General features: G+C 38.7%; 36 protein-coding genes and 7 pseudogenes (1 of these 43 running past the window's edge). 25 read left to right on the top strand and 18 right to left on the bottom strand.

The features are described from left to right. The 3 genes from SAGCYANO_RS13375 to SAGCYANO_RS13365 all read left to right on the top strand — a co-directional run. A protein-coding gene (locus tag SAGCYANO_RS13375) for a DEAD/DEAH box helicase (RefSeq protein ID WP_307785835.1) crosses the window boundary here: on the top strand, positions 1 to 1,090 show its 3' portion. It extends 518 nt beyond the left edge of the window; 1,090 of the gene's 1,608 nt are visible here — the last part of the coding sequence; the start codon falls outside the window, past its left edge; it ends in the stop codon at positions 1,088 to 1,090. 181 nt (positions 1,091 to 1,271) lie between these two features. Further along, positions 1,272 to 1,847, top strand: coding sequence for a bifunctional DNA primase/polymerase (locus SAGCYANO_RS13370; RefSeq protein WP_202219492.1), 576 nt, complete (start codon positions 1,272 to 1,274; stop codon positions 1,845 to 1,847). Between the two features lie 77 nt (positions 1,848 to 1,924). Further along, positions 1,925 to 5,251: a CHC2 zinc finger domain-containing protein gene (locus SAGCYANO_RS13365; RefSeq protein ID WP_202220527.1), complete on the top strand. Its 3,327-nt coding sequence runs from the start codon at positions 1,925 to 1,927 to the stop codon at positions 5,249 to 5,251. A gap of 213 nt (positions 5,252 to 5,464) precedes the next feature. On the opposite strand, the gene SAGCYANO_RS13360 is transcribed toward SAGCYANO_RS13365, so the two are convergent. The 3 genes from SAGCYANO_RS13360 to SAGCYANO_RS13350 form a co-directional block, all read right to left on the bottom strand. Beyond that, positions 5,465 to 5,857 carry a hypothetical protein gene (locus tag SAGCYANO_RS13360; protein WP_202220526.1) on the bottom strand — a complete coding sequence of 131 codons (393 nt, stop codon included), beginning with the start codon at positions 5,855 to 5,857 and terminating at the stop codon, positions 5,465 to 5,467. Positions 5,858 to 6,006: 149 nt separating this feature from the next. Further along, a complete protein-coding gene (locus SAGCYANO_RS13355; protein ID WP_202220525.1) occupies positions 6,007 to 6,672 on the bottom strand; it encodes a hypothetical protein in 666 nt (221 codons plus the stop codon). 140 nt (positions 6,673 to 6,812) lie between these two features. Then, complete coding sequence (locus SAGCYANO_RS13350) at positions 6,813 to 8,258, bottom strand: NF041680 family putative transposase (RefSeq protein WP_202218496.1); 1,446 nt, start codon at positions 8,256 to 8,258, stop codon at positions 6,813 to 6,815. Positions 8,259 to 8,334: 76 nt separating this feature from the next. On the opposite strand from SAGCYANO_RS13350, the gene SAGCYANO_RS13345 reads away from it, so the two are divergent. Together SAGCYANO_RS13345 and SAGCYANO_RS47545 are read left to right on the top strand one after the other, a co-directional pair. Then, complete coding sequence (locus tag SAGCYANO_RS13345; RefSeq protein WP_202218497.1) at positions 8,335 to 8,592, top strand: hypothetical protein; 258 nt, start codon at positions 8,335 to 8,337, stop codon at positions 8,590 to 8,592. Positions 8,593 to 8,633: 41 nt separating this feature from the next. Next, positions 8,634 to 8,762, top strand: a complete 129-nt coding sequence (locus SAGCYANO_RS47545; RefSeq protein ID WP_255502437.1) for a hypothetical protein — start codon at positions 8,634 to 8,636, stop codon at positions 8,760 to 8,762. A 125-nt stretch (positions 8,763 to 8,887) separates the two neighbouring features. Here the strand turns inward: SAGCYANO_RS47545 and SAGCYANO_RS13340 are convergent, their stop codons facing one another. After that, positions 8,888 to 9,334: a PIN domain-containing protein gene (locus tag SAGCYANO_RS13340; RefSeq protein ID WP_202220524.1), complete on the bottom strand. Its 447-nt coding sequence runs from the start codon at positions 9,332 to 9,334 to the stop codon at positions 8,888 to 8,890. After that, on the bottom strand, positions 9,322 to 9,573 hold the full coding sequence (locus tag SAGCYANO_RS13335; RefSeq protein WP_202220523.1) for a hypothetical protein: 252 nt from the start codon (positions 9,571 to 9,573) through the stop codon (positions 9,322 to 9,324). The genes SAGCYANO_RS13340 and SAGCYANO_RS13335 overlap by 13 nt, the downstream gene beginning before the upstream one ends. Before the next feature lie 276 nt (positions 9,574 to 9,849). Between SAGCYANO_RS13335 and SAGCYANO_RS13330 the strand changes: the two genes are divergently transcribed. After that, positions 9,850 to 10,089, top strand: coding sequence for a hypothetical protein (locus SAGCYANO_RS13330; RefSeq protein WP_202220522.1), 240 nt, complete (start codon positions 9,850 to 9,852; stop codon positions 10,087 to 10,089). Between the two features lie 45 nt (positions 10,090 to 10,134). Here the strand turns inward: SAGCYANO_RS13330 and SAGCYANO_RS13325 are convergent, their stop codons facing one another. Beyond that, the gene (locus SAGCYANO_RS13325; protein WP_202220521.1) at positions 10,135 to 10,605 is read right to left on the bottom strand and encodes a hypothetical protein; all 471 of its coding nucleotides are present in this window, start codon (positions 10,603 to 10,605) and stop codon (positions 10,135 to 10,137) included. Between the two features lie 307 nt (positions 10,606 to 10,912). On the opposite strand from SAGCYANO_RS13325, the pseudogene SAGCYANO_RS13320 reads away from it, so the two are divergent. From SAGCYANO_RS13320 to SAGCYANO_RS13310, 3 genes and pseudogenes are all read left to right on the top strand, one after another. Continuing rightward, positions 10,913 to 11,475: pseudogene (locus tag SAGCYANO_RS13320) on the top strand (recombinase family protein). A gap of 11 nt (positions 11,476 to 11,486) precedes the next feature. Then, complete coding sequence (locus SAGCYANO_RS13315; protein WP_202220531.1) at positions 11,487 to 13,130, top strand: DDE-type integrase/transposase/recombinase; 1,644 nt, start codon at positions 11,487 to 11,489, stop codon at positions 13,128 to 13,130. Continuing rightward, the gene (locus SAGCYANO_RS13310; protein ID WP_202220520.1) at positions 13,120 to 14,091 is read left to right on the top strand and encodes an ExeA family protein; all 972 of its coding nucleotides are present in this window, start codon (positions 13,120 to 13,122) and stop codon (positions 14,089 to 14,091) included. Before SAGCYANO_RS13315 ends, SAGCYANO_RS13310 begins: the two co-directional genes overlap by 11 nt. A 292-nt stretch (positions 14,092 to 14,383) precedes the next feature. On the opposite strand, the pseudogene SAGCYANO_RS13305 reads toward SAGCYANO_RS13310, so the two are convergent. The 6 genes and pseudogenes from SAGCYANO_RS13305 to SAGCYANO_RS13285 all read right to left on the bottom strand — a co-directional run. Next, positions 14,384 to 14,659, bottom strand: a pseudogene (locus SAGCYANO_RS13305) (cytochrome); the annotation flags it as partial. A 60-nt stretch (positions 14,660 to 14,719) separates the two neighbouring features. Next, a pseudogene (locus tag SAGCYANO_RS49225) lies at positions 14,720 to 14,974 on the bottom strand (zinc ribbon domain-containing protein); the annotation flags it as partial. A 61-nt stretch (positions 14,975 to 15,035) separates the two neighbouring features. Next, positions 15,036 to 15,668 (bottom strand): annotated as a pseudogene (locus SAGCYANO_RS49220) (RNA-guided endonuclease InsQ/TnpB family protein); the annotation flags it as partial. A 55-nt stretch (positions 15,669 to 15,723) separates the two neighbouring features. Further along, positions 15,724 to 15,909 carry a hypothetical protein gene (locus SAGCYANO_RS49215; RefSeq protein WP_307785881.1) on the bottom strand — a complete coding sequence of 62 codons (186 nt, stop codon included), beginning with the start codon at positions 15,907 to 15,909 and terminating at the stop codon, positions 15,724 to 15,726. Further along, positions 15,902 to 15,997: a helix-turn-helix domain-containing protein gene (locus SAGCYANO_RS49210; protein WP_202223267.1), complete on the bottom strand. Its 96-nt coding sequence runs from the start codon at positions 15,995 to 15,997 to the stop codon at positions 15,902 to 15,904. The genes SAGCYANO_RS49215 and SAGCYANO_RS49210 overlap by 8 nt, the downstream gene beginning before the upstream one ends. Before the next feature lie 513 nt (positions 15,998 to 16,510). Beyond that, a complete protein-coding gene (locus SAGCYANO_RS13285) occupies positions 16,511 to 17,242 on the bottom strand; it encodes a Bro-N domain-containing protein (protein ID WP_202219549.1) in 732 nt (243 codons plus the stop codon). A 705-nt stretch (positions 17,243 to 17,947) separates the two neighbouring features. On the opposite strand from SAGCYANO_RS13285, the gene SAGCYANO_RS13280 reads away from it, so the two are divergent. Beyond that, positions 17,948 to 18,535, top strand: a complete 588-nt coding sequence (locus SAGCYANO_RS13280) for a hypothetical protein (RefSeq protein ID WP_202220518.1) — start codon at positions 17,948 to 17,950, stop codon at positions 18,533 to 18,535. 211 nt (positions 18,536 to 18,746) lie between these two features. Next, positions 18,747 to 18,944: a hypothetical protein gene (locus SAGCYANO_RS13275; protein WP_202220517.1), complete on the top strand. Its 198-nt coding sequence runs from the start codon at positions 18,747 to 18,749 to the stop codon at positions 18,942 to 18,944. A gap of 862 nt (positions 18,945 to 19,806) precedes the next feature. On the opposite strand, the pseudogene SAGCYANO_RS13270 reads toward SAGCYANO_RS13275, so the two are convergent. The 5 genes and pseudogenes from SAGCYANO_RS13270 to SAGCYANO_RS13245 all read right to left on the bottom strand — a co-directional run bounded on the left by SAGCYANO_RS13270 (position 19,807) and on the right by SAGCYANO_RS13245 (position 25,951). Then, positions 19,807 to 21,965, bottom strand: a pseudogene (locus SAGCYANO_RS13270) (type 2 lanthipeptide synthetase LanM family protein). Then, the gene (locus SAGCYANO_RS47540) at positions 21,908 to 23,086 is read right to left on the bottom strand and encodes a DUF4135 domain-containing protein (RefSeq protein ID WP_202220515.1); all 1,179 of its coding nucleotides are present in this window, start codon (positions 23,084 to 23,086) and stop codon (positions 21,908 to 21,910) included. Before SAGCYANO_RS47540 ends, SAGCYANO_RS13270 begins: the two are co-directional and overlap by 58 nt. A gap of 435 nt (positions 23,087 to 23,521) precedes the next feature. Next, positions 23,522 to 23,980 (bottom strand): DUF3598 family protein, encoded by a 459-nt coding sequence (locus tag SAGCYANO_RS13255; protein ID WP_202220514.1) that lies wholly within the window; start codon positions 23,978 to 23,980, stop codon positions 23,522 to 23,524. Positions 23,981 to 24,414: 434 nt separating this feature from the next. Further along, complete coding sequence (locus SAGCYANO_RS13250; protein ID WP_202220513.1) at positions 24,415 to 25,203, bottom strand: 2OG-Fe(II) oxygenase; 789 nt, start codon at positions 25,201 to 25,203, stop codon at positions 24,415 to 24,417. Positions 25,204 to 25,675: 472 nt separating this feature from the next. After that, positions 25,676 to 25,951, bottom strand: coding sequence for a hypothetical protein (locus SAGCYANO_RS13245; RefSeq protein WP_202220512.1), 276 nt, complete (start codon positions 25,949 to 25,951; stop codon positions 25,676 to 25,678). Between the two features lie 170 nt (positions 25,952 to 26,121). Here SAGCYANO_RS13245 and SAGCYANO_RS13240 point away from each other — a divergent pair, with 170 nt between their 5' ends. The 13 genes and pseudogenes from SAGCYANO_RS13240 to SAGCYANO_RS13185 all read left to right on the top strand — a co-directional run bounded on the left by SAGCYANO_RS13240 (position 26,122) and on the right by SAGCYANO_RS13185 (position 55,184). Then, positions 26,122 to 27,351 carry an ISAzo13 family transposase gene (locus SAGCYANO_RS13240; RefSeq protein WP_202218595.1) on the top strand — a complete coding sequence of 410 codons (1,230 nt, stop codon included), beginning with the start codon at positions 26,122 to 26,124 and terminating at the stop codon, positions 27,349 to 27,351. Positions 27,352 to 28,260: 909 nt separating this feature from the next. Next, positions 28,261 to 28,584 (top strand): hypothetical protein, encoded by a 324-nt coding sequence (locus tag SAGCYANO_RS13235; protein WP_202220511.1) that lies wholly within the window; start codon positions 28,261 to 28,263, stop codon positions 28,582 to 28,584. Positions 28,585 to 28,707: 123 nt separating this feature from the next. Then, on the top strand, positions 28,708 to 31,344 hold the full coding sequence (locus tag SAGCYANO_RS13230; protein WP_237396131.1) for a fatty acyl-AMP ligase: 2,637 nt from the start codon (positions 28,708 to 28,710) through the stop codon (positions 31,342 to 31,344). Then, a complete protein-coding gene (locus SAGCYANO_RS13225) occupies positions 31,322 to 32,755 on the top strand; it encodes an acyl-CoA-binding protein (protein ID WP_202220510.1) in 1,434 nt (477 codons plus the stop codon). Before SAGCYANO_RS13230 ends, SAGCYANO_RS13225 begins: the two co-directional genes overlap by 23 nt. Positions 32,756 to 32,766: 11 nt before the next feature. Beyond that, positions 32,767 to 33,485 (top strand): annotated as a pseudogene (locus SAGCYANO_RS50255) (beta-ketoacyl synthase N-terminal-like domain-containing protein); the annotation flags it as partial. 30 nt (positions 33,486 to 33,515) lie between these two features. Then, positions 33,516 to 39,929: an aminotransferase class III-fold pyridoxal phosphate-dependent enzyme gene (locus SAGCYANO_RS13215; protein WP_375339924.1), complete on the top strand. Its 6,414-nt coding sequence runs from the start codon at positions 33,516 to 33,518 to the stop codon at positions 39,927 to 39,929. A 59-nt stretch (positions 39,930 to 39,988) separates the two neighbouring features. Continuing rightward, positions 39,989 to 40,537 carry a DUF6817 domain-containing protein gene (locus SAGCYANO_RS13210; RefSeq protein ID WP_202220507.1) on the top strand — a complete coding sequence of 183 codons (549 nt, stop codon included), beginning with the start codon at positions 39,989 to 39,991 and terminating at the stop codon, positions 40,535 to 40,537. 78 nt (positions 40,538 to 40,615) lie between these two features. After that, positions 40,616 to 41,659 (top strand): TauD/TfdA family dioxygenase, encoded by a 1,044-nt coding sequence (locus SAGCYANO_RS13205; RefSeq protein WP_202220506.1) that lies wholly within the window; start codon positions 40,616 to 40,618, stop codon positions 41,657 to 41,659. Positions 41,660 to 41,694: 35 nt separating this feature from the next. Continuing rightward, entirely contained in the window at positions 41,695 to 42,516 is an 822-nt protein-coding gene (locus SAGCYANO_RS13200) for a hypothetical protein (RefSeq protein ID WP_202220505.1), read from the top strand. Positions 42,517 to 42,574: 58 nt separating this feature from the next. Further along, positions 42,575 to 48,652, top strand: a complete 6,078-nt coding sequence (locus SAGCYANO_RS13195; RefSeq protein ID WP_202220504.1) for a non-ribosomal peptide synthetase — start codon at positions 42,575 to 42,577, stop codon at positions 48,650 to 48,652. A gap of 608 nt (positions 48,653 to 49,260) precedes the next feature. After that, positions 49,261 to 50,607, top strand: a pseudogene (locus SAGCYANO_RS13190) (amino acid adenylation domain-containing protein); the annotation flags it as partial. A 12-nt stretch (positions 50,608 to 50,619) separates the two neighbouring features. Further along, entirely contained in the window at positions 50,620 to 50,970 is a 351-nt protein-coding gene (locus SAGCYANO_RS48800; protein WP_305081041.1) for a phosphopantetheine-binding protein, read from the top strand. After that, positions 50,967 to 55,184: a non-ribosomal peptide synthetase gene (locus SAGCYANO_RS13185; protein ID WP_202220502.1), complete on the top strand. Its 4,218-nt coding sequence runs from the start codon at positions 50,967 to 50,969 to the stop codon at positions 55,182 to 55,184. Before SAGCYANO_RS48800 ends, SAGCYANO_RS13185 begins: the two co-directional genes overlap by 4 nt. Positions 55,185 to 55,946: 762 nt before the next feature. On the opposite strand, the gene SAGCYANO_RS13180 is transcribed toward SAGCYANO_RS13185, so the two are convergent. Continuing rightward, on the bottom strand, positions 55,947 to 56,966 hold the full coding sequence (locus tag SAGCYANO_RS13180; protein WP_202218495.1) for a transposase: 1,020 nt from the start codon (positions 56,964 to 56,966) through the stop codon (positions 55,947 to 55,949). 164 nt (positions 56,967 to 57,130) lie between these two features. Between SAGCYANO_RS13180 and SAGCYANO_RS13175 the strand changes: the two genes are divergently transcribed. Beyond that, positions 57,131 to 57,532 carry a hypothetical protein gene (locus SAGCYANO_RS13175; RefSeq protein WP_202218494.1) on the top strand — a complete coding sequence of 134 codons (402 nt, stop codon included), beginning with the start codon at positions 57,131 to 57,133 and terminating at the stop codon, positions 57,530 to 57,532. Positions 57,533 to 57,671: the final 139 nt, after the last annotated feature.

The raw sequence follows: 57,671 nt of genomic DNA, 5'->3' as shown, positions 1-57,671 counted from the left end.
GAGACTTTCAAAACGAGAAGCAATGTCAGACCTATTCGATACCCTCATTGCAGCTCCAACTCCAGGCGAACTTATCCTCAAAGGATACTTGACACCCCCAATTTACTACAGTGTTGATGGTGCTGACCTCAAAGGAGTGCGGACTGTAGCAGGTGATTATGATAACTCTGAGTTAGTAGTACGTTGCAATGTGCCAAAGGTCGTCGAAACTCTAGTCTCCGAATGGAAGCGATTAGCCAACGGTAGATTAACCATTGGCTTTGCTGTAAATGTAGCACACGCAAAAGCGATCGCCACTGCCTTCAATCAAGCTGGCATCCCCGCAGCAAGTGTAGACGGCACCATGCCCACAAAAATGCGAGAAGTAATTTATTCACAATTACAATCAGGACTCATCAAAGTCTTAGCAAGTTGTGAGGCATTGGGAGAAGGTTTTGATGTCCCTGCCATTTCTTGCGTTTTATTATGTCGTCCCACTAAATCTAAGGCTAAGGCATGGCAACAGATAGGCCGTGCAGCAAGACGCTTTAAGGGTAAACATGACTTCTTAATTCTAGACCAAGCAGGGATAATCGCACGATTTGGTTTCATTGAGGATACCACAATATTTACCCTGGGGAAATCCGACAACACCCCCACTGGTGTAGCTCCCACAAAAATTTGTCCGAGTTGTAACGCCATAAATCGCAATTTCGACAAGGTGTGTAGCTGTTGTGGCTATCAATATCCAGCAGCACCATTACCTAAACTTTTACCTACTCAAGAGTTCAAACTATTACGCTGCACGGCAGATAAGGTCAAGCAATATCGCCATTACCATGAACTGCTCACAGAAGCTTACCATCGAGGACTAAAATCTAATTGGGCAGATAAACAATACCAAATTCATTATGGATACTGGCCTCCCTACAAATGGATGCACGGTGCCATATTTGGTTCGCAACCTACTGTGGCTGACAAAGTTGCGTATCAAAAATATTTACTCCGCCTGATGAAAGCCGACGGTCAGTGCATAGGTTGGGTTGAACACCACATGAAGATGATTTTTGGCGATCAAACATCCGTTCCGCTCCGCGATAACTATGTTTAGCTACGCTATCGCGTGTGAAGATAAGGCTTGAAAAGAAAAAAAACTACGGGACTAACACCCCCGTAGAGAAAACAAACAAAAATGAAAAAACTTATGAACAAATTATTGCACAAACATCAAAATTCTGCAACTACTACCCTAATCTCCGCTGTCAAAACTTCTTTACAGGAGGAAGTGTAAAATGGATTGGAAAATATTTAATCGCCACCCCAGAGCCTCAGAAATAGCAGAAGGTTTAGGAATTATCCCTCCTAACTTGGCATTAACACCAGTAAGAGAAAAACGCCCCTATAGAAGTAACTGGCAACATGAAGAGCCAGTTAGTAGGGAAGCGATCACTACTGCCATAACCCAAGGGCAAGATTTAGTCAGTAAAAAAGGTAAACCATATACAGCTTTTGATTCTGGATATGGGGTAAGACTAGGTGAGATATCCGATGGACTGCTGGCCATAGATGTAGATGGCGCTAGTGCCGAACCTATTCTCAAGGCTATTTGTCCAGATTTACCTAAATCTGTAAGTTGGACATCAGGAAAACCAGGACGGTATCAAATAGCATTTCAAATCCCGCCGGAGTATAGGGAAAAATTAGCCAACTTTACCCGAGCTGTAGTCCGAGAGTGGAAGGGCTTAAAAACTGACACAGACGAACTTTTAGAATTTCGTTATAATTATTGCCAGTCCGTTCTGCCGCCCTCCTACCATCCAACAACTGGTAGATATAGCTGGGTAAATTCCCAGCAGATACAGAAGTAGCGATTGCCCCACAACCTATCCTAGATGTACTCCTAGAACTAGCCGACAAGGAAGCTAAGGCCACCACTGAAGCTGAGGTGAAAAAGGCAGAACGCGCGCGGTACTTAGAGCAACGTAAACTAGAAAGACAAGCCTTACCTACTCTCAGCACTGCTGACTCCTTAGCCGATATCCTAGAGCTGGACATCCTCCCCAGGCTAAATACAGAAGATATATATAATTGGAGCGAGCATCAATTTAAAAAGCATGGGCCCAATAAATTAGTTGGTTACTGTCCACAACACAACGGGTCTAGCGGTACGGCATTTCAAGTAAATACAAAAGACAATTCCTGGTATTGTCATGGTTGTCAGGAAGGCGGTCATCCTGTTCAATATCGTTGGTTTTTGAAAGGTGAGCATGGCACACCTACAGGCAAGGATTTTGTGGAGATAGTTGAAGAGTTGGCTGACGATGCTGGCGTAGAACTGCCGGAGTGGAAACCACCGCAGAAACAAAGTCAGTCTAAATTAATACCTGAAACTGAATACAACTTCAAACACAAGTTCCCACGTCTACTAAAAGATACAGTCAGTAATCTGGCTCAAGATCTTAAAGATAAGGTAGCCAGACCTGCTTATAAGTATTTCCGTCGGAATGGCAAACTACCACCCGCGCCAGAGCTACACCCCAAAGAAAAACAACGTATTCGTCAAGCGAATGTTGCAGAAGCAAAACATTTAGCAGAAACTACTACAGCAATAGTTAAATGGGAACCGCCTTTACTATTAGGTAAAATTCAAATTAGATTAGGAGATGATCCTAATAACTGGAATGTACCAACAGACTTTGAAGATTGGAAAAATCAAGGTAGTCCAGCTTATGTAGTTCCTCCAGGGATGAGGAATATTTTTGAAGCTCTTATGGTCAAACGCGGTATCAAAAATTTGTTTGACTCTAGTGGTACTGGTACTGGCAAAAGCCATGACACAGGTAATTTACCACCTTATTTGGGAATCAATCCCCATACACAAAAAAAATCTGAAGACGACCCTACTCTCTACTATATTTGTGACGACCCGCGTAACCCCACTACAGAAAGCATTGAGAGTAATTCGGTTGTTTTGCCATCTCGTCATAGTGGTTTAGTTGAAGATACTACCAAGCAAACGCCTTTGGGATACCCTCATATCCGCCGACCTAAAGGTAAGGAAGAGCCTACTATAGAAGCATCTTGCATCAGAGAAGCTATATTTAGATATTTCCCCGAATTTAAAAATCGGACTCTATTCGGCGGTAAAGCTTCTGCTGGATGCCAAGGATGTCCCAAGTTGTTGAATGAGGACGGTAAAGTAGTTTGTCCACTGCTGGTTGGGCGCTGGAAAACTAAACAATACGCACCATTTATCCGTTCTCATCCTCAACAGCTCTCTACACTATCTGAAACAGATATTGCAGTAGTAGATGAAGCTGCCAAGATTCTTAAATCAACAAAGGACATATTTGTAGGTAGTGAATCATTAAATGAAGCTTTCTATGAATTAGGAACTAACCTCATAAAGCATCAAGTAGATGGCCTGCATTATGGCAATGCTATCTTCCGCGCTCTCTCTCCTTTAATCCAAATAATGAAGGAAATGATGGTATTTATAGATTCCACTCCCAACATTAAGAAAAATGGATTGAATCATAATGAGTTTATTAATTTAATGTTTGAGAAGTTAGCCGATCTTTATTGTAGTCATGGTCTAATTACAGAGCAAGAAAAAACGCTTTTTTTAGAAGCTAAATCAGGCAATTCTAATTCCAGTGATGTACTTCAATTAAAAAGTATTAAAGGTTCATGGATAGAAAAATTAATTAATCGTGCTTTGTGGAATTTATCTGCTGTTGAATTTTTAACTAAAACTGATACAAATATTTGGGGAGAAGTTCGGGTATTTGGAAATAAGGATATTAGGGTTGTCAATGTAAGTCCTACTGTTGAAGATGTAGTTCAAATCCTCAAAGAAGTATATAAACCAAACTTAGAAAATTTGATTGAGGATGATAATTTGCCTTGGGAAATCCAACGAAAACGGATTGATGAAAAGTGTAAATTAAACTTTGTTACTCCACTACTAAATGTTCTGACTGGAAGTAGGGGATATATCCAAGCTAAAAGCTATGGGTTTTATATAACTCAGTCAGATAACCATGTAAAGCGGAGTCTTTTCAATGCTCAGAGTATTATCTATAAGGACGCAACAGCACGACCTGAAGATATAGCTATGCGTATAGGTGTTGATTCTGAGGATATCCTGGAATATAAAGTCGCTACACCTGCTGCTACTAATTTAGTTATTAAATTAGTAGGTGGTTTCGGTAGTTGTGGAGCACAACGGGATAGTAAGGAACAGAGAGAAAAGGGATTGAGTGAAGCTTCGCTACCAAAACGATTAATCAAAGGTGTAGAAAAAATTATAGCGGATTCCATATCTCTTACAGCACAGCTTGGTAAAAAGGCGAAAATAGCTTTGATTGATTTTCAGGGGCAACTCTCTAATTATAAAGATATACAAGGGATTGATTATTTTGGTTATTGGTGGCGAGATAACCGAGGAACTAATATACTCCAGGACTATGACGTAATCATCGCTATAGGCAACCCTACGGCAAATCTAGGTGCTAAGGCGGCTTCCTTTAGAACTTTGACTGGTAAGTATGCTAATCCTGCTAACCCTACTGAGGAGTTTAAGGAGTATATCCAGCATTCTGTGGTCAGTGAAAAATTACAGTTAGTCGGTCGTCTCAGAGCGCATTTACAGCCTCACAAACAGAAGGAAGTTCATCTACTGGGGGATTATTCGGAACATTTGATTTGGCAGCTAAAAGATAAATTTCCCGGATGCCAAATCAATAAAATGATGGCTTATGATTTATGTCCCGAAGCTGCAACCCGACGAGACCTTGACACTAAGATGGCCATTGAACTGGGTATGAAGTTACTACGTTTTGGTCAAAAAGTAACCCAGGAGAAAATAGCTAAGGAGATGGGATGTAGTCAAAGTTGGGTTAGCAAGATATTCAAGAAATTAGGAGGTTATAAACGCGCTTTACAATTATTCCAGTGCCTAAATAATACTTTTTATAGGAGGTGGAATAATCCCCAAACGACTTTGGATGCGTTACCAGAGGATGCCAGGTGGGCAGCGGAGACTTTTTTCCCTTTAGAAGTGCAGGAACTCCTTAAAAATGAGGGTATCCCTGCTGAAGCCATCTCAACTCTGGACATAATTAAAGATGAATATAATCTGAATCTCCTGAATTATGTATCACTTGATACTATTTTGGATTTTATCCTGGGGTTAATACCGTATTTGCCCCAGGAGTATCAGGAAATTTTTGAGCAGGCCCTAGTACCACCGGAACCAATACCGATTTAATTGGCCAAAATTAGCTCAAAATTAAGCACCTACTTATAGTAGGTCAGCTTTGCTTTGACTATGGGTTTGTCAAAGCAGCAGCTATGAATCAAGAGTAAGTGGAAACAGCGCGGAGTTTGTCTGGCAACTTGTACAGTTTAGGGAGTTGCTTACCAAAGATATTCGCAACTGGTTTCCCCATGATTTTGAAATAATAGCTGAAGTTTTCTTTAGCTAAGGATTGCCTTTCAAAATCAGCTCGGAACAACTCTTTGTTAGTGGGTTGGTGTGCGCTAGATCGTAATAACTTCCCCAGGTAGAGAGATTTATGTCATCTGGTAGTTCTTTGTTACCATTTGTACAATTATTATAAATTTTTTCTAACTGATGACTTATAGATAAGTCTGTAATATTTTCATCCCAATAATTAGGACAAGTCCTCAAACAAAGTTGACTAAAAATATAAGCTATATTCATAACTTTTTGGTCTTCATGCTTAGGAAAAACACTGATTAGATGTGATTTCAAAGCCCCAGGAACTGTTCCCCAAACTTCTAGCTTATTATTGGCTTCAGTGACACTACCATAACTACAAAAATATCCTTTTTGAATTGGTTTAATTTGCACTACTAATATTTCATCAACAGTGTTTAAGTCTAAGTCATGTTCAAAAAAATTAGGGTAATCAGGTAATGTGAAATAATTATTTTCTTTCTTTCTGATGCTTACAACTATTTTTTGTAGAATTGCCCAAGTTTAAGAAAGATTTGTCTGAGTTACATATGAGCAATATCCCTTAGACTTCCCCAAGTCGATAGATTTATATCGTTTGGGTATCCCTTACCGCTCTCACAATCTTTGTGTATTCTGTCTAACTGAGTGCTTATGGATAAATCCTTAATAGAGTTATCCCAGTAATAAGGACAGGTTACTAGACAAGTTTGATTGAATATATATGCTATTTCTTTTGCTTTTTCATCTTCATGTTCTGGGAGAATATTTATTAAATGTTCTTTAATCGCACCAGGAGGTTTTCCCCATAGTTCAATGTGATTGTTTTCAATTCTTACATTGACATAGTTACACAATAGATTTTCTCCTAGTATGTCTATTTGTATAACTAATACTTCATTGGTTTTATGTAGATCCAATTGAGTTTCTATGTATCGAGGATAATCAGGGAATGGATACAAACCGTTATTCTTTTTTAGTGTATAAACTTTCCAACCTACTTGTTTTTTTAAGTCAATGTCGAGACTGCATATCATAGTTTGAATATGGACAAAAGATTCTGGTCTGTTAACTGCTATAGCACCATACCAATTATTTTTTAGTACTTCCTCTACCATTTCTTTAATGTACATAACCCCTGTTTCAGCGCACTGTAATTGTTGTTGTTCTTGCTTTCTTCTTAGCGCTCTTAACTTAGCCTGTTTACCCATAATTTACCTCTAATTGGACTTTGGACAAAAAGAAAACAGTTAGCGTAATATTTACGCTAACTATATTAGAGAAATATTTCTCTGTCTCCAGTGAATTTAATCACTGAAAAATGGCAATAATTAAGAGTTGTCGCCCACTACTAAGAAACTTTTCGTTGTTTTTTGGATTTTTTTTTGCCTTTGATGATAACTTGATGACGAGTTCGTGGTGTTGTTTTATATCCTTTAATCCGTCCGGTAGAATAACCTCGACGTTTAGGAGATGTCGTCATTGTACCCAAAGTCGAAATTATTCGATAAAAATCTCTTTGAACTAAACTGGGAGTGATTTTAACTGATTTATTAGTCTTCAAATAATGTTCCCAAGGACGGGGTAAAACAATGGCTAAATTCCTAGCAGCCCATAAATTAACATAAGCAATTAATGTTAATTTGAACCAATTTTCTTCATGTTCAACATCAGGGGTTGAATAAGCTGTCATTAATAATCTTTGTTTACCAAATCGGAACAGATGTTCTATGTCATAACGTTGCCGATAAGATTCATAGCAATCAATCAAACTTAACTCTTGACGTCGAGAACCAATAACAATTAACCACATCGGTTTCCCAATCTGATTACCTACTTCATCAGTAATATTAATTTGTAGTAAAGTAAAAGGATAACGATTCATTTTATAGTTCTGAGTTCCTTTCATTAACATCTGGTTCCAACCCGAAATTGTTACTGTCAATTGACGACCTTTTCTAGTAGTAAAAATGGATTGACTAACCTCCGTAGGTTCATGCCAAGTATTCTCATCTTTCAGGTCAAATTTATCTCCATACCAACGGGGATGTCCTGAAGTAATTGCTTGGTGTTCTTTCCTGATAAATTGACGGTAAAAGACTCGATTGCTTCTCACTCGTGTCACGGTAATTAAGTTTTTATGCTTGACTTGTTCTCCAATAAAATTTCTTTGGCTGTAGAAACTGTCAGCAACTAAAACTGATAACTTCTCTCCAGAGAAAGAAGCAGTTTTAAAGATTTTTTCCAGTTGTTTATTACCAATGTTAGTAGCCTTTTCTGACGAGGGAACCCTTTCTCCTAATAAGGGAACAGCCCAAGGTACATTACCTGTTGCTATTCTCTCTGGTAAAGCGCATATAACTGAATAATAATGGCCAATACTAATGGGTTTATTTCCTTTAATTGGATTGGGATAATTGATAAAAGTTTTGTCGGCCAATGTAGCTGAAAAAGGACGTGGACAAGGAGTTGTATCAATTCCAAATAAATGAAAATGTCGGGAAACTGGAGTAGGAATTGTTTGAGACGCAGCCTCTAATAAGTAATTAACTTGTTGTGAGTAATTATCATCATTTTTATCAGGTAAAAATTCTTGAATTCCTTTATATAAACTGTTATAATTTCGTCGAAATAAAGGATGTTCAGACAATTCTACTACCGAACTTGCGATGGAGTTTGATGAAAGGGCATCTACTAATTCTATAATAGTTTCAATTCTTGCATTAACTCCATGATAAAGGTTTTGCCTCCAGGATAAGAACTCCTTGATTGATTGACTGTTTTCTTGATTTTCCATGGTTGTGAATAATACACCTCTGAATGTTAGTGTATATTTTACGCCAACATAAATCCTTTCTTAACTATTCAGTCTCATGTCTACACCGAAATCCAAGCAAACCACTCAACCTGCAGCCATTAGAGGGAAACAAATTCAGGGTTTAATCCGTCAGATGAAGCAGAAAATTAAGAAAATTGAACGAGAAGGAGAGGTGATTCCTCGTGAAGTTCATATCATCCGTTATCAAGTCAATAGAAATCAGAAACTTTACTATTATTATAAATTACAATCTGCTTCACCGATTTTTCCTATGGCTACTGATAGTCAGAAAAAACTAAATATAAATATTTAGGCAAAGCGGGTAGTGAAGCTCATATTGATGCAGTTGAAAAAATGAGTCGAAGGAATCTTATTGATGAGTTGGAGAGAGTTGTTCATTCCCTTCAAGAAAGTTATTTAGATATTTGTTTTGGTGGAGAAATTGAACCAGACCCATCCTATGATCTTCGGGATGATAAATAATGTCAAAAACAAAGATAATTCCAGTATGAATTCGGTCTTTAAACCTTAATTTTGGTAGTTAGTGTAACTATTACGCTAACTACTTTTTTTTGTCCAAAGTCCAACTCTAATAAAATCAATAGTTTTTACGATGTCAGTACCTCATCAAGAATTACAATGGGTAAGCCTGTGACTACCGTTAGTTGTCCATCGTTGGTGAGAAACTGGGTACAGCCAGTAGCGATCGCAGTTGCTGCATGAATAGCATCAGGTGTTTTAAATGAAGGAATAGTTGCGCGTAGTCTAGCTGCTTCACGCAGAATAGGCAAACCAACTGGGATGAGTTGCAGCACTGAAGAAAGAAGTAGCTGCTCATAGGTAGTAATCAGATTGATGTTAGATTGCCTAAATGGGAGTACTAGAGATTCCATGAGCGTAAGTTCGCTAGTAATCAACTCAACTTGTCCTGCTTGAAATTTTTGCCACAGCGGTTGCAGCAATTGCCAATAATTGTGATTGACCTCAATTGTATAAATTACAACTGAGGTGTCGATGTAAATTCTGGCGGAATCTGGTAAATTTAGTTGTCCCATGAATCTCTTTCGGCTTGCAGGTTACGGTTAATTTCTTCGGCGCTTCTAAGGGTTCCTCTGCTACGCGTCTGCTCAATCCATTCCAGAATATTTTGTCGCACTAATTGTGGTTGCTCTGGTAGCAGGACAATCACTTCAACGGTTTGCCCCACTGAGGTTGAGAGAGTATTGTCAGGCAGATTAATTTCAATCTTGTTGCCTGGTAGAACTTTAGTTTCAATCCTTAGTGCTGACTGCATTAAATCCTCTCTTAGTTGAATTGCTCAATTTCATCAATTATAATTATAATATAACGCACATTAAAAAAATCAAAAACAAACAGCAAAATAATGCCGTTGACTATTGATGATTTTAATTGATAATAGGGTGGTATACATATCCTGAGACAGTAGACTATTAATTATCACTTATTAAATTGATTTTGTAGGACCTTCTCTCCTAAAGCTGTATCTAAAAAATCGTAACATATTCCACCTTTAAATGTTATAATTCTGGTGTACAGCAGAAAAATCAAGATGGCAGTCAATATAAAATCTGTACATAATCTTCAAACAGGTAGTAATAAAAAATGGAAAAACCTCCCAACAAAAGCAATCCGAGTACCTGGAGTATTTGCAGAAAAAATACTACAAATAGCTAGAGATATAGATACGGGAAAATCAATAAGTTATCAAGATGTCTATATGGCTTTAGAGGCACTCTCTATTCAGGAGTTATTTGACAATTACCGTAGAACTAAATATCCACATAAATAAATGTTTGAAGAATAAAATTTAGAAATAAAAACAATTGAAGATAAATCAATAAGATGTCCAGGGAGTATATACAATATATACTATCTTAGGAATGCCTCGGGTCTTTGAAAATTCAAAAGTATCCAGTTCTGACAATACTTTTTCAACCAGAGCAATTTTTTCTTCTTCGTCGGATTGAATCGGCAATACTACGGATTGTACCTGCTCATGTCCAGAATCCCATGCGGAAATTTCTTGTTCCGTAGGTTGATTTCTTTGAGAGAGTTGGTCATGTGTTTCAATTAATTGAGCTATTTCTGCTTCAGATGAGTATGGTGATTCAATAGGTTCATTAAGATTTTCTAAATCCCATGCGGATTGCTCAGTAATTATTTCCTCAGTTTGGGGTGCGGTTTGTGGTGGCCCGTCACCGAATAAACTGTCATAAGCTTCTATTTCAGATTCAGTATATTCGGCTGTTTTGCCTACTGATTCAATTTCAATTCGTACTGGCCCTGTATTTGTAGCAGCCAGCAATAAGATTGTCCTCAACCAGCAATAACGATCATTTTGAGCCAGGATTAATTGCAACTAGATTGATATTTGAGCCAGAATTAACTGCAACTGAGCCAGGATTAAATGCAACCAGACAGCAATAACTTTTTTGAGCCAGAATTATTTGCAACTAGAAGTAAAGAAAACGTTCGTTTTTTTTACTCTTTTCTCTTAGCAATGACAGATACGAAAATAGGACTTTAGAAAAGTAAAAAAACTCAGTCAATTTATCTAAGGTAAGATATAATAATTAGTGATGAGTTTCTTGCCTTACGGCTGAGGCCCACCCATGCTAATTGGTTATGCCCGAGTCTCGACAGATGACCAAAACTTAAGCCTGCAAAGAGATGCCTTGCGGACTGCGGGATGCCATCGGATTTATGAAGATCGTATTAGTGGGGCATCAGCAGCCAGACCTGGTTTACAAAAAGCTCTTGAAGTAGCTCGAACCGGAGATTTATTAGTTGTGTGGCGTTTAGACCGACTCGGGCGATCACTAAAAATTTGATAGAGATAGTAGAAACTCTTTCAAAAAGAGGTATAGAGCTACAAAGCCTCACAGAAGTAATTGCTACAAACTCTAGTAGCGGTAAACTCATCTTCCACTTATTCGCAGCCTTAGCCGAATTCGAGCGTAACCTGATTAGAGAACGAACCCAAGTAGGCTTAAAAGCAGCTCGTGCCAGGGGACGGAAAGGCGGTCGTCCCAAAACCCTCAAACCAGCCCAGCGCCAGTTAGTAGTTAAACTTTACGATGAAAGCCAATACACCATTGATGAAATCTGTCAGATGATGGGCATCTCCAAGCCAACGCTTTACCACTACATTGCGGAGGCTAGAGGAACGACGTGAGTCGCAAACAAATTCCCTCTGAAGCACTCGTTCAACTACGCTCTAGGTTGGAATTACTACCAGAACGTTCGCGGGAGCGTCGCGCACTAATTGAAGAAGCCTCTGCCAACTATGGTGTGTCAGTAGATACTCTATATCGTAGCTTGCGAAGACAACAAAAGCCCAAAGCCATTCAGCGCTCCGACAAAGGAAAACCTCGTAAACTAACCCGCTCAGAAATGGAGAATTACTGTGAGGTAATAGCAGCGATGAAAATCCGCACCAACAACTCTAAAGGGCGACACCTTTCCACAGTACGAGCTATTGAACTACTAGAAGAATATGGCATAGAAACCCCAGACGGTTTCATTCAACCACCAAAAGAACTGCTGAAAAAAAGTACAGTCAACTATTATCTCAAAGCTTGGGGATACGACCACACATCCCTCACCCGACAGCCACCAGCAGTGCGCTTTCAAGCCGAACAGAGCAATGAATGCTGGCACTTTGACTTGAGCCATTCCGACTTAAAATATCTCAAGCAACCCCCTTGGGTACAGTCTGGGCGAGGAAAACCACAATTAATGCTCTATAGTGTTGTCGATGACCGCAGTGGTGCTTGTTATCAAGAATATCGCTGTGCTTATGGCGAAGACGCGGAAACTGCTTTACGGTTCTTGTTTAACGCCATGAGTGCTAAAACCATTGAAGGGTTTTCATTTCAAGGCATCCCACAAATGCTCTACGCCGATAACGGTCCGATCGCCAAGAGTCGAGTATTTCAGAACGTGATGGACTGTCTGGGAGTAAAAGTAGTAACCCACCTACCTAACGGTAAAGATGGCAGACGAGTTACAGCACGAGCTAAAGGCAAAGTAGAGCGCCCTTTTCGCACTATCAAGGAAGCTCACGAAACACTCTATCACTTCCACCAACCGGAAACTGAAGTTGAAGCCAACCGTTGGTTACACCAGTATTTGCTTAACTACAACAGTCAGCCTCACCGTCAAGAAAACCATTCTCGCATTGAAGACTGGCGTCTACATCTCCCCAAGACAGGATTACTGCAAATGTGTAGCTGGGAACGCTTTTGTACCTTTGCCAGGGAACCTGAGCAGAGAAAAGTTGATGGTTGTGCGCGAATCTCCGTTGAAGGAGTGGCTTATGAAGTAGACCCAGATTTAGCTGGAGAGATGGTTGTCCTCTGGTGGGGGTTATTCGACAACGAGTTGTATGTGGAAAAGGATGAAAAAAGATATGGCCCTTATTTACCAGTAGATGGCCCCATTCCCCTACATCGCTATCGCCAATTCAAGAAAAGTAAGACCCAACAACGAGCTGATAGAATTGAAGCTCTCTCAAAAAAATTGGTTCTGCCGACTACTGCCTGGCAAGGAGACGGAGAATTCCAGTTCTTGGCTCAAATTCAAACAGCACCTGGATTAGTTGTAGTTCCCTTTATTGACCCCGACCCCTTCCAAGAGTTTAGCTACCCCACAGTCTTGGCAGCCAAGGGTGCTATTGCTGACTACCTAGCTTTGCCCTTAGCTCGTTTATCTGAAGTCGAGCGGGCTTTTATCGACGAACTGTTGGAGGAAACTTTAGAAAAACAAGTGATTCTGGAAAGGGTACAGCACTACTTTCAGAGTGGGAGGCGGAACAAAGATGTTGACTGAAGTGCAGCAATTTTTCGGCTTAGTCAAGGAATTTCGGCGGGCGGGCTACTATGAAACAGAACACCTGCGCCGTTTATTCACAGAGATTTCTGCTGCAATTCGTATGGGGAAATTAATTGCCATCACAGGGGTTGTAGGCTGTGGTAAGACTGTTACTATGAGACGTTTACAGGCAGCTTTGAGGCAAGAAGGCAAAATCTGGGTATCTCAATCTTTATCAGTGGATAAAAACCGAACCACATTACCCAGTTTGATTGCAGCTTTATTCTATGATTTATCTTCAGATAAGCAGGTAAAGATTCCTAGTTCTGGAGAAAAGTGGGAGCGCGAACTGCGAGAACTTTTTCGCAAGGGAAAGAAGCCAGTTGCACTTTTCATCGATGAAGCCCATGACTTACACTATAGTACTTTAACGGGACTCAAGCGTTTGATTGAGGTGGTAGAAGATGGAGGGGGTACTCTCTCAATTGTGTTGGGCGGTCATCCTAAACTTAAGAATGACTTGCGTCGTCCAACGATGGAGGAAATCGGCTATCGCACTGCCGTCTTCTCCTTGGATAGTATTGGCGGTTGCCAGGGGGAGTACATTCAGTGGCTGTTGGGAGAATGTGTGGCAGAAGATACACCCCTTTCTGAATTAATTGTTCCTGAAGCTGTTGATGAGCTAGCTCAAAAATTGAGAACACCTTTACAAATTCAACAGCACTTATCTTTGGCTTTTGAGCAAGCTTACCGTCTGGGTGAAAAGCCTGTAACTGTAGCGGTGATTGAATCAATTCTTTCTAAACAAATTGATGAGTTAGAACCCACTTTAACTCGTCATGGCTATAACGTCAAAAGTCTGTCTGAACAGTTTAATGCTAAACCAGGGGAGATTCGTTCTTTGTTTCGAGGTCAACTTGAACCCAGTCGCGCCCGTGAGTTGCAGGAACAGATGTTGGCTGCTGGATTACCTTTGTAGGGACTTTATACTCATCACATCAACAGTCTTTGAGGCTCTTTCAGCTTTACGGCTTAAAGAATGCCCTATCATGGCCTTCTAGTTGCAGTTAATTCTGGCCGAAAAAAGTTATTGCTGGCTAGTTGCAAATAATCCTGGCTCAGTTGCAGTTAATTCTGGCTCAAATATCAATCTAGTTGCAATTAATCCTGGCTCAAAATGATCGTTATTGCTGGTTGAGGACAATCTTATTGCTGGCTGCTACAGCTAAAAAATCTGGCTGTTCTTAAGATTTGTTTTACAAACAGTCTCTAATATTATTTCGACTATTACCCATATCAGTAACAATGGGAATATCAACCGCCTCAGAAATACCATCAAAATTATTCCCAGGCAAAATACCAATAGTTAAACCATTAACGGACTTCGCACCTCGAGGAGCAGCATCCATCACCCCCATCTTTCGCCCACCCGTCAATAAAACCCAAGATTCTTGAGCAATTAATTGACCAAGTTTATAGGCATTTTTCAGGTCATATGAAGTAGCGCCACTTCCCGGACCCATCACACCGATGATGATTTTCTTCATTTTATCATACCAATTTCTTACCCGTCAAATACTTCAATAATTTAACTCATATACTACTCTTTAATACCGAGCGTTTTGACATCCTCCCCGGCCTAAAGGCGCGGGGATTCCTACCGAGCCGTAACTCCTCGGCGGGTTGACGTTTTGCTTCGCATAGCTGCCGCTAACACTGGCTGCTGCTACCTTGACGCTAGTCTTACGCTTACCTCCACGTCCGTTTAATGTCTCGGACTGCCCGCCCGCGACTAATATATTTATCGCTGCATTCTCGTCTCTATCATGTTTTGCACCACAGTTGAGACACTCCCATTCTCGAACCTGAAGGTCTAGCTTCCCACCTTTAAAGCCACAATTTGAGCAAACTTGGGATGTTGGCTCAAGGGCGACTAATTACTCTGAAATCGCGACCATATTTTTCTGCTTTTCCTTCTAAAAAAGTCCTGAACGTTCTCCAAGCTAAATCAGAAATTGCTCTGGATAATTTACGGTTTTTAACCATTCCAGAAACGTTTAAATCTTCTAAAACAATTGTTTGGTTTTCACGAATTATTTTAGTAGATAATTTATGTAGAAAATCTGTCCTTGTATCTTTCAGTTTGGCATGGAATTTAGCCACTCTAACCCTGGCTTTTTCATACCTTTTAGACCCTTTAGTTTTATGAGATAATGACTTACTTAACTTTATATACTTCTTAATTCGTTTCTTCAGTGGCTTAGGAGCATCAACCTTTGTACCGTCGCTCAATGTAGCAAAGGTTTTAATACCTAAATCTATGCCTACTGAATTATCAGTTTGAGGTAAGATTTCTGGTTGTATTTCTACTACAAAAATCAAGAAATATCTATGGGCGGAATCTTTGATTACTGTTACTGATGATGGAGCAGCAGGTAACTCCCTTGACCAAACTATTTTTAGTTTTCCAATCTTAGCTAAATAAACTTTATGCTGACCAATCTTAAAGCCACCCTTTCTAAACCTAGCAGTTTGCTTTGATTTCCTACTTTTAAATTTAGGAGGTCTAACAGGTCTACCTTTTCTCTTCCCTTGAGTTGATTTAAAAAAGTTAGAGCAACGCCTGGTTTAAGTCATTCAATGATTGCTGCAATGGTATGTTAGAAACCTCTGACAACCATTCTCTTTCTTCAGTCTTTTTAGCTTGAGTAATAAAAAGCTTTTGTAATTCTGAATTAGTAGATTTCTTTTCTCCTGATCTATACCTCTGTTGGCAGAAAGCTAGACTATCATTCACTCGCCACACGGACACAGCCAAATAGCTTGGCTAATCGGTATTTTTGTCCCGGCGTTGGATATATACGGTACTTAAATCTAGCTTTCATAACTTGACGCATCAAACTAACATATAGGTTAACATATTTATTGAAAAAATCAACCCGCAATAAAAAGTCGCCCGCTTATGGGCGAGGCTTGAGACCCATTTTTTCGGTCAAAATTCGCGTTTCTTAAATAAATTGATATATATAGCTTTGACAAGAAACTCGGATTAGCGTTTCTTAAATTTACACCAAAATTAAGTTAAAATAAATAGGTAGGTTGAAATTAAAAACTTACCTATTTATCCTAACTTTTTACTAGAAAATACCCAGTACAAGTTACTGAATCACTGAAATAATAGTTGGCATTAAAAAAGCTTGTAAGCTATAAAAACGCGGAACAACGCGAAGAGTCTTCGCGTTAGCGATCGCTGTCAAATAATTCAACAAATATGAATGATTCGCTCATCTTCTCTATCCATCTCCAACCTATCCTCCCAACGGCAGGAATATTGGCTGCTTCTGGTTAGCAGAATAATCCAGGATATGGGCTGCCCATATCCTTATTAAGTTTTTAAATTAAACTATTTTAGCCAAGATATGTTCTGGATAAGTATTCACCATTCCAAAACGAGGATCATTAATTTTTTCAGGTACTATCCCCATTCGCTTACAAAGTGCTGTAGCCTTCCGGCCTAACGCTGATGCCGTCTTCACAGAGTACGAGCCTAAGCCGTACTTCGTCGCATAACCGACAACGCTGTACCAGCAACCATGACTATTCCTAAACCGTTCTAGCTCACAAGAGTTGGCTTCAGCCAGCATTTCAACGCTTTCTACAACTTCTTGCTGTTCGGCTAGCTGCTGCTTTAGTATGATATTTTCCTGTTCAATAACTGATAAGCGTTGCTCGTGTTGCTTAAATGCGCTAACCATCGCCTGCAAAACATCCCCAGTTGTAGGGATTTTCTGTTCAATAGAGTATTGACCAGTTTTGCGGATAGATGGCAGGACTTCAGAGGTAATCCATTTTTTGAAAACCTTAGCTTGTTTCTTGCGAGATTTGAGAACTAAAGAATACATTCCGGATTCTGAAACTATTGACATTACTTGATTTCCACCAGGGGTATCCACTAATACCGACCCCCTTTCATCATCGTCTAATCGGCTAACAGCATCTATATGATTATTGATTCCCAAGACGTTGCACAAATCTTTGGCCACAAAACAAGGCTCATTGTCAATGATAACAATACGAACTTCTGACTCTTGGAAGTTGAAAACTGAGAGTTGAGTATTGTTGTTTTTCATAGTATAATAGGATTTAGGTGGCCAAATCTACCGATAACTTTGGCGAGTTAGTAGATTTGGCCTTTGTCATCTCTAGCGAAAGTATTGGAAACAATTCGCTAGATTTTTTTATAATAACATATTTATTCATTTGCGAACACCACGAAATAAAGAAAAAAAGGGTACAATGTACCTTGAAAAATGATGGTAAAACCATTACTAAATGATTACTAAGCAATAATTAACTATTAATAATTAAAAAAATCAGGTTTAAAAGCCTCCCATTTTAAGGGGATAAAATCAAAATTTTTCCTTTTAGTCAATCCCATTCTTTTAAGAATGAGTAATTATTAATTGCTGAAGCATTCCACATACCATCCTCAGCTATAGTAATTTCTTGGTCTTCAAACACCTTGATTATTTCAGCCATTTTTACTCCTTAAAAATAAGATATGGGAATTCCCATATCCTGCAAACCTCACGGGGTGACAAGGTCGATGAAAGCTATATATAGAGGTGGACTTATCGAATAAGCTGAAGAATACTTCAACTGAAAGAGAACTATTATTGAGAATAGATGGGGGTGTGGTGCGTTCGCGGAGCGTTGCGTCAGCAGTATCGCACCACACCCTCCATAGTAGGTTGATTATTTATTCAAACAAAGTTAAAAACAGTTAAAAATATGATAAAAAAGGTTTGATAATTATAAATAAAAAAGAATAAAAAGTGAATAGATTAGGCTTTTATCAAGACCATATAGAACAAAAATTGAGTCCATCTCAAGTAGCAACATTACAAATATTATTATATTTAATATCAGTATATAAAACTGTACAAATATCAAAATTAACAAGCTTATTTCCTCTGCCAATCCAATCAGAAAGTAAGCGCAAACATATACAAAAATTTTTAACCCTTAAGGAATTAAGTTTACCTATATTTTGGTTTCCTTTGGTAAGAATTATGGTAGAGAAAGTATTCAGTTTGACTTCTGAATTAATATTAATTATAGATAGAATTCAATGGCAAAATACTAATATATTAATGATTAGTGTGGCCTGGAAAAAGAGAGCATTACCCATATATTGGAAGATTTTAGATCATAAAGGGGCTAGTAATTTAATAGAGCAGCAAGCAGTAATTCGTCCTGTGTTAAGATTATTAAAAAGGTATAAAATTATCATCACAGCAGATAGAGAATTCCACAGTATCTTTCTATCCCATTGGTTGAAAAAATCTCAGAAAAATCAGGTTTACTTTGTCTTAAGGCAGCGAAAATCTACCTCCATTAAACGAGGTAAAAAATATTGTTAACTCTCAGAATTAAAAGTAAAAATCGGTACAGCTAAACTATTATTAAATCAAAAAAATACTAAAATAAAGAAAGTGGGAACATATAATTTACTTGTATATAAAAACATAAATATCTCGACAACTATGTTTCAGAAAAATGGTATATTTTGACCAATTTATCATCGATTGAGAAAGTTAAAAAATATATAGCCAGAGAATGGGAATTGAAGCAATGTTTAAGGATTATAAAAGTGGTGGTTATCACCTAGAAGCAGCCAAGGCCAATCAAACTAGACTAAACAATCTAATTTTATTAATAGCTATTTCATACACAATAAATTCATTTCAAGGACAAAAATCAAGAATAAAGGTCTTCAAAAATATATATCAAGAATCAATGAAAAAGAAGAACATACAGAAGGCACAGTAATTTTTTTCTCGGATTATCCGGTGTTAATTGGATTGTAAATGATGAAATTATCAGGAAATTAGTAGAAAATTTAATGAGGTTTAATCGTCATAAATTACCATGTTATATGAATGGAATTAAAGCCATGAATAAACTACTTAATATTTAATTATTTATGAGTAACTAAAATTAATAAAAGTGAGTTTTTTGATAATCTTAATTTAGAAGTTGAGTTGAACTATTGTTCAACCTACCGTGGGGGGTGTGGTGCGATACTGCTGACGCAACGCTCCGCGAACGCACCACACCCCCATCTATTCTCAATAATAGTTCTCTTTTAGTTGAAGTATTCTTCAGCTTATTCGATAAGTCCATCTCTATATATAGCTTTCAGCTACCTTGTCACCCCGTGAGGGATTTATTTACATAATGGTTATTTTGATGATTTAGATTGGTATGATTCAGCCGAAAAAGCCTTGGTTTTGCTCTTACCTCAGATTTTACTCCTTTCCCTTATCAAAAAATTAAAGTTACTAAATCCCTGGTTTTATGAACATGGTTTGGAACTTTGTCTTGTCAGGTGCAAGATGTGAGTATGGGTTTGAGTATGTAGTGTCTTTGCGTAAGTCCTGATAATATTTTATTTCCCACATAGATACCAAATGGGTTCTATACTGTTATCTCCCCCGATTTTTTTCACTCTCCTTAATGTGAGCAGTAAATTGTTCTGTTTGCGAGCATGAGCGTTCTTGTTTGCAAGCAACTACACCTAAAACTCAACCCTGGCAAGGCTTACAATTTTAGCGATCGCTCTATTTATGAGAAATCCGGGTGATGCACTACCATCGATTCTACCTCTTCTCTTTCTCCCTAATCCCACAACCTAATCCCACAACAAGACAACTGGAAATCTTGCCGGATAGGCGAGGCGAAGTAATTGATAGCCGATTCCGGCCATTCCCTGAAAGAAACCAGGATTAAAGGCGACAGTCGATAGGTTACCCAAAAGTTGATAACTCCCTTTTTGCTGCGCTTGTTGCACTAAATGAGTAGCTTTTTGGCATGCTATGTCTATCAACTGGGGATGTTTGAGAACAAGTCCTGCAGTTAATAACAGTTCTATACGACCAAAATGACCGCAACAAAGATGATCTACACTCTGTCCCATGTATTTTTGAGTATTTTCTAAGGCAATTTCTAGCTCTTGACGGATAGCTGCACTCGATTCTATTCTTAACCCGCCTAATCGCGCTAATCCAATACCAGCAGCCCCATGACACCACATAACTTTAAAAGTAGGTGGCATGGTTAAAAAATCAGGCCAGTTAAGCACTGTAGAGGAAAAAACTGACCTTTCGTAGGCTATACCTTCCCTAGCAATATCTAAATACTCTGGCTCCTCCGTCACTTCATACAGTCGCACTAAGGCATAAGCAATCCCTGCCGCACCATGGGAAAAGCCTGTGAGGGGCTGCTCCGTGATAGTTTTCCAAGCTAGAGGCTTACCCTCAAAGCTGATTCGCTTCTTAATAAGAATCTGCCCACAGTCAATCGCTTGTTGTAAAACCTTAGTAGCTCCTGTCTCGCGATAAAGGTTTAATAAACCCAACATAGCTCCCGCAACTCCACCGATAATGTCTAATTGGCGATCGCATTCTATCCTCTCCGAGGTGAGAAAATGAGCCATTTTAACCCCATCTTCTAAAACAGTTTCATCTCCTAAAAATTTGCTAATCTTAACCAAGGCATAAATAATAGAACCAATTCCCGTTCCGCCACCGATTCCGATTTGTTGGGCAAATTTTGAAGTCAAGGCAGAATTAGAGTGATTTAACAGTCCTTTTAAAGGAGTTAACGCTTGAAGTGCTAGAGTACGAAAAGAATCTTCTCTAGTTATTTGGAATAACGCACTCAAGAATAAGGCGATCCCACAATTGCCATCATAAAGACTGTACCCTAATGGTTGAAATTGAAAGCGATTACTATGGTCAACATAGCTTAACCCTAACCAGCGAGCATTCCCAAATCGATCTACTATGGAGCGCTCGCATATCTCAGTAGCGATTTGCCTTGCTGCATTCAGAAACTGGTCAGAAGTTAAACAAGGTAAAGAGGGAGAAGGTAAAGAGGGTATGGAGGATAATGGTTTATTTTTGGCAAATCTTGCTGCAAAACTTCCCCGAATCATAGCAACTTGCTGTCTTAAATCCAAATCGCTTAAGGCTTGTAAGCGCTCTATAAATCGCTCATAGCTGGGGCTGAGGTAGTCTTTAATAGGTTGTCTGACTCCCACCGTTAAGGCGTGACTGCTAGCTGTGCTACCAAAATAGGGAATATCAAGTTGTTCCATAGCAGCTAATTCTGCAGATAAGATTGGCCAAGCTGTCGGTTTTTCCTCCCCATTAAGAAAGGTACGGCTCAAAATATCAATTTCAATGCTACGATCTACCCCATTTTTCAGGAACTCAGGTGCGAGGGTTTTTTGCAGTAGTGCTTCATAAACGTAGGTAGCACGGAAAATAAATCTTACTTTCTGAAACTGAAGAGTGGTTTGTAATCCTTTTTGATCTAAGAGTGCTTGCTTATTTTCCCTAAAAACTGATACATTTGGGTAAATCCCGTGATTAAATCCGCTTCATAGTCTTCGGGAGCTAATGCTACTCCATTTAATTGAGGAATGTTAGCTTGTTCAGCTAAAGTTCCCCGTTCTTCAAGGAGATAAACTTCATCTGTGTTGATAAATTTCCATCTGGGTAAAGAATAAGGGGCTTTTTGAGCAGTGATACTCCCTAACCCACTAATATCGTAAGCAATCGCGTTATCTGGGCTAAAATCCCAACGAGGTAACAAACCTGTTCGCAATACTGAATCCCATAACTGGCGATCGCCATCAATGCTCTCTTGGATAGAACCGGGGATTGTTTTTGCCTGGGGGTGCATCAAGGTTTCGAGATCGATTAGGACTAAATGTTCGCCATGAGCGATTAAATTCTCATAATGACAGTCATTACCTCCCAAGACATACAGCAAGCAAAGTAGCATTCCCCTCGCTGATAAAAGCGCTGTGCTGCTGCAGCATCAGCACAGGGTTCTTGTTCTATATAGTCTAACACCCAGCCATAAGTATCGCTATCGCAGTGATCGATAGTTTTAAAGGGGAGAGGAAACTGCTGTTGATTACACCAGGTTAGCAGTTGATTGTAAGCCACTTCTAAACCGATGTTTTTGGGTTTATAGATTATTTTTTGCCCCGATTCCAAGGTTAAAATGAATACGGAACGTCCCCGATTATGAAAATCGGAGAGGGAACCTTGAATTTCTTTAATTTTACCTTGCAGTTGAGGTACTGTACTACGATCGTCCTTCAAACGAAGGATAAATTCTGCTGTAGCTTCTACCCAAAAATTTAGGGTTGTTACCATTAATCGGGCTAAAACAGGATAGTTTTTCCATAAAGTCAGTAAGCCATCTTGTAAGAAGTTTTTAACAAAAGCTTGATAATAAGTTGTTTCGGGAGGCGTAAGGTCTAATTGCGTCAATAAATCGAATTGTTCTAGAAAGAAATTCAGTCCATTGTAGATTGGCGGGCGAAATTGGCAAAATTCATGGTAAAGAGTTTTTCCTCCCATGTTAACTAGCCGTTGAAGCAACATTCTCTCTAGGTTTTGGTAGGCCCTGGCAGAGAGTAAGGTGAAGGGAATTTGCTCAAAAGATATAGTAGGTATGGCTAGACGTTCACAGAGTTTTTTCCGGGCGACAATAACTGCAGAGAACCAAATTTCTTCAAAGGGAAGGGGATTATTCGGATCGATGGGGAAGGAAGGAAACTGCTCTGTAACTCGCTTCAAATTAAACTTTGCTGTTGTTTCTACCCAAAGGGTTAAAATTTCTGTCCAAGGCGGAAGAGAAAATTCTGTACTAATTTTTCCATTTTCTAGGAATGGTTTGATTTCTTCCAGGGTTAAATTATCCCACTCAAGGCGTTTTTTCAATTTTCTCCAATCTCCATCCCCGATTATTTGACACCAATGTTCTAAGCGTTGATTAATGATTTCTGTTTCATTACTTGACAATATAAAACAAGAGCTTAACTGATTCAATCTTTCTGATAATGAGCTTGCTTTTAAACTAATTTCTGATAATATATTGGTTTCAATTATCATAATTTTTTATAGTAAAAATGTGACAGTTTTTATTTTCAGTTTCCCCAGCAATTAATACTCAATATTATCTTAATATATCTCTAACAAACAGTTTCATAAGTAACTCATAAATGAATTTAATTAGCTGGGTATAAATAAAATTAAAATAGGAGTTATGAGTTCTTACTGTTACCTATTCCCTATTCCCTTGTCATCACCATTTTATAATTAATTTTATCTTCCTACTTAATGTAAGGATTCATATTCTATGGAAAAGCCTATAAATCTTGATTGATAAGCATTTCAGGCAATTATATCCCAAATTATATTATCAATTAGAAATGGCTACAAACCTTTATTTTCGTCATTATTGAGAATGAGACTATTAAATTGCTGAGTTAGCCATTTTCAGAGTTCTCTCTATAACTGGGTTTGAGATACCTGAATCCTTACTACTTAATTACTTATTTTTTTCTCTATAACAAGGGTAAAACCTCGTAATTTACCATCAGAAGTATTAAATTGTTGTAAGGTACGGATGCGTTCATTTGGACTTACTAAGTTAATAGTTTCTGCTGTTAATTGTATCCCCGTTATTTTATGGGTGACATTAATAATAATCAGATTTTCACCTAATTCTGATACCAACATAAGAAAGTCATAATAATGGATATCTGGGCTTTCCAATAGCAAGGTATTTTCTCCAACTGCTTTACCAAAAAAATGAAGCGTTTCTTGTCTCCCATCAGAATAAGTATTTTCGTTAGTTTGTACCCATTGATTGTTTGCAATTTTTTGTTTTAATATACTGGTAAACTGATAACGCTCTTTTCCTGTCGGATCTAAAGCTATCCAGTTTCCCTCCCAAGTTCCTACCAACTTTGGCAACACTTTAAATTTACTTATCTGATTCATAATTCTCTCAAAAAGTTAACAGCTAATCATCTATAGCAGCAATATGAAATCATTCGCGATCAAAAGCTGAGGGGTTTTGTCTCTCAACCAAAGCGCTAAGAGATTTGGAGACAAAACCCCTACGTTCAAATCTTACAACCTATGCACGGATTGCTACTATATTTACACAGGACTTAGGCAAGATACTAAATTATACACCACCTGTAGGGGTTAACTGCGGTTAACTCCTACTAGATATGGTAGCTCTCTCTGCGTAAGTCCTGTTCATAACAACGGAAAGCACTGTATATAGCGCTAGGGAATAGGTATGGAGGGAATAGTAAAATGTTAAAGAGTTTCAGGATTTAGAAATGTCCGCGCCCAATATTCGACTACTATAAACTAATTTTTCAGACTATGTTCAGCTCATCTTCTCTTTGATTAATTTGACAGTTTTATGCCCAATAATAGATAGTATCATCCTCGTGAGACAAACCCACAAATCCTCCAATACTGTAACGAATCTTATTTCCTTTAACTTCCGAAATCGCGTGCCAGATACAGGCTCCATGAAAAATAGTTAAATCTCCCGCCTGGGGATGATAACGTCTTTGCTGACAGTTTTCCAAGTCTAATTCTTTTTTAGGAGTAGTCAATTCTGCTGGTAAACCATCATATAAAATCAACTCTCCTCCTGCTTCTGGCGGGTCAATTACCAGAAAATAACTTAGACAATCTTTAAGTTTCACAATTTTGTGCAACCCTTCAAATCCCTCCATGTCGATAAATTCATTACCTTTATGTAAGGATATTCCTCCTTGATTGGGATAAGTAAATCGCACTAGAGCAGGTGAATAAATATTCCCGTTTTGGTGAGCAGGAGCAACTTTTCGATTATTTGAGAGCTTCGTAAAAACGCTTTTAATTGTTGCTTCGTAACCCGGCGGCTCAAAAACCTCCTTTAACACCTTCCTGAGCAAAACTGCGTCTTGAAAATATTCGCTCCGATCGTTGCCACTGGCGGGGAGAATAGCTCCAAGTAATTTTCCATACTTTTGAGTGGAGAGTAAATGCTTAAAAGATGCTTGTTTTTGAGTTAAATTTTCTTTAACTACCTCCATCTCTGTTAGAGAAAAAACCTGCTTAATATGTATCCCATCAATGTTACCTTGGTAAATTTGATTAATCCCGTCAGAATAATTCCCTAGAGAATTAATATCAGTTGTAATCCATTTCTGTTCCATGTCCAATTTCCTTAAATTGTCCTAACTGATCGAGGATTTGTTTACTAGCTCACTTGTCCCTAGATAAAACAAGTTGACCCTAGTATATTATTATAGGCAGGACTTACGCAAGGGCACTACATATAGTGTTAACCCTTAAGGTTCTCTATACATTTGCTATCTAAACTAAGTTCCTCTTAGCGATTGCCAGAGCCACAAAATTATCATTAACTGAAATGAAAAATTAGATTGAGTATATTTTAGGTTGTCTGGCTCACGGGGTGACAATGGCCTCAAAAGTATTGCTAACAATGGTTTAAAGGATTAAAGTGATTCTTGAAAATTACGCTCAATAGTGAAAATAATTATTATTATTAGTGGAGGTTGTAGTTAAGCGATCGCTCAATTACAACCCCACATTAGGTTGATTTTTATTTCAACTCAATACCACTAACAAAATTTATATCAGCCCACTAAAAATTATTTTTAGTTATTAGATAAACTGTGAATTCTTGAAAGTACAAATACTTAATCTAATAACATAGACATCGCTTTTAATCCTCTTTGATAATAGAGCTTTTTCTGAGGTGATAGATTCATCATACTGACGACTTTCATATTTAATGGGCAGAGGAAAACAAGCAGCTAACCTTTCTATTTTAACAGTTTTTTGGACAGTAATTAACAAAACTAAAATTTTAAAAGTTTGAAGTTGAGTATTGGTCAAAGATTGTTTAAAATATGACTCATACAATGATAAAAATTGCATTTTGGTCGGTCTATTTCTGTAAGAGGAACGACTTTTTTTACCATAAAATGTGACTTATGGCTACCATTAACAATTGACATAAAAGTCAACTTAGGAGCCGTGTAAAAATAACTTGAACAAATTACCTCCAAAGCTAAATAATAAAAGTATCACGTTTATTGTTGGGTAATATGTCTGATAACTCTGTAGTCAAAACTATTCAAGACAAGTATGAATTGTTGTGGCCTTACTTAAACGAAAAAACACGACGTATATGGGCAGCTATTGAAGCTCAAAGCCTGGGTTGGGGAGGTCTCACCTTGGTGGCCAAAGCAACTGGACTTTCGCGGACAACAATTCATGCTGGTATAGATAATCTCTGTAAATCAGATGGAACAACAAGATCGGACTACAGCGATCGAATTCGTGAATTTGGTGGTGGCCGTAAACTACTAGAGGAAAAAGACCCAACTCTGTTAACAGATTTGGAATTACTGATTGAACCCGCGACTTTAGGAGACCCAGAATCTCCTCTGAAATGGACCTCAAAAAGTGTAGCTAAATTAGCAGCAGGATTGAATCAAGGGGGACACAGAATCAGCCCTAAAAGTGTTTATAATTTACTGGAGTCTCTTGGTTACAGCCTACAATCAAATCGTAAGACTCGCGATCGCTCATCTCACCCAGATCGAGATGCTCAGTTTTTACATATTGCTCAACAAGTTAGATATTTCCAATCTGAAAATCAACCAGTCATTTCTGTTGATACCAAGAAAAAAGAATTAATTGGGGATTTTAAGAACTCTGGTCATGAATGGTGTGTTCATGGACAACCAATAGAAGTACGAATGCACGACTTTGCTGACCCGAAATTGGGTAAAGCAATTCCCTATGGAATTTATGACTTAACTTTGAATACTGGATGGGTGAATGTTGGCATTGACCACGACACAGCCTGCTTTGCAGTGGAGTCGATTCGCCATTGGTGGTACTCAATGGGTGAAGAACTTTATCCAGATAGTCAAAAGATAATGATTACAGCTGACTGTGGTGGTAGTAATAGTTATCGCTCCCGACTATGGAAGTTAGAACTACAAGAATTTGCTGACGAGATTAATCGAACTATTCATGTGTGTCATTTCCCTCCCGGTACCAGTAAATGGAACAAAATTGAACATCGCTTGTTTTGCCAGATCACCCAAAACTGGCGTGGCAGACCCCTAAGTAGCTTGCAAGTCGTGATTAATCTTATTAACAATACTACTACCACACAAGGATTGAATGTAGTTGCTCACCTAGACGAAAATTTTTACGAAACAGGAATTAAAGTAAGTCGCGAAGAATTTAATGCCATTAGAATTGAGCCAGACTTTTTTCATGGTGAATGGAATTATATGATTAAGCCGAGAACAATAGCTTAAATTGTTCAAGTTATTTTTACACGGCTACTAAGATTGGGGATGCTGATGTGCAGCGATCGCCGAGCCCCTTACTAATAATAATTATTATTTTCACTATTGAGCGTAATTTTCAAGAGTCACTTTAATCCTTTAAACCATTGTTAGCAATACTTTTGAGGCTATTGTCACCCCGTGAGGTTGTCTGGTATTATTATAATTGAAAATAGCATATATTTTTATATCGTTTAGTAGACGATAGTGTGGGTATAAAAAAATACCAAAAATTGGAAGAATAAAAATGGAATGAGTTGGAATTAGAATCAGGAAAAATTATTAAGATAAAAGGTTTTCCTAGTGCAGGATGGCAGAAATAAGTGACCAGTAAGAGCAATGCCCTCTTCCTGAGATAGAATACTCAGAGGTGCGATCGCATCGGAGAGGCCAGCCCCAAAAAGTGACCACTAAAAAAAGTGATTCTATGAAGTAAACTAGAATTTGTGGAAGCCCAATCAATCAGCCTAGTCAACCCCATGAATGAATGCCTATCCCCAAAGCTCAATCCATAATCCTGTCGCCAAGACAGAAAAACCTACTGCAAGTTCTAGCCAGTCAGACCACCAATTCCTATCGCCTGGTCAGAAGGGTAAAACTCATCGGTAGTGCATCAGCCCCAAATCTGGTAGATGACGATTGACAATCCGTTAGTAAACATTTATACTATGAAGAGTATTGCTAAAATGTAGAATAAGTAAATAAATATAGGTAGTGTAGTAATCTTTGCCTACTACTATAGTGCTATAGTGAATAAAAATATAATAGGTTGAAGATATCCATTCTACAAAACTATATAAATCACTCTCTACTACGTGCAATACTCTCTTACTAGACAGGGATACCTGTAAACTTATAAATAACCGAGGGAACAAGCTTATGTCTGTTCAAGCATTTAACGATTTTATCCAAAGCATTACCACAGCACCAAAAGGCAAATCTGCTAAAAAGTCTAATCCTGCTGTGGCGGGAATTGTTGCAGGTTATGACCGTTCCTTATCAGGAGAAGCTAAAGGAATGGCTGTGATGGATAAACTGGTTGAAGCAGCAAGAAGTCAAGGATTTGATGTAACATTTGATGATGTTAAGCAATATGTACGAGAAATGAAAGCTAAATATGAAAGCGATCCAATGTATACTTCCATGATGGATGCCTATTGTAACACTACTTGTCACTTAGGGTCTGTTGTTGGTAAGAAGTAGGTCTTAAGAAGAACCATTAATAAGAAGGATCATTAAGAGGTTTTTGATGGCCTCAAATACTTAGCTCCCCTAAAAAATAGAGTGGGGAGCAGGTATTTCTATACTACTTAATTTTTCAACAAAATGATGACAATTGCAGCTTCAAAAACCCTCTACAATTTAGTAGAAATAGATGCTCAGGATCTGGCTCGTCACTATCCCGATGGCATTAAAGATATCTGTGAACGCAAAATTGATGGTTTAATCATCGAAAACTTTCTTTCTCAAGAAGATGTTGACCAAGTGGTGAGTCAACTCAATCAAAAAGGACCATTTGAAGGGTCTCCCTTCGGAGAGATTCTGATTTACGGACCAGCATTGTATGTTTCCGAAACCAACATCGAAAAATATTGCCAAGAAGCGATTGAATATCGGGAATACTGTCGCCATATTTTTCAGGGGGGAACAGACTTCGAGACACGCTTGGAAGAAGTGTTAGGGATGATGTCTGGGGGAAGAGAAGTTACAATACCCAAAGCAGCAAATGGCTCTGATTACACCCCTAGCACCATTCGAGTCTTAGAAGAAGGACAATTTATGGGCTGGCATTTTGGCAATCAGTTTGTATACTGCACCCCTGGTTACAAACACTTAGGAAATCAAATCAACAAAGAGGCACATCTCGGTTATAATCTAACTCTAAGTGAAGCAGAAATCGGCGGGGAGTTAATCCTTTATGATTTAGAGTGGGATGAAACTGAGTGGACAGACACAGAAAACGGTGGACGCAAGAGAAATGGAACAGTGAACGGCAAATTAATTGCTGATGTCATGGAAGATTATGCACAAATGCGGGTTAAGCCCAAGGCAGGTAGTTTAATCATCTTTGATGACGGTCGCATTTTACATCGGGTTTCCACTGTCAAAGGTTCTCGTCGTCGCATCACCATTGGGGGTTTGTGGCGTTTTCTCAAAATCGGGAACAAGTTTATTACTGGAGTTAAGCAAAGTTTGAGGAAAGCAGCTTTGTCCACTTTATTAGATATTTTACACCAAAGAGCGACAGAAAATCCTGATCGGAAGGCTTATACCTTTCTTCAGGATGATGTAACTGTATCTGGAAGTCTCAGTTACCAAGATTTACTCCAGCAGTCTCAGGCGATCGCGACACAATTACAACAGTTAGGTTCTCCTGGGGAGCGAGTATTGTTGTTATATCCTCCTGGTTTAGACTTTATAATTGGCTTTTTCGGCTGTCTGGCAGCAGGAATGATAGCTGTTCCTGGGTATCCTCCCCGTCCTAATCAATCCCTAAATCGATTAGAGTCTATTATCAAGGATGCTGAGGCGACTTTTGCCCTGACAACCACAGCTTTATGGCAACAAAAAGCTCGTTGGCAGGATCAAAATCCTGATTTTGCTCAATTAAAGTGGTTGGACACCAGCAGCATTTCCAGTGTCCCTCGAAAGGATTGGCAACCGCCTAAAATCAATCAAGATACCTTAGCCTTACTACAGTACACATCGGGATCAACAGGTAATCCCAAAGGGGTGATGGTTAGCCATGAAAATCTACTTGTTAATTGTAGGGATCTAGCTGTAGGTTGGAATCACGCTCGGGATAGTAAAATTGTCTCTTGGTTGCCTACTTTTCACGATCTGGGATTAGTGTATGGGATTTTGACTCCTTTATTAGTAGGGTGTAGTTGTTATTTGATGTCTCCCCTATCTTTCTTGTTGAAACCCTTAAACTGGTTGAAAATAATTTCTCGTTACCAGGCAACCCATAGTGCTGCGCCTAATTTTGCCTATGACTTATGTGTGCGCAAGTTTAAACCAGAACAAGGGAAGGGATTAGACCTAAAAAACTGGAAAATGGCACTAAACGGAGCGCAACCAGTAAGAGCCGAGACAATAGAGAAATTTTCCAAAACATTTGCTCCCTACGGCTTCAAAAAACAAGTCTTTTGTCCTGGTTATGGATTAGCTGAAGCCACATTAAAAGTAGCTGCGGTAAGGCAACAGGATGCACCCATATCCATAGAGATTGAATCAGCAGCATTGTCCGAAAATCGCCTAGTAATAGCCGAAAATAGGTGTTTAAAGTCACAAATCCAAGTGGGATGTGGATACAGTGAAATTGATACCCAAGTCAAAATTATCAATCCTGAGAGTTTAACCCCCTGTAACCCCACAGAAATTGGAGAAATTTGGGTTAGTGGAATGACAGTAGCCCAAGGTTACTGGAATAATCCGGTGGCCACTGGTGAAACCTTTCAAGCTTATCTTAGGGATACAGGAGAAGGACCATTTTTGAGAACAGGAGATTTAGGCTTTCTCTACAAGGGACAATTATTTGTGACTGGACGACTGAAAGACTTGATTATTATAGAAGGCCGCAATCATTATCCCCAAGATATTGAACTGACTGTGGAAAACAGCCATCCGGCATTGCGTTCGGGATGTGGTGCAGCATTTTCAGTGGAGGTAAAGGGAGAGGAACGTCTAGTGATTGTCCAAGAAGTAGAACGTAGTTATGGGCAAAATTTGGATCTAGCAACAGTAGAGCAGAAAATTAAGGAAGCAGTGGCTGTTGAACATGATTTACGAGTATATCAGATGGCTTTAATCAGACACGGAACTATAAGCAAAACCTCTAGTGGTAAAATTCAGCGTCAAAACTGTCGCCAGCAATTTCTCAATAATCAGTTAAATTTGTTTACTTCCTCTATAAAATCACCAGAGACGAAATTACAAGATGCTAACATCAGAACAGCTTAACCATTTTGCTCGAAAGGGATGGGTAGGTCCTTTAGAGATATTTTCACCGGAAAAAATTGCTGCTGTTAAAGCGTGTTTAGAAGCCAACAGCCGTTTAATTGTTGAAGCAAACGGGCAGGAAATTCTCGGTTTTTATAATAATGTATTTAATCTGGAAACCCCTAGAGATCACCATCTATTTCATCAACCAATTAGGGAATTATTTGAAGACACAGAACTGATTAAACATATTCAACAAATTGCTGGAGAGGATTTGTTATTGTGGTACACCAATATCTTTTGTAAATTGCCTGGTCAAGGAGAAATAAAATGGCATCAAGCAAAAGAATATTACACTTCTAGTGACATTGATTATCAGAAAAAAACCCTAGTTTATCAAGATGATGAAGAACCGATAAATTTAACAGTTTGGGTAGCCTTGGACGATGCAGATATAGAAAATGGCTGTATGCGGTTTGCTAATGGTTCCCATCAGAAACTATTTAAAATGTTAGCAGGTAGTCGCCCAGCGGAAGAGGGAGTTTTTGCCGGAATTAGTGCTCATAAAACAGTTTGGCAGAGGGAACAAAAATATTCCCTTGACTACGATTTTGATGAGAATGATTGGGATTTGGAAACAGTTCCGGTGGAAGCAGGAAAAGCAATTATTTTTACCGAGAAAGTGATGCACAGTTCTTTTCCTAACCGTTCACAACGTCGTCGTTTAGGAATTATTGGGCGTTATGTGCGTCCTAGCACTCAAGTTTACCCCTACCGTTGGCAAGGAGAATTCATTGATGAAAACGGACATAATATTAAACGACATTATTGTATATTGGTGTCAGGAAAAGATGATTATGGACATAATTTGGTGAGAGACTCCCATGATTTAAGCGACACGGAAGTTCAATTTCAAAACAGTTTAAATCAAGTCCGGTTTGGTCAGGTTAATATTCCAGAAGACGAGCGACAACTAGAAATTTACGGGTTAGAAAAACAGTCTATCACAGGAGATTGTGATCAAAGCAAGCCTAACCCAATCCTTCATCCTCGCAAGTATATACAGTGGGAAGCTTGGAATCAATATCGTGGCCTGAGTGCAGAAGAAGCAATGACACGATACAGTCAACTTGTAGAGACATTTAAACGCAAAAATACCTCTGTAGAATCAAATAGTCAAATTTCTGGGGATCAGAAAAAAATTACGACTTCTGACATTGAAGCTTGGTTGATTTCCTATTTAGCGGAACTCTTAGATCTAGAGGCAGAGGAAATAGACCTTGAGAGTTCTTTTCAAAGCTATGGATTATCCTCAGCAGAAGGAGTTGGGATGATTGGCGACCTGGGAGATTGGTTAGGAACTACCCTCAATCCCGCCTTAATTTATGAATATCCTAACATTGCCACATTTTCCTCTAAATTAGCTCAATAAGCTACTGTTCAATGATCGAAGCCATGAGTCAGAAACTCTCTAGAGAACCTATTGCTATCATCGGGATGGGGTGTCGCTTTCCCAAGTCTCCCGATCCTGCCACCTTTGAGCAACTTTTGGTCAATGGAGTTGATGCCATTACCGAAGTCCCAGCCAAGAGGTGGTCAGTGGCTCAATTCTACCATCAAGATCCACAAACCCCTGGTAAAATGAATACGCGGTGGGGGGGGTTTTTAGAGCAAGTGGCAGAATTCGATCCAGCATTTTTCAATATTTCCCCAAGGAAGCACCTCGCATCGATCCTCAACAACGCTTAGTAATGGAGGTGTCTTGGGAGTCTTTGGAAGATGCAGGGGTGAACCCAAATTCCCTCAAAGGTAGTAAAACAGGGGTTTTTGTCGGCATTGGTAATTTTGATTATGGGCGATTATTATGTCGAGATTGGGAGAAAATTAATGCTTATAACGGGACGGGGTTAACCTTAAGCCTTGCAGCTAACCGTGTTTCCTATTTTCTGGATTTTCATGGGCCATCCTTAGCAGTGGAAACTGCTTGTTCTTCTTCCCTAGTAGCTGTTCATTTAGCCTGTCAAAGTTTGCAAAACAGAGAGAGCAATCTCGCTTTGGCTGGGGGAGTCAGTTTGATGATTTTACCAGATATGACGATTACTTTCTCTCAGACCAGAATGATGTCAGGGTCAGGACGGTGTAAAACCTTTGATGAGAAAGCTGACGGTTATGTGCGAGGAGAAGGCTGTGGGATGATTGTCCTCAAACGATTATCTGAAGCGGTGGAATCTGGCGATCGAATTTTAGCCGTCATCAGAGGTTCAGCAGTGAATCATGACGGATTTAGTAATGGACTAACAGCACCGAACGGTTTTGCCCAGCAATCAGTGATCAGCGAAGCCTTAAAGGGAGCGGGAATTTCTCCTCAAACAGTCAGTTATATAGAGGCACACGGGACAGGTACTCCATTAGGAGATCCTGTGGAAATAAGAGCCATTCAAGCTGTCTTGACAGAAGGACGAACACCGGAAAATAAATGCGCTGTCGGCTCAGTTAAGACCAATATCGGGCATTTAGAAAATGCTGCGGGAATTGCGGGAATTATTAAAGTGATTCTATCTCTACAAAAACGGCAGATTTTTCCCAACTTACACTTAAATAAGTTAAATCCTTACATAGAAATTGCTGATACGCCCTTTTTTATCCCTACAAAAAATCTACCTTGGAACCCCATACTTGGAAAACGGGTAGCAGGGGTGAGTAGTTTCAGCTTTGGAGGAACAAATTGTCATATTATTCTTGAAGAAGCACCAGAAAAGGCAACTTTATCAAGTTTTCCTGACCGTAACCAACACTTATTGAGCCTATCGGCAAAAAGCGAACCCGCATTACAAGTCTTAGCCCAACGTTATTATTCTTGGTTGCAAGAAAAGCCCCATCTGAGTCTAGGGGATATTTGTTTTACTGCCAATACCGGACGCTCACATTTTCCCCATCGATTGGCTCTTTGGGGCGAAAATAGTAACCAAATTCAGGAATTACTGCAAAAATTCAGTAACAAACAAGAAAGCCCGGGTTTGATTCAAGGGAAGTTTTCTCGCCGTAAACCGCCAAAGATTGTTTTTCTCTTTACTGGACAAGGTTCTCAGTACAGTGGAATGGGTAAAGAACTGTACGAAACTCAACCCAGATTTCGCCAGCTTCTGGAGCAATGTGATGAAATTTTGTTCCCTTATTTGGGTAAATCTTTAATCAAAATACTTGATTCGGCTGATTCAGAGGCAAATATCATTCATCAAACAGCTTACACTCAGCCAGCTTTGTTTGCTCTGGAATACGCCCTAGCTCAACTGTGGATTTCTTGGGGGATTAAACCAGATGCAGTTATCGGTCATAGTTTAGGGGAATATGTGGCTGCTTGTGTGGCTGGGGTGTTTAGTCTGGAAGACGGATTAAAATTGATAGCCACTAGGGCGAAGTTAATGGATAATTTACCCCAGAAGGGCAAAATGGTAGCTATTTTTGCCAAAGAAGACCAAGTAAAAGCAGTATTAGCTCAGGTAGCTTCTTCAAGAGTAGCGATCGCCACCTTAAACAGTGACGAAAATACAGTTATTTCTGGGGAAAAACAGGCAGTTGAAAAAGTAGTTGAGATTTTAGAACAAAAAGGCTTTAGAAACCGCCCCTTAAATGTTTCCCATGGCTTTCATTCCCCCTTAATTGAACCGATGTTGGAACAATGGCAAGAAAGCATCGAGGGAATTTCCTTTAAGAAGCCCCAAATCTCTCTGATTTCTAACTTAACCGGAGAATTTTTCCCCGATGACAAAATTCCCGAAGGCAATTATTGGCGACAACAAACCCGAAATCCAGTACGCTTCAAAGAGGGAATAGATACCTTATTCCAGCAAAAATACCGATTATTTGTAGAAATTGGCTCAAAACCGATTCTCTCCAAACTAGGTCAACGCAGGGGAGAAGGAACTTGGCTACCCTCTCTGGTAGAGGGACAAGAAGATTGGCAAATTTTAGCCTCCAGTTTAGGAAAGTTATACATTGAGGGAGTCGCTGTCAACTGGAAAGGTTGGGACAGCGATTATTCTCGTCATCGCTTATCGTTACCGACCTATCCCTTCCAACGTCAACCTTACTGGCTTGAAGATTCCGAAAATGTTATGTTAGAAAACCACAGCTCAAACCCGACTATAGATCAGACTGCTCTCAACAATGGCTATCAGCAACAGATAATCAAAGAATTATCGACTTTGGTAAGTGATTTCCTGAAAATTCCCATAGCTGAGGTGGACTGTACCGCGCCTTTCCTAGAAATGGGTGCTGATTCCCTCGTTTTATTGGATTTAATACAAGTGATCGAAAATAAGTACGGACTGAAAATTCAGGTTAATCAATTATTTGAAGTTTGGCCGACGATAGAAGGATTAGGAAGCCATATAGCTCAACAATTACCAACTTCACCCCCAACAGATACTCCTACCCCAGAAATTAGCGAGAAGAAACCTCTAATTCCCGATACTTCTCTTTCTCCTGTCAATCATAATACTTTAGCAGAAACGGCTCTAGAGAGAATTATCAGCCAACAATTACAAGTTATGTCTGAGCAATTAGCGTTACTCCAAGGTAAACCGCTAACAGCATCTCAGCCTTCCCCAATACCTCCGGCGCGAGATATGAACAGTTTTTCCTATGGGAAAAGAGAAGAAACGGAAAAAAAAACATCTCCTCGTAAGCTAACTCAGCCCCAAAATTTGACTGCTAAACAACAACAGCATCTTGATGATTTAATTAGCCGTTATAGTGTAAAAACACTGAAATCAAAAGCAAGAGCTGCTTCATCACGTCCTATTCTTGCAGATAGTCGAGCAGTAGCTGGATTTAGACCCTCAATCAAAGAAATGCTTTATCCTATTGTGGGAGAAAGGGCGCAAGGATCTCACTTTTGGGATATCGATGGCAACAAATATCTCGACATTACGATGGGGTTTGGGGTATTGTTATTTGGTCACAATGCTCCTATTATTACTCAAGCCGTCACTGCACAGCTAGAGAAAGGTTTACAAATTGGTCCTCAATCTAATTTAGTAGCTGAAGTTGCCCATTTAATTCAAGATTTAACCGGAGTACAAAGGGTAACATTTTGTAATTCTGGTACAGAAGCTGTGATGACAGCTCTAAGATTAGCCCGTACTGTCACTGGAAAGAGTAAAATTGCTTTATTTGCGGGTGCCTATCATGGACATTTTGATGGGGTTTTAGCCCTGGGAGTCTCAGGGACAACTGAAGCTGTACCTATGGCTGCTGGAATTGCTGAGAATGCCGTCAAAGACTTGCTGGTGTTAGATTATAATAATCCCGATAGCCTAGAGATTTTATCCCGTAACGCAGAGGAATTAGCGGGGGTTTTAGTTGAGCCGATACCAAGTCGCAACCCTAGTGTAAAACCGACAGCCTTTTTGCAAAAATTACGTGCTTTTACTGAAGCAGCCCAGATACCACTGATTTTTGATGAGGTGTTGCTAGGGTTTCGCATCCATCCAGGGGGCGCTCAAAAATGGTTTGAAATTGAAGCAGACATAGTTACCTATGGGAAAATTGTGGGAGGAGGATTACCAATTGGGGTTGTGGCTGGAAAAGGGCGTTATCTGGATGCCCTTGATGGTGGGGAGTGGAATTATGGGGATAATTCTTATCCTAGGGCCGAAAAAACTTTTTTTGCGGGAACTTTCAACAAAAATCATCTAGGAATGGCTGCGGCTCGTGGTGTTTTACAATATCTCAAAAAAGAGGGGCAAACCCTCCAACAAGAGTTAAATGAGCGTACTGCTAGATTAGCCGATACCTTAAATCATTATTTTGAAACTGAACAAATTCCCTTAGAGATTGTCTATTTTGGCTCATTGTTTCGTTTTGCTTCCAGTGCGAATATAGATTTACTATATTATCATTTATTAGAGAAAGGGGTTTATATTTGGGAAGGGCGTAATTGTTTCCTCTCTACAGCCCACAGCGATGAAGATATTGATTTCTTGATTGGAGCAATTCAAGAAAGTGTGATGGAATTGCGACAAGGAGGTTTTTTTCCCTCTGTAAAGACTGCTCAACCGATTATTTCTGAATCCAGCGTTAATTTATTAACCCCTAAAGTTATTAATACTCGCTTGCTCCCTGAGATGGAAAATCTCTGTAAACAGTATGAGTTAGAAAATTACTGTCTAGGATTTTTTGAACTGGAGAAGTTGAGTTTTGCCTATGTTATCGCTGCTTTTGCTAAATTAGGGGTTAAATTTCGCCCAGGAGAGCAATTTACCCATGAGGCGATCGCTCAAAACTTAGGGATAATTCCTCAACATTATTCCCTATTAAAGCGTTTGCTACAAATTATGGTAGAGGAAGATATCTTAAGGCTTACTCCCCATCATTGGGAAGTTATTAACTCACCAGAATCAATGAACCCTCAAAGGTTAGCAGAGACAATTTTGGCGCAATATCCCTCTTTAAAAGCAGAATTGACTCTACTGAATCGTTGCGCTTCAGCCTTAGCAGAGGTATTACAAGGAAAAATTAATCCCCTTCAGTTAATTTTTCCCCAAGGAGACTTTACCTTAGCAACAGAATTATATCAAACCTCAACGGTGGCGCGTTTCTTAAATACTCTAGTACAGAAAACCGTTTCCCTTGCCTTAGAATCGGTTTCTGAGGGTGAAATCGTGAAAATTTTAGAGATTGGTGCAGGTACAGGGGGGACAAGCGCTTATGTTTTACCCGAGCTACCCCCAGAATTAGTTAAATATTATTTTACCGATCTCTCTCCCCTGTTTCTGAATCGGGCAAAACAGAAGTTTCAAGACTATCCTTTTGTAGAATATGACAGTTTAAACATTGAACAAGCTCCCGCTGTCCAGAAACTGGGAAAAGCACAATATCACATTATTATTGCAGCTAATGTTGTCCATAGTACCGCTAATCTCCATCAGACCTTACAAAACATTCAGCAGCTATTAATTCCAGGGGAAATGGTAATTTTAATGGAAGGTACATCTCCCCAACGCTGGTTAGATTTAATTTTTGGTTTAACGGAAGGATGGTGGAAATTTTCCGATCTGGAATTGCGTCCTGCTTATCCTCTCTTATCAGTGGAAAAATGGCAAAACATTCTACAAGAAACGGGTTTTACCGATATAGTTGCCTTGCCAGGAGAAAATAACCCAATAATTAATCAACAAGCTGTTATTATCGCCCGTTATCCCCATAAAATTCCCTTAACTCAAGCTCAAAAACAACTTTGGACACTAGCTCAACTTCAAGAGGAGGGATCAATTGCTTACAATGAATCTCTACGGTTGGAATTTAAAGGAAAGTTAGATATTTCTGCTCTAAATCAAGCTATTCAGATAGTTATTAATCGCCATGAAGCTTTACGCATTTTAATTGACGATCGCGGAGAAAAGCAGGAAATTTTGCCAAGATGGGAAATGGATATCCCTTATTTGGATTTTACTGACACAGAGCAAGAGGAGATCGCTGCTTGGTTGGATAAAACCGTCTGTGAACCTTTTCAAATCAGCAATTCTCCCCTATTACGGGTACAAATTGTCAAAATCGCCTCAGAAGTTCATTGGTTAGTTTTAACCATCCATCATATTATTTCTGATGGATGGTCAGTTGATGTGATTGTCAATGAGTTGGCAAGGTTTTATAATGCTCAAACCCAAGGAATTGAGCTTAAATTGGGGAAACCAAGACAATTTAGCCATTATGTAAAGATTATGGGCGAAATTAACCCTAAGCTCGAACAAGATGAGGTTTATTGGTTAAAGCAATTTAGCGATACAATTCCCGAGTTAGATTTACCTACTGATTTTCCTCGCCCTAAGATCCAAACCTATCGAGGTCAACAGCAAGATTGTCTAATTGAGGCTAAAATCAAGGATAAACTGGAAAAATTAAGTAATCAGCAAGGTTGTACTTTATTTATGACTTTGTTGGCAGTTTTTACCCTACTTTTACGTCATTTATCTCAAGAAAATGATATTACGATCGGGATTTCTGCTGCTGGACAACTGGCTTGGGGGTGGAAAAATCTGGTAGGCTATTGTGTTAATGTCTTGCCTGTGCGTTTTCGTAGCCAAAAAGAGACATTTTCTGAATATCTAAAAACTGTTAAGCAAGAGTTATTAAATTCTTACGAACATCAAAGTTATCCCTGTTCCCAATTACTCCAAAAATTGAACCTAAAACGAGATCCTAGTCGGCCACCGTTAATTCATGTTCAATTTAATTTAGATAAATTTGGAGAAGGATTAAATTTTGCCAATATTGAAGTTAACCCAGTCCTAAATTTCTCTGGAGCAGCCCGACGAGATTTAACTTGGAATTTAGCTGAAACTAAGGGTGAGTTGAGGTTGACTGCCACTTATAATGCTGATTTATTTAAATCAAAAACGATTGATAATTGGATAGCTAAATTTACTACTATTCTGCCAATTGTGGTACAACAACCAGACATTTCTTTAGATGATATATCCCAACATTTTAAGGAACTGGAGCAGCAAACACAACAGAAAAAAGCAGAAAAATTCCAAGCAATTGCGCAACAAAAGTTAAAACGAGTCCAACGAAAAACATTGAAGCAGGATGAGGTAAATTAATATTAAGAAAGCAGGTTATGTAGTAGCTATAGTAGTTAGTTTTATAGAAATTATCAATTATGAAAAATATTTTGAATTTGCTGAAATCTTATCAAACCAATACCATCCCTCATACTCAGGTAACTTTGTACGATCATTTAGTGGGAACAGGAAATTTATTAGAAACTTGGAAATGCCACAAAAATCTTTGTTTGGCTGGATATTTTCATTCTTTTTATGGTACGGATGGAACTGGAAAAAAGCATGTTTTGAACTTTTCGCAAAGGGATGAGTTACAGAAAGCAATTGGCGAAGAAGCAGAAGAAATTGTTTATTTATACTGCATTTCACAACGAAGAAAGTATTTTCAAAAGCGTGTTGTTCCCGATGATAAAATTCCTATTATTAATCGTTTTACCAATGAAAAAATAATGATTAATTATCCTCAATGGCTAAATCTAATTATCTTGGATATGGCTAATTTACTCGAAGAATTTGATAGGTTGCATTGGCTTTGGAGGAAAATAGGACTTTATCTATATGTTTACCAATTTGGTTATCGTAAAGTTCTCAAGCATATACCAGAGCAAGTAAAAACAGAAGTTCAAAAAAAAATTATATCTAAGTAATAACTAAATAGTGTTATAAGCAGTAGTTATTATTAACGATGAATTTACCTAACAATCCAGCGATTGACAAAAACAAAAATGAACCAAAAAACAATTACAAAATTAGAACCGAAAAAAAAACCACTTGTCAAACGTAAACCTGTTAAAATTAACCAGGATAGCCTAATTGAAACCTCTCATTTTCTGCCCTCAAAGCAATCTCTTCCTCTAGTGGTGAAACCAAGGGTAGAAGGCTTAAATTTAGTCAGTTGGGTAGAAAAAAATAGAGAATTTATTGAGAAGAATTTAGATCAATATGGAGCCATTTTATGGCGTAATTTTGGACTCCAAGACATAGCAAAATTTGAGCAATTAATTCAGGGAATCTGGGGAGACTTATTAGATTATACCTATCGTTCCACTCCACGATCGCAAGTTAGGGGGAAAATTCACACCTCAACAGAATATCCGGCCCATCAAACTATTCCCCTGCATAATGAAATGGCCTACAGTCGCAACTGGCCACTAAAAATCGCTTTTTTTTGCCGAAAAGCAGCCTCAAAAGGTGGTGCTACGCCAATAGCAGACAGTCGCCTGGTTTTAAAACGACTCGATCCTCAAATTGTTTCACGATTTGAGGAAAAAAAGATTATGTATGTGCGAAACTATGGGGATGGTTTAGATTTAAGCTGGCAAAATGTCTTCCAGACAAACCAGAAATCAGTTGTGGAAAATTACTGTCGTCAGCAGGGAATTGATTGGGAATGGAAAGAAGGTGATCGCTTAAAAACTCGTCAAGTCTGTCAAGCGATCGCTATTCATCCCCAAACTAGGGACAAAATTTGGTTTAATCAGGCGCATTTATTCCATATATCCAGCTTAGAACCAAAAGTCCGAGACTTGTTCTTGAGTGAGTATCAGTCCGAAGAATTACCCCGTAATGCTTATTACGGTGATGGAACTGCTATTGACTCCTCGACCGTCGCTGAAATTCGTCACTGTTATCAACAAGAAATGACTATTTTTCCTTGGCAATCAGGGGATATTCTCATGTTAGATAATATGTTAACTTGTCATGGACGAATGCCTTATGTTGGGCAACGACAAGTCGTTGTGGGAATGGGACAACTTTACTCTAACTAAACTCTTATTAAATCTTTGAGGACGTATCAACGATTATGACTACACAAGTAACTAAAAACAAATGGATTACCGTAGCTGCTGATTCAATAAATCAATATCCTGATGGAATTAATCAGATTTATCAAGAAGAATTAGAAGGGATTGTTATTAAACAAGTCTTCTCCTTAGAAGAAATGCTCAATGTTCAACAGCAATTGGAGATGCAAAAGTTAGCAACTCATGAGGTTCGCTATGGACAAACGTTAGGTCAAGTTATCATCGAAATTGGCAAAGATCGCTCAGAGTATTTACAAAACGCTCAACGCTTTAGAGAAGGGCTGACAACCATCTTTAAAATTGACTTTGAAACTAAACTTGAGAACATTTTTAGTCAGATGTCAGGAGGTCGGAACATTGAATTACCAAAAGAAAATGGACAAGCATATAGTCCAGCTACGATTCGCTTTGCACAACCGAAAAAAGGGGGACTTCCTGCCCATACTGGCAATGAATTTCTACATGATTCAGCTTACGATTACCTAAAAAGTATCGGTAAAGTAGTTAATGGACTGAGTTATTTTATTGTGATTAGTAAGCCAGAAGAAGGGGGAGAATTAGTGCTTTTTTATCTCCCTCCAGAGCATATGAGTAAGCAGGAAACCGATCCCGAAAAGATCAGACTAGCTAAGCAACACCTCGATTCGTGTCCCCAAAGAAAAATTGTTCCAGAAACAGGTGATATGATTATTTTTAAAGGGGGTAACATTATGCACAAAGTTGCTGAGATTTCCGGCAACAAAACCCGCATTACCATTGGCGGATTTTTAGCCCTCTCTCAAGATGACCAAAAATTTATTATTGGAGTTAAAAGTAGGTAGGTTTTGAATTTGATAAATGTAATTCTCGGCTATTATGATTTATTGCTAAACTAGAAATATGAAAACTGAACAAATAGAAGGATTTTGTCTCTCACCACAACAAAAAAATCTGTGGTTATTACAACAGAAAAATCCTAGTTCCTATTACCGAACTCAAGGTGCATTTTTAATAAAAGGGGCATTAGAAAAAGAACGGTTAACTAAGGCTTTACAAAATACAGTTAAACTTCAAGAAATTCTGCGGACAACTTTTTATCAATTACCTGAAATGGATGTTCCCCTACAAGTAATTGGGGATAATGATTTGATTTCTCTTGAACAGTATGACTTGCAACAAATTTCTTCATTAAAGCAATTAGAGAAACTAGAAACGATTTTTCAGTCAATGTTGCAGCAACCATTTAATCTGCAAAAATCACCTATTTTGCAATTGTCTTGGGTGCAGTTATCCCCTGATGAATTAATTTTAATTATTAGTTTACCGGGATTATGTAGCGATCGCTTTTCTTTACATCATTTAATGACGGAAATAAGTAATACTTATGCAAAAATGGAAAGGGATGAAGAGGATAATGAACCTTTTCAATATGTAGATTTTTCTGAATGGCAAAATGAGTTATTAAATGGGGAAGAAACGGAAGAAGGAAGAGACTATTGGCAGCAAGAAAAATTACTTTTTAATACTTCCTTGAAGCTACCACTATCAAGTTCAAATAATAAAAAATTAACAACTAATTTTGACACAAATTTATTGTTTTTGAATTTGGATGATGAAGTAAACCAAAAGATCAAAAAAGTTGCTCATCAATATAATATTTCACTTCAAGACTTTTTTCTCAGTTGCTTTTTAATATTACTGGGAAGAATGACCAATCAATCAGAGGTAAGTCTGGAATTAGGGTCTGATAATCGTCAATATGAAGAATTAGGGCAAAGTATTGGATTGATGACCAAATATTTACCCCTATCAACTACTTTAGATTCTTCCTTGAATTTTGCCACTTTCTGTCAAGAAATTTCTCAAAAATCCCAAGAATTAGCAAAATGGCAAGACTATTTTACTCCACAAATCGCAGAATTCGTTGGCAATGGAATTAGTTTTGAAACTGATTTACAAATTAATAAAACAATTACTGTAGCTGGCATAAGTTGGTCATTGTTTAAAGAGTTTTCCTGTCTTCAAGCTCACAAATTAAATGTCTGTTGCGTTCAATATTCTAACCAACTTGAAATTGAATTTCACTATAATGTTAATTGTTTTGAAGTAGAAGTAATCGAAGGTTGGCTGAAACATTATCACATATTATTAATTAACGCAGCAGAAAACCCTACTCAAAGGATAGAAGACTTAGATATTCTCGGCGATGAAGAAAAAGAACAGATTTTATTCCAGTTTAATTCCAGTTTAAGCAGCGATTCCCTGGCAAATACCTTTCACCGGAACTGTGTTCATCATCTAATTGAAACCCAAGCACAACAAAACCCACAACAAATTGCAGTGGTGGGTGAAGGTCAAACATTAACCTATCATCAGCTTAATGCTCGTGCTAATCAGTTAGCTCGTCATTTGCAAAAATTAGGTGTACAACCGGATGATCGAGTGGGAATTTGTGTCGGGCGATCGCCGTTGATGATAGTGGGATTATTAGGAATTTTGAAAGCGGGAGGTGCTTATGTACCTCTAGACCCAGTTTTACCCCAAGAACGACTCAAATTTATGTTAGAAGATTCTCAAGCTGAGATTCTCATCACCAAAGACTATCTTACCTCCATAATTCCTGCTTATTTAGGAAAAATAGTCGTTTTAGAAAGAGATAGAGAGGCGATCGTACAACAGAGTGAAACCAATATAAATACTGATGTAAGACCCCAAAATTTAGCCTACGCGATCTATACTTCTGGTTCCACAGGAACTCCAAAAGGAGTGGCGATCGAACATCGGCAACTGTTGAACTATATTCAGGGAATTACACCACGTCTCAATTTGCCATCGGGAGCAAATTATGCACTAATTTCCACTTTTGCAGCAGATTTAGGTAATACAGTCATTTTTCCCGCTTTATGTGGGGGCGGTTCTTTACATATTATTTCTCAAGAACATACGACAGATCCAACTGCTTTAGGTGATTATTTCGCCAAACAGGGAGGAATTGACTGTTTAAAGATTGTTCCTAGTCATTTGCGAGCTTTAATGACTGAAATTACTAATCCAGTTCAAATTCTCCCCAAAAAATGCTTAGTCTTGGGAGGAGAAACTACACCCTGGGAATTGGTGGAACAGGTGCAAAAATTTACTCCAAATTGCCAGATTATTAATCATTATGGACCAACAGAAGCAACAGTAGGGGTTCTCATTTATAAAGTAACACAAGCATCTCAGAATATAGGAGCAGCTACTGTTCCATTGGGTCGTCCCTTGCCTAATACACAAATTTTCTTGCTCGATAAGCAATTACGCCCGGTTCCGGTTGGGTTTCCTGGTGAGTTATATATCGGAGGGGATAATTTAGCGCGGGGTTATCTAAATCAATCTTCTTTAAAGCAAGATCGTTTTCAAACTAATCCTTTTAATCAGAAATTAAGCGTTAAAGTCAAAAATCACAAATTAAAACTCAAAATTACGAGAGGACAATGGTTTAATAGAGAGGCTAAATTTAAGATTAAAACTAAAGAACTCGAAAGTTTAGAACCGAAAAAACGGAAATTTAGCTTTTCAGAACGGCTATATCGTACAGGAGATTTAGCGCGTTATCTTCCAGACGGGAATATTGAATTTTTAGGGCGAATTGACAATCAGGTAAAATTGCATGGTTTTCGCATTGAGTTAGGCGAAATCGAAACCCGCTTAAACAACCATCCTTCTGTGAGGGAAACAGTAGTGCTACTCTCAGAAAAAAATACTGAATACAAGCGTTTGGTTGCTTATGTTGTTCCCAGAGTAAGACCTGCTCCCAAAGTCTCAGAATTGCGCCATTATTTACAGGAAACCTTACCGGAATTTATGATTCCCTCAAGGTTTGTGTTCTTGAATCGTTTTCCTTTAAACCCCAATGGGAAATTAGATCGACGAAAGTTACTTGATGCAGAAACAACTGATCCCAGATTAGAAACTTCTTATATAGCTCCTAAAACACACCAAGAGAAAATTTTAGCGAAAATCTGGGCTGATGTTCTTAATGTTGAACAGGTAGGAATAGAGGATAATTTCTTTGAGTTGGGAGGGGATTCAATTCTGAGTATTCAGATTGTTGCTAGAGCTAAAGCAGCAGGATTAGGATTTAAACCAATTCAACTATTTCAGCATTCAACCATTACAGACTTGTTAAAAGTTATCCAGACAGTAGAATTTAAGCCACAAGCAGGAGAAACTAGGGGGCAAGTTCCTTTAACACCGATACAACACTGGTTTTTTGAGCAATCTCTCCCTAATCCCCACCACTGGAATATGTCTATTCTTCTGGAAACTCCCCCTCAGTTACAACAGGAACATTTGGAGACGGCGATTCAACACTTAATTGAACACCACGATACCTTAAGACTGTCTTTTGAGTTAGGGGAAGTTGGCTGGATACAAAGCTATGGGGAGGTTGGGGAAAAAATATCTTGTGTTAAGGTGGATCTCTCTGAAGTTGGCGATCGCGAACTTTCTGAGATTTTAGCAGTAGAAGGCACGAAACATCAAAGTAGTTTAAATTTAGCCGCGCCACCCTTACTTAGGTTCGTCTGGTTTGACTTAGGAAAAGAACGCACTGGACGTTTATTAGCGATCATACACCATTTACTTATGGATGGGGTTTCTTGGCGCATTTGGTTAGAGGATTTTCGGACTGCTTACACGCAACTACAACAGAGAAATGCGGGGTTCGAGTTACCCAAGAAAACTACATCCTTTAAGTATTGGGCGCAAAAATTAACTGATTATGCTCAATCGGATACCCTTGTGCAAGAATTAGACTATTGGTTAGCTCAACGTCAACCTTTCCCGTCTTCCCTTCCTCAAACCCCATCTACTGATTTAAATTCCGTTGTATCTACAGAAACAGTTACAGTCTTTTTGGAGACTACCGAAACTCAAGTCGCATTACATAAAGTCTCCCGACTTCATCATACGCAAATGAACGAGTTGCTACTTTGTGGGTTACTCCAAACCTGCCAACGATGGACAGGAGAAAACCACTTATTGGTAGAATTAGAAGGACATGGTAGAGAGGATATGTTTGAGGATGTGGATATCTCCCGCAGTTTAGGCTGGTTTACCACTCGTTTTCCTCTGTTATTATCCTGTGAGGCATCAGTTTCACCATCTCAGGCGTTACAAGTAGTTAAAGAAACCCTACGACAGATTCCCAATCGGGGTATTGGTTATGGTGTCTTACGCTATCTGAGTCAGCGCCCAGAAATTCGAGAAAAGTTAAGCCGTTTACCTCAAGCAGAAGTTTGTTTTAATTATGTAGGACAATTTACTCAAGAAAACTCAATTTTTCCTTTGTCGATGGAAAATCGAGGAAGAGAAAAGAGTGGGATCGGAAAACACACACCCAGCATTACCATTGATGCGATGGTGATTGAAGGTCGTACTCGGTTGGAATGGAACTACAATCCCGATTTATATCAACGGGAAACTATTGAAACTTTGGCGGATGATTTCATCAAGTCCCTCAAAACCCTGATTAATGAATGTCTCGAAAGTGAGAGAAGTTATGCTCCCTCTGACTTCCCCTTAGCTAACTTAACTCAGTCTCAACTAGATAGCATTAGTCAAGAGTTTAGTAACATTGCGGATATTTATCCCCTCTCTCCTCTGCAACAAGGGTTACTTTTTCACAGTCTCTACAGTGCAGAATCTAATCTATACTGTCAACAAAAAGTCTTCACCCTCGCTGCCTCCTTAAATCAAGTAGCCTTTCGACAAGCTTGGGAAATAGTTATTAATCGTCACGATAGTCTCAAAACTGCCTTTATTTGGGAGAAATTAGCTACTCCTCTGCAAGTAGTACGATCGGCGATCGCTTTACCTTGGCGCGAGGAAAACTGGTGTCATTTATCCTCTCCTCAGCAAGAGGAAGAATTAGCTAATTATCTGAAAAACGATTTAGAGCAAGGATTTTCTCTTTCTAATGCACCTTTAATGAGAATGGCTTTATTTCAAGTATCTAAGGCTCAATATTACCTCGTTTGGAGTCATCATCATCTTCTGTTAGATGGTTGGTGTAATGGGATAATTATGCAAGAAGTCTTCAAGGTTTATCAAACTTTGTGTGATGGTAAAGAGCCAAATTTACCCCCTAGTCCACCTTATAAGAATTATATTGCTTGGTTAAACCAGAAAAATGAAGTTGCAGCTCAAAATTTCTGGAAACAAGCTCTAAAAGGTGTAAAAGCGCCGACAAAATGGGGAATTGAACAAACAGTTAGGGCATTAAATGGCGATCGCCGAGAATACTGTCAGGAAGAGTTGCAACTTTCAGCAGAGACTACAACAAACTTAAACACTTGGGCAAAATCCCATCATTTAACTATAAATAGTTTAATACAGGGAAGTTTTGCCCTGTTATTGAGTCGTTATAGTGGAGAAGATGATGTTATTTTTGGCACTACGGTTTCCGGGAGACCTCCAGAACTGTCTGGGGTAGAGTCTATGGTAGGATTGTTAATTAATACCGTACCAGTAAGAATTATTGTCGATCCTGATGCGTCTTTACTCGACTGGTTACAACAGCTTCAACAGCAACAGATAGAGCGACTGGAATATCAGTATAATTCCTTGGTGCAGATTCAACAATGGAGTGATGTAGCACAGGGAAACCAGTTATTTGAAAGTTTTATCGCAGTGGAAAATTACCCTATACCGATATCATTAGGGGAGGGTAAGCTCAAAATTTTGGAAGTACGCTCTTTTTCTCGTACTAATTATCCCCTTAGTGTCACCGTTGAGTTAGATTCGAGTCTGTTGGTAGTGATGACTTACGATCCAGAGCTATTTAAGGTTATGGCGATTCGCCAACTTCTCCAGCAGTTACAAAATCTCATGGAAAATTTATCCCATTATGCTAGCGATCGCCTCTCACAAATTCCCTTAACTTCAACTCAAGAAACCCGAAAGTTACTGGATAGTTTTAATGCGGAACTTGATTGAATCAGCTCAAAAAAAGACTGTCCGCTTCCATTTTATAGTTTTGTCTGATGATGATGCAAATTATAGCTAAGAAAGAGTTGGCTCTTGACAATTACTGATAATGAATCTAAGACTACCAGGACTAAAGCCATGCGAACCCAGAAACCCGGTTTCTCGTAGATGCTTATTAGACTTCTCCAGAAAAGAGGGAGTAGGGAGTAGGGAGTAGGGAGTAGGAGAAAAGAATTGATGGTTTCTGCCCGGTAATTGATTTTATTTTTTATTTTTGGAGATGTCTATTGTCAAAAACAATGATTTACTTTCTTAACCGGGTTTCTTTGCGTAAGTCCTGACTAGGAAATGTTTTTCTAACTATTCCCTGTTCCCTGTTCCCTGTTCCCTGCTATACAAGTTTTTAGCTCCATTAATATTAATTGCTCAAAACTTAAAACAATACCTATGAAATATCCTCCTATTCACACTTGGTTTTCTGAGACAGCTAAACAGTTTGGTGAACAAATTGCTCTCTTTTGTGGTGAGCAACAAATAACCTACAAACAACTTGAGGAAAAAAGTAATAATCTAGCTAATTTTCTCATTCTAAATGATCTTAAAAAGATCACTTTGTTTACATAATTACTGATGATACGATCGCTATTATCACAGCAATTTTAGCGACTTTAAAAGCGGGGGGAGTTTTTGTTCCCTTGAGTCATAAAATCCCTGGCGAAAAACTCAAAAATATACTGTTACAAATTCCTCCAAATTGGCTAATTGCCGATCATTCGGTGGTGGGTATTCTTGAATCCCTCGATCTGTCTCAAAATCTCCAAGTTATTGTTAATAAAAATCCCGATTTTATTACCTCACTTAAAAACAATAAGACAAAAGAATATCAAGACTTTTGGAATCCTGAATCAGTTAATATAGAGCGAGAACTTGATGAAATGTGTTATCTCTATTTTACATCAGGTTCAACGGGAACACCCAAGGCTATTACTGGTAGGTTGAAAGCAATTTCTCATTTTATTGACTGGGAAATTAATACTCTAAAAATTGAACAGGGTTTTCGAGTCAGTCAACTAATAAATCCTGCTTTTGACGCCTTTTTGAGAGATATTTTTGTTCCTTTGTGTTCAGGGGGAGTAGTTTGTATTCCTGAAAATCTAGAAACAATTATTGATGGAAGAAAACTTGTAAATTGGATCGATAAACAACAAATTAATCTGATTCATTGTGTTCCTTCTTTATTCCGTTCTTTGCTACTGCCAGAATCTCCACCGAACCAATTTTCAGCACTAAAATATATTTTATTGTCCGGGGAACCATTGTTACAAGCTGATGTTGAACGCTGGATTCAGCGTTATGGAAAACGCATCCAATTGGTTAATCTTTATGGTGCCTCGGAAACAACTATGACTAAATTTTTCTACCTTGTTAAACCTTCAGATGGAGAGAAAAAAACAATTCCTATTGGTAAACCAATGCCAGGTAGCACAGCCATTATTGTTGACAAAGCTGGTAAAGTTTGCCCTCCAGGTATGGTAGGAGAAATTTATATCCGAACTCCCTATAGAACCTTGGGTTATTATCAGCAACCTGAATTAACAAAAGAAGTTTTTATTCAAAATCCTTTTAGCGATAAAATCAATGATATTGTTTATAAAACAGGGGATTTAGGAAGAATTCTTGCTGATGGGAATTTTGAATATCTAGGCCGTAAAGATCGACAGGTAAAAATTCGAGGTATTCGCATTGAATTAGCCGAAATTGAAAATACACTACAGCAGCATCCTCTAATTAGAGAAAGTGTAGTTTTAGCTTGGAAAGATCGACAAGAAAATCTCTATCTTTGTGCTTATTTAATAGGAACCAAAACCTTAGATACTAGCGAAATTAGGGAATTTTTATTAGATAGATTGCCAGAAGCTATGATTCCAACTATATTTCAGCAACTCGAAAGTTTCCCCAAGACTGTTAGTGGAAAGATAGATAGGCGATCGCTACCTGAACCCCAACTCCAACAACAAAACCGTCCCTTAATTGCACCGCGAACCCCCATAGAAGTAGAATTAGTCAAAATTTGGCAAAAAGTCTTAGATGTGACTCCCATCAGTATTGAGGACAACTTCTTTGCTTTGGGAGGGCATTCTTTGTTAATCACTCAGTTAATGTCCAGTATTGATTTAGGATTTCAAATTAAAATTCCTATAAAAACTTTATTTGAGTCTCCTACCTTAACTAAGATGGCAGATTCAATTGACACCTTAATCTGGCTACAAAAAAGCTCTGCAACTAATGTTACAGGGACTGACATCATGGAGGAGGGAGAACTGTGAATTTAATAGACTTATTATCTCAAATACGTCGCCTTAATATCAAACTCTGGCTTGAGGGCGAGCGTCTGCGATATAGCGCACCTTCAGATACCTTAACTCCAGAATTAAAAGCTAATTTAGTTGAAAATAAAGCAGAAATAATTCAATTTTTACGTCAAAATGCTGCTCAAAAAGGTGAAACATCCCCAGACTTACAACCTATCAAAAAAATTGCCCGCCCTGAGAAACTTCCCCTCTCTTTTGCCCAACAACGGTTGTGGTTTTTAGAACAATTAAACCCTAATACCAGTGTCTATAATATGCCTGGGGTGCTGCAACTTGAAGGGAAGTTAGACTGTCCCTCTTTGGAAAATAGTCTCAATCAGATCGTAAAGCGCCATGAAATTTTTCGCACAGTCTTTACAGTTGAAGACGGAAACCCCATTCAAGTCATTATTCCTGAATTAAGCATTACTCTAAGGAAAATTGACCTCACAAACCTGTCTATTTCTGAGCGTTCCATTCAAATTCAGCAATTAATTCAAGAAGAAGCGTCTCAACCCTTCGATTTAACCAAAGCTCCCTTATTGCGCCCCCTATTACTCCAACTCACCCCCTCAGAGCATATTCTCAGTTTGGTCATTCATCATATTATCTTTGATGCTTGGTCAATGGATGTACTAATCAAAGAATTAACCACACTTTATTCCGCTTTTAAAAGACAAAAACTCTCATCCCTACCAGAATTACCGCTTCAGTATGCGGATTTCGCTATTTGGCAACGCCAAACCTTGTCAGAGGAACGTTTAGCCTCTCAGCTCGCCTATTGGAAACAACAATTAGGAGATCCCTTACCCATCTTACAACTTCCGAGTGATTATCCTCGTCCTCTAGTTCCTAGCTTTCAAGGTCACCGTTATCCCTTTCGTTTATCAGTATCTTTAGCGGAAAAACTGAAAACCTTGAGCCAGAAACAAGGGGTAACTCTGTTTATGCTTTTGTTGGCAGCTTATTTAACCTTACTCTATCGTTATACAGAGGAAACCGATCTGTTAGTAGGAACAGCGATCGCTGGCAGAACAGACCCTAATTTAGCGCCGCTGTTTGGCTGTTTTGTGAACACCCTTGTCCTCAGAAACAATTTATCTGGCAATCCTTCCTTTGTTACTCTGTTAGAACGAGTTAAACAGGTCGCCCTAGAGAGCTATAATTATCAGGATGTTCCCTTTGAGCAATTAGTAGAAGCCTTACAACCACACAGAAATCTCAGCCATTCTCCGTTATTTCAGGTGGGATTTGCGTTTTATCCAGAACCGAGGGAAGAATTAAGCTTAGAGGGATTGACCGTTACTCCATTAAACTTTGATAGCAGTACCTCTAAACTAGATTTAACTCTATCTTTAAGACCCAACGGTAAGGAATTACAAGGTTGGATCGAGTATAGCCGGGATTTATTTACAGAAGCGACAATTATTCGGTTATTAGGTCACTGGGAAAATCTGCTAGAAGGAATTACAGCTAATCCTCAACAGTCACTTGATAAGTTACCTTTGTTAACTCCAAGGGAACAAAAACAACTCCTGTGGGAGTGGAATCAGACGGCTCGAGATTATCCCCAACAACGGTGTATTCACCAACAATTTGAACGTCAAGCAAGAGAAACTCCCGACGCGATCACTTTAGAATTTGAAGGGCAAACTCTAACTTATGCCCAATTAAATCAAAAAGCGAACCAACTAGCTCATTATTTACAAAAACAAGGAGTTGCACCAGAGGTGAAGGTAGGGATTTATTTAAAGCGATCGCCTCTGATATTAATCGCCTTATTGGGTGTTTTCAAAGCAGGAGGAGCCTATATTCCCTTAGCTCCTGCTTATCCTCAAGAAAGATTAAGCTTTATGCTAGCAGATGGGGATGTATCCTTAGTGTTAACTCAGGATGGGTTAGATGCTTCTTTAGAGATGGTGGTGAACTTAGCACAGGAAAAATTCCCTCTTTCTCATCCACAAGTCTTGTGTCTTGATGCGTCCTTAGAAAGTTTAGCAAGAGAAAATCAAGACAACCCAGATTGTCAAATTCAACCTACTCATTTAGCTTATATTCTCTATACTTCCGGTTCTACAGGCAAACCCAAGGGAGTTGAAGTCGAACATCGAGGATTGCTCAATCTGGCGATCGCCCAAAGTCAAGCATTTCATGTTAACAAAGAAAGTCGGGTACTTCAATTTGCATCCTTTAATTTTGATGCGTCTGTCAGCGAAATTTTTATGACTTGGATCGCGGGGGGAACCCTTTGTTTAGTGAAATCAGAAACCTTATTAGTTGGAGAAACCTTAATTCGCTGTTTAGACGAATTAGAGATTACCGTTGTCACCTTACCTCCATCTGTCTTAGCTGTTCTTCCCACCGCTCAATTACCTCACTTAAAAAGTCTAATTCTCGCGGGGGAAACTCCTTCCCTAGATGTTGTCAAACGTTGGTCATCCAATCGGGAGCTTTTTAACGCTTACGGACCAACAGAAGCCACAGTCTGTGCTACCATCGGTAAATGGGAGCCGAGTCAATCTCCCCATCGCGTTTCCATCGGTCGTCCAATCGCCAATACTCAAGTCTATATTCTGGATCACCATCTTCAACCCGTTCCTGTGGGTATTCCCGGAGAAATGTATCTTGGGGGAGTCGGAATTGCTCGATGTTATCACAAAAAAGAGGATTTAACCACACAGTCTTTTATTCCCAATCCGTTTGCGGAGTCATCCTCAAAAAAATTATACAAAACCGGGGATTTAGCTCGTTACCTCCCAGACGGACAAATAGAGTTTTTAGGTCGTCGAGATCGTCAGGTTAAAATTAGGGGGTTTCGCCTAGAAATCCGAGAAATAGAAGCTATTTTAAACCAACATCCCCAAGTGTTAACCGGTATTGTGGAGTTAATCGTAGAGGGAGAGGAAAAAAGTTTAGTCGCTTATGTAGTATCTCCCGATCTAGAAACCTCAGATATTAGAGTTTATTTAAGGCAATATTTACCCGCTTATATGATTCCTGCCCAGTTTATTAAACTGGACTCCTTACCCTTAAATGCCAATGGAAAAATCGATCGCCGTGCTTTACCGAGTCCAAGTATTACTCAGTCGAGTGCAGACAGCGTACAACCAAGGGATAACGTCGAACTAGAACTATTAAACATTTGGGAAAACGTTCTCCGCCATCGACCGATTAGCATCACCGATAATTTTTTTGAAATTGGCGGTCATTCTCTGTTAGCTGTTCGTTTAATGGCACTGATTGAAGAACGGTTAGGAAGTATTCTCCCACTCTCCACCCTATTTCAAGAGGGAACCATTGAGAATTTAGCGACAATTATTCGTTCTGCACCTCAATCTCGTCCTTGGTCGCCCTTAGTCAGGATTAAAAATGGCAAATCCCAACAGCCTTTTTTCTGTGTTCATCCTATTGGTGGCAATGTTTTAGGATATGCGGATTTAGCCCGTCATTTAGCCCCGGAACAGTCCTTTTATGGCTTACAAGCACCAGGACTTGAAACCGGACAATCTCCTTACCAAAATATCCCCGATTTAGCGACTTACTATCTGGATGTATTAGCGCAAGTTTTTCCGAAGGAAACTCCTTACTGTTTAGGCGGTCATTCTTTTGGCGGATTGGTGGCTTTTGAAATGGCTCAACAAAGTCAACAGCGCGATCGAGCCGTGGCATTATTAGTCATTATGGATACACCAGCTCCTCTGAATGGTATTATCGATGAGGAAATTGATGACGCAATGTGGTTATTCAAGCGAGCGGAAGTGTTAGAGCGTTTTTTTTGCAAATCTCTCTATGTTTCTTTGGAGGAACTCGAAAAACTAGCTCCCCAGGAGCAATTTAATTACTTTTTAGGAAAATTGCGACAAGCTAATGTCATCCCTCCAGATGCAGGAGAATCCCTGATATGTTGTCTTCTGGCTCTGCAAAAAGCCTCTCATCAAGCCTTATTGAACTATATTCCCCAAATTTATGATGGAAAAATTACCCTACTGCAAGCATCTGAAACTGTAGCTACAGATAGGAGAGGCGTATTTGCTGAGAGTTTTACTAAACCAGCCTTGGGTTGGAGAGAATTAACCACACACCCGATCCAGATTTATGACGTTCCGGGCAATCACATTACCATGCTGACCCCCCCTCATGTCCTAACTTTAGCAAAAATTCTGCAATCCTGTCTTAGCCTCAGGGAGTGACAAGCAAAGCTCACGGGGTGACAAGCAGCTCACAGCTATTGTTGTATAAGGGTTTAAAGGATGTAACTGGAGTTTGGAGAGTGAAAAAAATCGGGGGAGATGACAATATATGGTAATATGGACAAATGTTTAATTACTCCGACCCGTTATCTACGGGCTCTACCAACTCAAAGTCGTACTACAGAGTATTAGTTTGATGATCTGGCATCGCCTACCCTCTCCTACTTCTTGCTGTTGCCACACCAGTTCCGCTAGAGTTACTTTGGACATTAGCTATAGGTCTTTTCGGTCTTTTGGGATATCTGGTGGCTTGAAATTCATCTCTCAAGTCCATCTGTAGTTCTTTCAAGCAGTATGGGTTGGACTTATTTCAAGAAGTGGTCTACATCAGATTTGCTCAAGTGGCTGTCAGGAAAGCTTTCAAGCACCGTGGCATTACAATACTAGGTTAATATGCTGGATTTTGTGGGAAGCGATCGCCTTTATCCAAAAGCAAGCGATCGCTTCCCACAAAAGTCAATCTATGCTACAGGCAACCTCACATCATTAGGAGTAGTAGTAGCCGTGTAAAAATAACTTGAACAATTTAAGCTATTGTTCTCGGCTTAATCATATAATTCCATTCACCATGAAAAAAGTCTGGCTCAATTCTAAGTAGCCGTGTAAAAATAACTTGAACAATTTAAGCTATTGGACTTTAGACAAAAAGAAAACAGTTAGCGTAAATATTACGCTAACTATATTAGAGAAATATTTCTCTGCTCACATCTTGCACCTGACAAGACAAAGTTCCAAACCGTGTTTATAAAACCAAGGATTTAGTAACTTTAATTTTTTGATAAGGGAAAGGAGTAAAATCTGAGGTAAGAGCAAAACTAAGGCTTTTTCGGCTGAATCATACCAATCTAAATCATCAAAATAACCATTATGTAAATAAATCCAATAAGCTAATAAATAAGAGACGAGAGAAAGAATTAACCAACGATAAACCCCTAATAAAGTTTTTTGTCCAAAACGATGGAGACTAAATTGATGTTTGGCCGTTTTAAAGAAACCTTCAATCTGCCATCTACGTTTTCCCCAACGGACGATAGTTTTTCCCTTCATAGGTTTAGTTGAAATAACAAATCGCTTAACTCTTTTTCCATCTCGTTTTAGCCAAACCCATGATAAGAAGACAGGAAAATTTAAGCCGTTTAGATAAACTTGTTGTCCACGAGTTTTTAGTTCAGACACTTTACGTCCATCAGTTAATTTTCTGGTATTAGGGATGCCAAGAATTCCATGATGATTAAAAGAACTGTCACGGAGTTTTTCAATGAATTTAATTGTCCCAAAGGCTGTATCTCCTAAAACATAAATTGGGAAAGATTTTGTCAAAATAGAAGGCAATGTATTCAGTAATTTTAAAGCCAGTTGAGAAGGTGATGAGGTTCCTTTGCCTCTATATACACGAAAACTCCAAGGAAATCGCCAATTACCTATAACTAAGTAAAGAACAACGATGTGTAAACCTTTTTTATGATTATAAACTCTAACTAATTCTTTTAGATGAACAAACTTCCCTACTTTTTCAAGAGTTGTTAAATCTAGAATAACTTGTAAAATGAGTTTTCGTCCTTTTATTCTTTCAGATAAAACTAAGTTGAGAATGAAAGAACGAACAGTGCGTATCAGAGAACGAGTTGACCAATTATAATGATTTAAGAAGCGACTAATAGCACTTTCTGATTTGGTTTGACAATGATGAGGAACAGCATTTCCTTGACTATGTAGAAACAAGCCTAAAACAGATTCTAGAGTTTCTTTTGATAAATTGTGGGCATTAATTCTTTTAAAGAGCAGAGTAATTCGTCAACTTGGGATAAAATGGGGTGAGGCAACATAGTTCTCTGTTTAAAATAGAGAACTATAATAACATATTCCATAATCAAAAAGCTCAAAAAATGGCTAAAATCAACAGTAATCTAGAAATAGCAGAGCGAGCAGACCGTATTAGAGAAGCTATAGCTGCTTTAAAACGTGAAAAATCAGAAATTGAAGCTTCAGGATGGGTTGCTCCTGCTGATTGTTATGTAGCACGGTATCAAGCCAAAGGGCAAAAATATCATTATTGGTATTATCAACTCAAAGGGTCTAGATCTGTTTTCCCAAAAAGTAATAAAAAAGGGGAATTTTCGCGTTTTAAACATTTAGGAAAAGCAGGAAGTCAAGCACATATAGATGGAGTGAATGCTGTGATTAGAAGAGGTAAAATTGAGCAATTAACTTCAGCTATCGAAGCACTTTATGAAAGTTGGTTAGATTTATATCCCGATGAAGAAAAAGCAGGTCATCGGGTAGAGTAAGATTAATTTACCCTCTGGTTTTTATTACTTCTTCATTATAGTTCTCTATTGAGAAGAGATAACTAACTCCCACCTCCGATCAGATAAGTATTTCAGTTATTGTTCTTCATATCAACTTTTGTTGGTGCAAGATGTGAGT

Source organism: Okeania sp. KiyG1, from assembly GCF_014132355.1.
Classification (GTDB): Bacteria; Cyanobacteriota; Cyanobacteriia; order Cyanobacteriales; family Microcoleaceae; genus Okeania.
The sequence above is the reverse complement of the archived record's forward strand: the minus strand, read 5'-3'. Positions and strand labels throughout refer to the sequence as shown.

What these genes read in the sequence shown, in the direction of transcription:
- SAGCYANO_RS13370 (WP_202219492.1), top strand. Translation starts at nt 1,272, where the DNA reads ATGGATTGGAAAATATTTAATCGCCACCCCAGAGCCTCAGAAATAGCA.
- SAGCYANO_RS13355 (WP_202220525.1), bottom strand. Translation starts at nt 6,672, where the DNA reads ATGGGTAAACAGGCTAAGTTAAGAGCGCTAAGAAGAAAGCAAGAACAA.
- SAGCYANO_RS13350 (WP_202218496.1), bottom strand. Translation starts at nt 8,258, where the DNA reads ATGGAAAATCAAGAAAACAGTCAATCAATCAAGGAGTTCTTATCCTGG.
- SAGCYANO_RS13345 (WP_202218497.1), top strand. Translation starts at nt 8,335, where the DNA reads ATGTCTACACCGAAATCCAAGCAAACCACTCAACCTGCAGCCATTAGA.
- SAGCYANO_RS47545 (WP_255502437.1), top strand. Translation starts at nt 8,634, where the DNA reads ATGAGTCGAAGGAATCTTATTGATGAGTTGGAGAGAGTTGTTCATTCC.
- SAGCYANO_RS13340 (WP_202220524.1), bottom strand. Translation starts at nt 9,334, where the DNA reads ATGGGACAACTAAATTTACCAGATTCCGCCAGAATTTACATCGACACC.
- SAGCYANO_RS13335 (WP_202220523.1), bottom strand. Translation starts at nt 9,573, where the DNA reads ATGCAGTCAGCACTAAGGATTGAAACTAAAGTTCTACCAGGCAACAAG.
- SAGCYANO_RS13330 (WP_202220522.1), top strand. Translation starts at nt 9,850, where the DNA reads ATGGCAGTCAATATAAAATCTGTACATAATCTTCAAACAGGTAGTAAT.
- SAGCYANO_RS13310 (WP_202220520.1), top strand. Translation starts at nt 13,120, where the DNA reads ATGTTGACTGAAGTGCAGCAATTTTTCGGCTTAGTCAAGGAATTTCGG.
- SAGCYANO_RS49210 (WP_202223267.1), bottom strand. Translation starts at nt 15,997, where the DNA reads ATGAAAGCTAGATTTAAGTACCGTATATATCCAACGCCGGGACAAAAA.
- SAGCYANO_RS13285 (WP_202219549.1), bottom strand. Translation starts at nt 17,242, where the DNA reads ATGAAAAACAACAATACTCAACTCTCAGTTTTCAACTTCCAAGAGTCA.
- SAGCYANO_RS13275 (WP_202220517.1), top strand. Translation starts at nt 18,747, where the DNA reads ATGTTTAAGGATTATAAAAGTGGTGGTTATCACCTAGAAGCAGCCAAG.
- SAGCYANO_RS47540 (WP_202220515.1), bottom strand. Translation starts at nt 23,086, where the DNA reads ATGATAATTGAAACCAATATATTATCAGAAATTAGTTTAAAAGCAAGC.
- SAGCYANO_RS13255 (WP_202220514.1), bottom strand. Translation starts at nt 23,980, where the DNA reads ATGAATCAGATAAGTAAATTTAAAGTGTTGCCAAAGTTGGTAGGAACT.
- SAGCYANO_RS13250 (WP_202220513.1), bottom strand. Translation starts at nt 25,203, where the DNA reads ATGGAACAGAAATGGATTACAACTGATATTAATTCTCTAGGGAATTAT.
- SAGCYANO_RS13245 (WP_202220512.1), bottom strand. Translation starts at nt 25,951, where the DNA reads ATGCAATTTTTATCATTGTATGAGTCATATTTTAAACAATCTTTGACC.
- SAGCYANO_RS13240 (WP_202218595.1), top strand. Translation starts at nt 26,122, where the DNA reads ATGTCTGATAACTCTGTAGTCAAAACTATTCAAGACAAGTATGAATTG.
- SAGCYANO_RS13235 (WP_202220511.1), top strand. Translation starts at nt 28,261, where the DNA reads ATGTCTGTTCAAGCATTTAACGATTTTATCCAAAGCATTACCACAGCA.
- SAGCYANO_RS13230 (WP_237396131.1), top strand. Translation starts at nt 28,708, where the DNA reads ATGATGACAATTGCAGCTTCAAAAACCCTCTACAATTTAGTAGAAATA.
- SAGCYANO_RS13225 (WP_202220510.1), top strand. Translation starts at nt 31,322, where the DNA reads ATGCTAACATCAGAACAGCTTAACCATTTTGCTCGAAAGGGATGGGTA.
- SAGCYANO_RS13215 (WP_375339924.1), top strand. Translation starts at nt 33,516, where the DNA reads ATGATTGTCCTCAAACGATTATCTGAAGCGGTGGAATCTGGCGATCGA.
- SAGCYANO_RS13210 (WP_202220507.1), top strand. Translation starts at nt 39,989, where the DNA reads ATGAAAAATATTTTGAATTTGCTGAAATCTTATCAAACCAATACCATC.
- SAGCYANO_RS13205 (WP_202220506.1), top strand. Translation starts at nt 40,616, where the DNA reads ATGAACCAAAAAACAATTACAAAATTAGAACCGAAAAAAAAACCACTT.
- SAGCYANO_RS13200 (WP_202220505.1), top strand. Translation starts at nt 41,695, where the DNA reads ATGACTACACAAGTAACTAAAAACAAATGGATTACCGTAGCTGCTGAT.
- SAGCYANO_RS13195 (WP_202220504.1), top strand. Translation starts at nt 42,575, where the DNA reads ATGAAAACTGAACAAATAGAAGGATTTTGTCTCTCACCACAACAAAAA.
- SAGCYANO_RS13175 (WP_202218494.1), top strand. Translation starts at nt 57,131, where the DNA reads ATGGCTAAAATCAACAGTAATCTAGAAATAGCAGAGCGAGCAGACCGT.